This window comes from Desulfurococcus sp. (genome assembly GCF_038881575.1).
Taxonomy (GTDB): Archaea; Thermoproteota; Thermoprotei_A; order Sulfolobales; family Desulfurococcaceae; genus Desulfurococcus.
The window spans coordinates 57672-114879 of record NZ_JAVZPN010000001.1; the positions used below are offsets into that span (position 1 = coordinate 57672).

General features: G+C 47.2%; 66 protein-coding genes and 2 pseudogenes (2 of these 68 only partly in view). 27 read left to right on the top strand and 41 right to left on the bottom strand.

Translation table 11 applies throughout. From position 1 onward, the window contains the following. The 3 genes and pseudogenes from QXV08_RS00270 to QXV08_RS00275 form a co-directional block, all read right to left on the bottom strand. On the bottom strand, nucleotides 1-118 hold the 5' portion of the coding sequence (locus QXV08_RS00270) for a carbon-nitrogen hydrolase family protein (protein ID WP_342785578.1). It extends 701 nt beyond the left edge of the window; only the first 118 of its 819 coding nucleotides appear in the window; its start codon is at nucleotides 116-118; its stop codon lies beyond the left edge, outside the window. Between the two features lie 227 nt (nucleotides 119-345). Further along, nucleotides 346-546: pseudogene (locus QXV08_RS08930) on the bottom strand (hypothetical protein); the annotation flags it as partial. Nucleotides 547-753: 207 nt separating this feature from the next. Continuing rightward, entirely contained in the window at nucleotides 754-2037 is a 1284-nt protein-coding gene (locus tag QXV08_RS00275) for a hydroxymethylglutaryl-CoA reductase, degradative (protein WP_342785580.1), read from the bottom strand. Between the two features lie 65 nt (nucleotides 2038-2102). Here QXV08_RS00275 and hypA point away from each other — a divergent pair, with 65 nt between their 5' ends. Both hypA and QXV08_RS00285 read left to right on the top strand, forming a co-directional pair. Beyond that, a complete protein-coding gene (hypA, locus tag QXV08_RS00280; protein WP_342785582.1) occupies nucleotides 2103-2492 on the top strand; it encodes a hydrogenase nickel incorporation protein HypA in 390 nt (129 codons plus the stop codon). Next, nucleotides 2489-3217, top strand: coding sequence for a P-loop NTPase (locus QXV08_RS00285; protein ID WP_342785584.1), 729 nt, complete (start codon nucleotides 2489-2491; stop codon nucleotides 3215-3217). Before hypA ends, QXV08_RS00285 begins: the two co-directional genes overlap by 4 nt. On the opposite strand, the gene upp is transcribed toward QXV08_RS00285, so the two are convergent. Continuing rightward, entirely contained in the window at nucleotides 3179-3871 is a 693-nt protein-coding gene (gene upp / locus QXV08_RS00290) for a uracil phosphoribosyltransferase (RefSeq protein ID WP_342785586.1), read from the bottom strand. The genes QXV08_RS00285 and upp overlap by 39 nt on opposite strands. 72 nt (nucleotides 3872-3943) lie before the next feature. Beyond that, entirely contained in the window at nucleotides 3944-6088 is a 2145-nt protein-coding gene (locus QXV08_RS00295) for a DEAD/DEAH box helicase (RefSeq protein WP_342788069.1), read from the bottom strand. Nucleotides 6089-6143: 55 nt separating this feature from the next. Between QXV08_RS00295 and QXV08_RS00300 the strand changes: the two genes are divergently transcribed. Further along, on the top strand, nucleotides 6144-8111 hold the full coding sequence (locus QXV08_RS00300) for a molybdopterin biosynthesis protein (RefSeq protein WP_342785590.1): 1968 nt from the start codon (nucleotides 6144-6146) through the stop codon (nucleotides 8109-8111). Nucleotides 8112-8150: 39 nt separating this feature from the next. Further along, nucleotides 8151-8294 (top strand): hypothetical protein, encoded by a 144-nt coding sequence (locus QXV08_RS00305; protein ID WP_342785592.1) that lies wholly within the window; start codon nucleotides 8151-8153, stop codon nucleotides 8292-8294. A 137-nt stretch (nucleotides 8295-8431) separates the two neighbouring features. Here the strand turns inward: QXV08_RS00305 and QXV08_RS00310 are convergent, their stop codons facing one another. Further along, a complete protein-coding gene (locus tag QXV08_RS00310) occupies nucleotides 8432-9787 on the bottom strand; it encodes a bifunctional hydroxymethylpyrimidine kinase/phosphomethylpyrimidine kinase (RefSeq protein WP_342785594.1) in 1356 nt (451 codons plus the stop codon). 87 nt (nucleotides 9788-9874) lie between these two features. Here QXV08_RS00310 and QXV08_RS00315 point away from each other — a divergent pair, with 87 nt between their 5' ends. Beyond that, a complete protein-coding gene (locus QXV08_RS00315; RefSeq protein WP_342785596.1) occupies nucleotides 9875-10657 on the top strand; it encodes a sulfide-dependent adenosine diphosphate thiazole synthase in 783 nt (260 codons plus the stop codon). A gap of 90 nt (nucleotides 10658-10747) precedes the next feature. On the opposite strand, the gene QXV08_RS00320 is transcribed toward QXV08_RS00315, so the two are convergent. Continuing rightward, entirely contained in the window at nucleotides 10748-11431 is a 684-nt protein-coding gene (locus QXV08_RS00320; RefSeq protein ID WP_342785598.1) for a zinc ribbon domain-containing protein, read from the bottom strand. Nucleotides 11432-11492: 61 nt separating this feature from the next. On the opposite strand from QXV08_RS00320, the gene QXV08_RS00325 reads away from it, so the two are divergent. Beyond that, nucleotides 11493-11639, top strand: coding sequence for a hypothetical protein (locus tag QXV08_RS00325; protein ID WP_342785600.1), 147 nt, complete (start codon nucleotides 11493-11495; stop codon nucleotides 11637-11639). Then, nucleotides 11620-12003: a hypothetical protein gene (locus QXV08_RS00330; protein ID WP_342821367.1), complete on the top strand. Its 384-nt coding sequence runs from the start codon at nucleotides 11620-11622 to the stop codon at nucleotides 12001-12003. The genes QXV08_RS00325 and QXV08_RS00330 overlap by 20 nt, the downstream gene beginning before the upstream one ends. Here the strand turns inward: QXV08_RS00330 and QXV08_RS00335 are convergent. Continuing rightward, a complete protein-coding gene (locus QXV08_RS00335; RefSeq protein WP_342785604.1) occupies nucleotides 11994-12170 on the bottom strand; it encodes a hypothetical protein in 177 nt (58 codons plus the stop codon). The two genes, QXV08_RS00330 and QXV08_RS00335, sit on opposite strands and share 10 nt — an antisense overlap. A gap of 77 nt (nucleotides 12171-12247) precedes the next feature. On the opposite strand from QXV08_RS00335, the gene QXV08_RS00340 reads away from it, so the two are divergent. From QXV08_RS00340 to QXV08_RS00350, 3 genes are all read left to right on the top strand, one after another. Continuing rightward, entirely contained in the window at nucleotides 12248-13123 is an 876-nt protein-coding gene (locus QXV08_RS00340) for an RNA-guided endonuclease TnpB family protein (RefSeq protein WP_342785606.1), read from the top strand. Nucleotides 13124-13158: 35 nt separating this feature from the next. After that, nucleotides 13159-13284 (top strand): hypothetical protein, encoded by a 126-nt coding sequence (locus tag QXV08_RS00345; RefSeq protein WP_342785608.1) that lies wholly within the window; start codon nucleotides 13159-13161, stop codon nucleotides 13282-13284. A 377-nt stretch (nucleotides 13285-13661) separates the two neighbouring features. Continuing rightward, nucleotides 13662-13805, top strand: a complete 144-nt coding sequence (locus tag QXV08_RS00350; protein WP_014767592.1) for a hypothetical protein — start codon at nucleotides 13662-13664, stop codon at nucleotides 13803-13805. 7 nt (nucleotides 13806-13812) lie between these two features. Here QXV08_RS00350 and QXV08_RS00355 read toward each other — a convergent pair whose 3' ends face one another. The 3 genes from QXV08_RS00355 to QXV08_RS00365 all read right to left on the bottom strand — a co-directional run bounded on the left by QXV08_RS00355 (nucleotide 13813) and on the right by QXV08_RS00365 (nucleotide 16591). Continuing rightward, nucleotides 13813-14289, bottom strand: a complete 477-nt coding sequence (locus tag QXV08_RS00355) for a hypothetical protein (protein ID WP_342788071.1) — start codon at nucleotides 14287-14289, stop codon at nucleotides 13813-13815. Nucleotides 14290-14468: 179 nt separating this feature from the next. Continuing rightward, nucleotides 14469-14798, bottom strand: coding sequence for a hypothetical protein (locus QXV08_RS00360; protein ID WP_342785613.1), 330 nt, complete (start codon nucleotides 14796-14798; stop codon nucleotides 14469-14471). 5 nt (nucleotides 14799-14803) lie between these two features. Further along, nucleotides 14804-16591 carry a helicase HerA domain-containing protein gene (locus QXV08_RS00365; RefSeq protein ID WP_342785615.1) on the bottom strand — a complete coding sequence of 596 codons (1788 nt, stop codon included), beginning with the start codon at nucleotides 16589-16591 and terminating at the stop codon, nucleotides 14804-14806. 104 nt (nucleotides 16592-16695) lie between these two features. On the opposite strand from QXV08_RS00365, the gene QXV08_RS00370 reads away from it, so the two are divergent. Further along, complete coding sequence (locus tag QXV08_RS00370) at nucleotides 16696-16959, top strand: hypothetical protein (protein ID WP_342785617.1); 264 nt, start codon at nucleotides 16696-16698, stop codon at nucleotides 16957-16959. Nucleotides 16960-16981: 22 nt separating this feature from the next. Further along, the gene (locus QXV08_RS00375; RefSeq protein ID WP_342785619.1) at nucleotides 16982-18901 is read left to right on the top strand and encodes an ATP-binding protein; all 1920 of its coding nucleotides are present in this window, start codon (nucleotides 16982-16984) and stop codon (nucleotides 18899-18901) included. A gap of 16 nt (nucleotides 18902-18917) precedes the next feature. Here QXV08_RS00375 and QXV08_RS00380 read toward each other — a convergent pair whose 3' ends face one another. Both QXV08_RS00380 and QXV08_RS00385 read right to left on the bottom strand, forming a co-directional pair. Beyond that, complete coding sequence (locus QXV08_RS00380) at nucleotides 18918-19046, bottom strand: hypothetical protein (RefSeq protein WP_342785621.1); 129 nt, start codon at nucleotides 19044-19046, stop codon at nucleotides 18918-18920. 137 nt (nucleotides 19047-19183) lie between these two features. Next, nucleotides 19184-19747 (bottom strand): DUF996 domain-containing protein, encoded by a 564-nt coding sequence (locus QXV08_RS00385; RefSeq protein ID WP_342785623.1) that lies wholly within the window; start codon nucleotides 19745-19747, stop codon nucleotides 19184-19186. A 126-nt stretch (nucleotides 19748-19873) separates the two neighbouring features. On the opposite strand from QXV08_RS00385, the gene QXV08_RS00390 reads away from it, so the two are divergent. Further along, nucleotides 19874-21457, top strand: a complete 1584-nt coding sequence (locus QXV08_RS00390) for a PKD domain-containing protein (protein ID WP_342785625.1) — start codon at nucleotides 19874-19876, stop codon at nucleotides 21455-21457. A gap of 395 nt (nucleotides 21458-21852) precedes the next feature. Here QXV08_RS00390 and QXV08_RS00395 read toward each other — a convergent pair whose 3' ends face one another. Beyond that, complete coding sequence (locus tag QXV08_RS00395; protein WP_342785627.1) at nucleotides 21853-21981, bottom strand: hypothetical protein; 129 nt, start codon at nucleotides 21979-21981, stop codon at nucleotides 21853-21855. Between the two features lie 229 nt (nucleotides 21982-22210). On the opposite strand from QXV08_RS00395, the gene QXV08_RS00400 reads away from it, so the two are divergent. From QXV08_RS00400 to QXV08_RS00420, 5 genes are read left to right on the top strand one after another with little or no spacing between them, the layout of a single operon-like run. Next, a complete protein-coding gene (locus QXV08_RS00400; protein WP_342785629.1) occupies nucleotides 22211-22633 on the top strand; it encodes an archaellin/type IV pilin N-terminal domain-containing protein in 423 nt (140 codons plus the stop codon). 42 nt (nucleotides 22634-22675) lie between these two features. Continuing rightward, entirely contained in the window at nucleotides 22676-24031 is a 1356-nt protein-coding gene (locus QXV08_RS00405) for a type II/IV secretion system ATPase subunit (protein ID WP_342785631.1), read from the top strand. Continuing rightward, complete coding sequence (locus QXV08_RS00410; protein WP_342785633.1) at nucleotides 24028-25452, top strand: hypothetical protein; 1425 nt, start codon at nucleotides 24028-24030, stop codon at nucleotides 25450-25452. The genes QXV08_RS00405 and QXV08_RS00410 overlap by 4 nt, the downstream gene beginning before the upstream one ends. A gap of 56 nt (nucleotides 25453-25508) precedes the next feature. After that, nucleotides 25509-25865 (top strand): hypothetical protein, encoded by a 357-nt coding sequence (locus QXV08_RS00415; RefSeq protein WP_342785635.1) that lies wholly within the window; start codon nucleotides 25509-25511, stop codon nucleotides 25863-25865. Continuing rightward, nucleotides 25862-26626 carry a hypothetical protein gene (locus QXV08_RS00420; protein ID WP_342785637.1) on the top strand — a complete coding sequence of 255 codons (765 nt, stop codon included), beginning with the start codon at nucleotides 25862-25864 and terminating at the stop codon, nucleotides 26624-26626. The genes QXV08_RS00415 and QXV08_RS00420 overlap by 4 nt, the downstream gene beginning before the upstream one ends. A gap of 460 nt (nucleotides 26627-27086) precedes the next feature. Here the strand turns inward: QXV08_RS00420 and QXV08_RS00425 are convergent, their stop codons facing one another. Continuing rightward, complete coding sequence (locus QXV08_RS00425) at nucleotides 27087-27515, bottom strand: phosphate-starvation-inducible PsiE family protein (RefSeq protein ID WP_342785639.1); 429 nt, start codon at nucleotides 27513-27515, stop codon at nucleotides 27087-27089. Nucleotides 27516-27982: 467 nt separating this feature from the next. Here QXV08_RS00425 and QXV08_RS00430 point away from each other — a divergent pair, with 467 nt between their 5' ends. Further along, a complete protein-coding gene (locus QXV08_RS00430; RefSeq protein ID WP_342785641.1) occupies nucleotides 27983-28234 on the top strand; it encodes a ferredoxin in 252 nt (83 codons plus the stop codon). 302 nt (nucleotides 28235-28536) lie between these two features. Here QXV08_RS00430 and QXV08_RS00435 read toward each other — a convergent pair whose 3' ends face one another. From QXV08_RS00435 to QXV08_RS00485, 11 genes are all read right to left on the bottom strand, one after another. Next, nucleotides 28537-28803, bottom strand: coding sequence for a hypothetical protein (locus tag QXV08_RS00435; protein ID WP_342785642.1), 267 nt, complete (start codon nucleotides 28801-28803; stop codon nucleotides 28537-28539). 10 nt (nucleotides 28804-28813) lie between these two features. Beyond that, nucleotides 28814-29179: a hypothetical protein gene (locus tag QXV08_RS00440; protein WP_342785644.1), complete on the bottom strand. Its 366-nt coding sequence runs from the start codon at nucleotides 29177-29179 to the stop codon at nucleotides 28814-28816. A gap of 42 nt (nucleotides 29180-29221) precedes the next feature. Then, nucleotides 29222-29911: a SagB/ThcOx family dehydrogenase gene (locus QXV08_RS00445; RefSeq protein WP_342785781.1), complete on the bottom strand. Its 690-nt coding sequence runs from the start codon at nucleotides 29909-29911 to the stop codon at nucleotides 29222-29224. Between the two features lie 61 nt (nucleotides 29912-29972). Next, nucleotides 29973-31646, bottom strand: coding sequence for a type II secretion system F family protein (locus QXV08_RS00450; protein ID WP_342785646.1), 1674 nt, complete (start codon nucleotides 31644-31646; stop codon nucleotides 29973-29975). 12 nt (nucleotides 31647-31658) lie between these two features. Further along, nucleotides 31659-33275, bottom strand: a complete 1617-nt coding sequence (locus QXV08_RS00455; RefSeq protein WP_342785783.1) for a type II/IV secretion system ATPase subunit — start codon at nucleotides 33273-33275, stop codon at nucleotides 31659-31661. A gap of 100 nt (nucleotides 33276-33375) precedes the next feature. Further along, nucleotides 33376-34089 carry an ATPase domain-containing protein gene (locus QXV08_RS00460; RefSeq protein WP_342785648.1) on the bottom strand — a complete coding sequence of 238 codons (714 nt, stop codon included), beginning with the start codon at nucleotides 34087-34089 and terminating at the stop codon, nucleotides 33376-33378. Continuing rightward, complete coding sequence (locus QXV08_RS00465) at nucleotides 34079-34603, bottom strand: hypothetical protein (RefSeq protein ID WP_342785650.1); 525 nt, start codon at nucleotides 34601-34603, stop codon at nucleotides 34079-34081. The genes QXV08_RS00460 and QXV08_RS00465 overlap by 11 nt, the downstream gene beginning before the upstream one ends. A gap of 18 nt (nucleotides 34604-34621) precedes the next feature. Further along, on the bottom strand, nucleotides 34622-35092 hold the full coding sequence (locus QXV08_RS00470; protein ID WP_342785652.1) for a flagellin: 471 nt from the start codon (nucleotides 35090-35092) through the stop codon (nucleotides 34622-34624). After that, nucleotides 35071-35967 (bottom strand): hypothetical protein, encoded by an 897-nt coding sequence (locus QXV08_RS00475; protein WP_342785654.1) that lies wholly within the window; start codon nucleotides 35965-35967, stop codon nucleotides 35071-35073. Before QXV08_RS00475 ends, QXV08_RS00470 begins: the two co-directional genes overlap by 22 nt. Continuing rightward, nucleotides 35960-36226, bottom strand: coding sequence for a hypothetical protein (locus QXV08_RS00480; protein ID WP_342785656.1), 267 nt, complete (start codon nucleotides 36224-36226; stop codon nucleotides 35960-35962). Before QXV08_RS00480 ends, QXV08_RS00475 begins: the two co-directional genes overlap by 8 nt. An 80-nt stretch (nucleotides 36227-36306) precedes the next feature. Continuing rightward, nucleotides 36307-36960, bottom strand: a complete 654-nt coding sequence (locus QXV08_RS00485; protein WP_342785658.1) for an archaellin/type IV pilin N-terminal domain-containing protein — start codon at nucleotides 36958-36960, stop codon at nucleotides 36307-36309. A gap of 189 nt (nucleotides 36961-37149) precedes the next feature. Between QXV08_RS00485 and QXV08_RS00490 the strand changes: the two genes are divergently transcribed. Then, nucleotides 37150-37509: a hypothetical protein gene (locus tag QXV08_RS00490; RefSeq protein ID WP_342785660.1), complete on the top strand. Its 360-nt coding sequence runs from the start codon at nucleotides 37150-37152 to the stop codon at nucleotides 37507-37509. A 59-nt stretch (nucleotides 37510-37568) separates the two neighbouring features. Here QXV08_RS00490 and QXV08_RS00495 read toward each other — a convergent pair whose 3' ends face one another. Both QXV08_RS00495 and QXV08_RS00500 read right to left on the bottom strand, forming a co-directional pair. Beyond that, the gene (locus QXV08_RS00495; protein WP_342785662.1) at nucleotides 37569-38300 is read right to left on the bottom strand and encodes a hypothetical protein; all 732 of its coding nucleotides are present in this window, start codon (nucleotides 38298-38300) and stop codon (nucleotides 37569-37571) included. Beyond that, a complete protein-coding gene (locus QXV08_RS00500) occupies nucleotides 38290-38466 on the bottom strand; it encodes a hypothetical protein (protein ID WP_342785664.1) in 177 nt (58 codons plus the stop codon). The genes QXV08_RS00495 and QXV08_RS00500 overlap by 11 nt, the downstream gene beginning before the upstream one ends. Before the next feature lie 12 nt (nucleotides 38467-38478). Here QXV08_RS00500 and QXV08_RS00505 point away from each other — a divergent pair, with 12 nt between their 5' ends. Continuing rightward, nucleotides 38479-39447, top strand: coding sequence for a hypothetical protein (locus QXV08_RS00505; protein ID WP_342788074.1), 969 nt, complete (start codon nucleotides 38479-38481; stop codon nucleotides 39445-39447). Nucleotides 39448-39493: 46 nt separating this feature from the next. On the opposite strand, the gene pyrD is transcribed toward QXV08_RS00505, so the two are convergent. From pyrD to pdxS, 9 genes are all read right to left on the bottom strand, one after another. Continuing rightward, nucleotides 39494-40393 carry a dihydroorotate dehydrogenase PyrD gene (gene pyrD, locus QXV08_RS00510; RefSeq protein ID WP_342785668.1) on the bottom strand — a complete coding sequence of 300 codons (900 nt, stop codon included), beginning with the start codon at nucleotides 40391-40393 and terminating at the stop codon, nucleotides 39494-39496. Further along, the gene (locus tag QXV08_RS00515; RefSeq protein WP_342785670.1) at nucleotides 40386-41165 is read right to left on the bottom strand and encodes a dihydroorotate dehydrogenase; all 780 of its coding nucleotides are present in this window, start codon (nucleotides 41163-41165) and stop codon (nucleotides 40386-40388) included. The genes pyrD and QXV08_RS00515 overlap by 8 nt, the downstream gene beginning before the upstream one ends. After that, complete coding sequence (gene pyrE / locus QXV08_RS00520; protein WP_342785672.1) at nucleotides 41149-41772, bottom strand: orotate phosphoribosyltransferase; 624 nt, start codon at nucleotides 41770-41772, stop codon at nucleotides 41149-41151. Before pyrE ends, QXV08_RS00515 begins: the two co-directional genes overlap by 17 nt. Beyond that, nucleotides 41760-42434, bottom strand: coding sequence for an orotidine-5'-phosphate decarboxylase (pyrF, locus tag QXV08_RS00525; RefSeq protein ID WP_342785674.1), 675 nt, complete (start codon nucleotides 42432-42434; stop codon nucleotides 41760-41762). Before pyrF ends, pyrE begins: the two co-directional genes overlap by 13 nt. 41 nt (nucleotides 42435-42475) lie before the next feature. Next, complete coding sequence (locus tag QXV08_RS00530; RefSeq protein WP_342785676.1) at nucleotides 42476-43075, bottom strand: phosphoribosyltransferase; 600 nt, start codon at nucleotides 43073-43075, stop codon at nucleotides 42476-42478. 6 nt (nucleotides 43076-43081) lie between these two features. Beyond that, on the bottom strand, nucleotides 43082-44653 hold the full coding sequence (gene guaA, locus QXV08_RS00535; protein WP_342785677.1) for a glutamine-hydrolyzing GMP synthase: 1572 nt from the start codon (nucleotides 44651-44653) through the stop codon (nucleotides 43082-43084). Nucleotides 44654-44771: 118 nt separating this feature from the next. Continuing rightward, nucleotides 44772-45914 (bottom strand): pyridoxal-5'-phosphate-dependent protein subunit beta, encoded by a 1143-nt coding sequence (locus QXV08_RS00540; protein ID WP_342785679.1) that lies wholly within the window; start codon nucleotides 45912-45914, stop codon nucleotides 44772-44774. A 15-nt stretch (nucleotides 45915-45929) separates the two neighbouring features. After that, nucleotides 45930-46529: a pyridoxal 5'-phosphate synthase glutaminase subunit PdxT gene (pdxT, locus tag QXV08_RS00545; protein WP_342785681.1), complete on the bottom strand. Its 600-nt coding sequence runs from the start codon at nucleotides 46527-46529 to the stop codon at nucleotides 45930-45932. 2 nt (nucleotides 46530-46531) lie between these two features. Then, nucleotides 46532-47539 carry a pyridoxal 5'-phosphate synthase lyase subunit PdxS gene (gene pdxS / locus QXV08_RS00550; RefSeq protein ID WP_342785683.1) on the bottom strand — a complete coding sequence of 336 codons (1008 nt, stop codon included), beginning with the start codon at nucleotides 47537-47539 and terminating at the stop codon, nucleotides 46532-46534. A 190-nt stretch (nucleotides 47540-47729) separates the two neighbouring features. On the opposite strand from pdxS, the gene QXV08_RS00555 reads away from it, so the two are divergent. Continuing rightward, nucleotides 47730-49283, top strand: coding sequence for an NAD(P)H-hydrate dehydratase (locus tag QXV08_RS00555; RefSeq protein WP_404990996.1), 1554 nt, complete (start codon nucleotides 47730-47732; stop codon nucleotides 49281-49283). Nucleotides 49284-49286: 3 nt separating this feature from the next. Here QXV08_RS00555 and QXV08_RS00560 read toward each other — a convergent pair whose 3' ends face one another. Together QXV08_RS00560 and QXV08_RS00565 are read right to left on the bottom strand one after the other, a co-directional pair. Next, nucleotides 49287-50243, bottom strand: a complete 957-nt coding sequence (locus QXV08_RS00560) for a DNA methyltransferase (RefSeq protein WP_342785687.1) — start codon at nucleotides 50241-50243, stop codon at nucleotides 49287-49289. A gap of 305 nt (nucleotides 50244-50548) precedes the next feature. Continuing rightward, entirely contained in the window at nucleotides 50549-50680 is a 132-nt protein-coding gene (locus tag QXV08_RS00565) for a hypothetical protein (RefSeq protein ID WP_342785689.1), read from the bottom strand. Between the two features lie 114 nt (nucleotides 50681-50794). On the opposite strand from QXV08_RS00565, the gene QXV08_RS00570 reads away from it, so the two are divergent. The 4 genes and pseudogenes from QXV08_RS00570 (at nucleotide 50795) to QXV08_RS00585 (ending at nucleotide 54398) form a co-directional block, all read left to right on the top strand. Further along, a complete protein-coding gene (locus QXV08_RS00570; protein WP_342785691.1) occupies nucleotides 50795-51706 on the top strand; it encodes an ABC transporter ATP-binding protein in 912 nt (303 codons plus the stop codon). After that, nucleotides 51703-53304, top strand: coding sequence for an ABC transporter permease (locus QXV08_RS00575; RefSeq protein ID WP_342785693.1), 1602 nt, complete (start codon nucleotides 51703-51705; stop codon nucleotides 53302-53304). Before QXV08_RS00570 ends, QXV08_RS00575 begins: the two co-directional genes overlap by 4 nt. Nucleotides 53305-53431: 127 nt before the next feature. Beyond that, nucleotides 53432-53854 (top strand): annotated as a pseudogene (locus tag QXV08_RS00580) (hypothetical protein); the annotation flags it as partial. A gap of 169 nt (nucleotides 53855-54023) precedes the next feature. Continuing rightward, nucleotides 54024-54398: a nucleotidyltransferase domain-containing protein gene (locus QXV08_RS00585; protein ID WP_342785695.1), complete on the top strand. Its 375-nt coding sequence runs from the start codon at nucleotides 54024-54026 to the stop codon at nucleotides 54396-54398. Between the two features lie 227 nt (nucleotides 54399-54625). Here the strand turns inward: QXV08_RS00585 and QXV08_RS00590 are convergent, their stop codons facing one another. Continuing rightward, nucleotides 54626-55294: a metallophosphoesterase gene (locus QXV08_RS00590; RefSeq protein WP_342785697.1), complete on the bottom strand. Its 669-nt coding sequence runs from the start codon at nucleotides 55292-55294 to the stop codon at nucleotides 54626-54628. Between the two features lie 79 nt (nucleotides 55295-55373). Here QXV08_RS00590 and QXV08_RS00595 point away from each other — a divergent pair, with 79 nt between their 5' ends. Beyond that, nucleotides 55374-56393, top strand: coding sequence for a TIGR00269 family protein (locus tag QXV08_RS00595; protein ID WP_342785699.1), 1020 nt, complete (start codon nucleotides 55374-55376; stop codon nucleotides 56391-56393). Between the two features lie 231 nt (nucleotides 56394-56624). On the opposite strand, the gene QXV08_RS00600 is transcribed toward QXV08_RS00595, so the two are convergent. Then, nucleotides 56625-57208, bottom strand: partial view of an ABC transporter permease gene (locus QXV08_RS00600; protein ID WP_342785701.1) — the final stretch only. 634 nt of this gene lie beyond the right edge of the window; the window shows 584 of its 1218 coding nt (coding positions 635-1218); its start codon lies off the right edge, out of view — the gene reads right to left on this strand; the stop codon is at nucleotides 56625-56627.

A 57208-nucleotide genomic window follows, 5' to 3' on the forward strand; every position in this document is an offset into this window, starting at 1 on the left:
GAACTACTATATCGGCCTCCTTATAGTTCTTCCTCACTATATCAACAGCCTTACCAGCGTTCTCTACTGGGAGATCATTGAAGCCTGCCTGCACTATTCCAATCGTGATCAATGACATAGCATCCCCTTTTTGAATAATGCACCATGAAAACCTATTTAACCAGTGAGGCCGAATATTATCCAGGATGCTGGGCAAAAATCTGGTAGCAATACCGCCTTCTCCCCGCCCTAAGGGGCAGGGCTTTCGGTTGTATGCATCACTGTTACTAAGACAGCTCGACGTAGGCCATGCTTGCCGTGGGAACTAATGAAAAGAACGCTGGATCTGTTTGTAAGTAGCAAAGCCTACACCTGAGTGAGATCTTTAAAAGAATAAGAATGTATACTGGGAATCCCATGAACCGTTGCAAGCATTGAAGCCAGGTATATTAATACTCCACTTACTGTCACCTTACTGAGGGACATTGCATCTATGCCGGCATCAAGTGCGAAGGTAAATAATGGTGCTGTGATTTGCGCTGTTGATTTGAATACCTTTAAGAGCTTGGGATCAAAGTTACGTGCTTAATTGACCATAGCGCGGCAAGGATTAGGGATTGTTTTAAGATGAGATTAAACACTGTGCAGGAGACAAACCTGTTCTAGAGAATATTGATATGCTTCTTAAGAAGCATCTGTGGAAACAACGTGGGAAACCATATCTAGAGCTGATGCACCTTGCATCGATTAAGTATGCAAGTGAAAGGAGAAAAACTAGTCTAATGGCTCGCCCTGTAGTGCTTTCTCCACTAGTTGCTTAGCGTAGTCGTATCTTATCCTGCCATCCCTGATCATTTTCTCGGCTACCTTATCTATTAGATCCCCTGATGCACCAGCCATTATCGCGAGGTTTCTGGCGTGAAGCCTCATATGGCCTTTCTGAATACCCTCTGTCACGAGGGCTCTTAGAGCGGCTAGGTTCTGGGCTAGCCCTACTGCAGCCATTACTTCGGCGAGCTCCCTAGCCGTGTTTACCCCTAGGATCTTCAATGCTATCTTTGCCACCGGGTGCACCTTGACTGCTCCCCCAACAACGCCTATTTGAAGAGGTATCTCAAGGCTTCCCGCAAGATAGTTATCGCTTGTCACCTCCCAGTAGCTGAGGGACTTGTAGACCCCTGTTCTAGAGGCATATGCATGGGCTCCAGCCTCTATGGCTCGGTGATCCTGCCCCGTCGCGAGGGCCACCGCTATTACTCCATTCATTATGCCCTTGTTATGGGTTACCGCCCTGTAGGGATCTATCTCGGCAAGCATAGATGCCTCCATTATCTTCCTGGCTACTTCAAGACCTCCTACTTCCTCGACAGGCGTCGCGGCCCATGCCCGTGCAACCCTGTATACTGCGTGGTTTGAGACTATTCTGAGCCTTGCTTCCCCACCAGTTATCTTCTCTAGAAGCGGGGCTATTGCTTCAGCCATCGTGTTAACAGTGTTAGCGCCCATGGCGTCTCTGACGTCTACTACTAGGTGGACTATTATGACCCCGCCTAAAGCGGGGTGCTCCATTACCCTTACCTCGAGGTCCCTGGGGCCCCCGCCGTATTTTAGCAGGGTTGGATCCTGCTGTGCCGCGTAGTCCAGTAGCTCCTTCTTGGCCTCGATAATCTTCATGGCTTTGAAGCGTGGGGAGTTTACTTTAACCAGGTGTATTTGGCTGATCATTTCCTGTCTCTCAGCATTTGCAAGTATTCCTTTCCCATGTCTAAGCATCCTAGCTGCATTGCTTGCAGCTGCTACGACGCTTGTCTCCTCTATAACCATTGGGACAAGGTAATCTCTCCCGTTGATCAGGAAGTTTGTTGCTACTGCGAAGGGATAGCTCATCGCGCCTACAACGTTCTCGATCATGCTGTCCCCTATCTTAACTGGTAGGTTACCGAATTCACCCAGCGTCCTGCACTCCTCCTCTGATAGCCCAGCCCACTCGCAGACTATCCTCCGTCTTTCTTCAAGAGGGAGCTTGTAGAAGCCCTGTATACGGCTCGTCTTCTCCATACCTACGCACCATAGGTAACTATATTATTATATAGATAAAAATAAGTATAGTGTGGTGTAGAGGCATGGTTCACGAGTGGGCTCTCGCGGAGTCAATAATATACCATGTTATGAGCCAGGGATACAGGAAAGTGAAGACGCTGAAGATAAGGCTGGGAGTACTCCAAGGCATTGACAAGGAAATACTGGGGTTCAGCCTAAGGGAGCTGGCATCGATGAATAACATTGAGATCAAGGATATAGTGCTCGAGGACGAGGAACCCCTATTAGAGTGCAGAACATGTGACTACAAGTGGAGTCTCAGCCCCTCAGCACTAAGTGAGGAGGAGAGGGAAGCCATACATTTCGTGCCTGAAGCCGTCTACGCCCTGGTGAAGTGCCCTAGGTGTGGTAGCAGGGATTTCACCATAGTCAAGGGACGCGGGGTCTCCTCAATAGAGGTGGTGTCGGAGTGATCGAGGACCCGAGGATCCATAACATAGTCAGGAATCTCTCGAGCATAAGGAATGTATATGCTGTGGTGAGTAGCAAGGGGGGTGTGGGTAAATCAACTGTTTCAACACTCCTAGCTCTCCATGCTTCAAGGAGATTCGAAACAGGACTGCTCGACATAGACTTCACTAACCCCTCGACACATATCCTGCTCAACTTGAACCCCGGCGAGTTAAAGTATGAGGAGGAAAAGGGGATTCTACCATATGATTTAAAAGGATTGAAGTACTTCTCGATTGTAGCCTACACAATGGATAAACCCCTCCCTCTACGGGGTGAGGCGGCTAGGAGTGCTCTCAGGGAGCTACTGGCAATAATTAAATGGAGCAGGCTAAAGCTCCTATTCATTGATACACCGCCAGGCATGAGTGATGAACACCTGGACCTAGTATACCTGCTGAGAGACATCGTTAAACCCGTGGTGGTTTCAACACCGAGCATCCTCTCTGTTAAAAGCGCTGCCAGACTAGTAAGCGTGCTGAGGGAGGCTGGGTTTAAATGGATTGGGTTTATCGAGAACATGGGGAACGGGTCTCTGAGAGGTAATGAGGTACTCGGAAATGTAGAGTACCTTGGCTACATACCTTACACACCGGGCATCGAGTCCTGCCTGCGCTCAAGGATTGTGGAGGCATGTATAGATCCTGGGTTACTTGACTCGGTCATCTCCAGGCTCATTGAAGCCTAGCCCCAGCCTTGGCTCGAAAGCCATGTCAGCGCTGAGGCTTCTATCTCCCGCGTCACCTATCCCTGGCATAATGAAATAGTTTTTATCGAGAACTGGGTCCACCTCTATGGCTAGCAATGGTATCTCGCTGAACCTTGAGTGGAAGTATTCTACCCCGTAGCGGGAGGCGAGTACTGTTGCTGCAATGATTCTCCCCCCTCCCCTAGCATGTACTTCTTCAACCACCTTTACCATCGTCCTCCCTGTGGCGAGCGTTGGATCCACTACTATAACAGTGTATGCTGCGAGGTTGCCAGGTATCCTTTCATAATATATCTCTGCATCAACCTTGTTCTCACTGATCACTCTTCTCGCTGCAACTAACCCGAGTCCAGCCCAGGGCACGGCGTCCCATAATCCGTGTGCAAAGGGTATTGAGGCGCCTAACACCCCTATTATGTAAACCGGTTTAGACGGGTAGAAGCCCTCGGCCCTCCCATGGCCAGAGTCAACGAAGACCCTGCTCCACTCGAGAAGCCTTGAGACCTCGTAGCCCATTATGAATCCAAGCTTCCTCATGTACTCCCTGAAGAGCCCGGGTGTTGTACCTGGTTTACGGAGTAGTGTTAGATAGTATTTAGCTAGCGGGTTATCGATGACTATAAGTCTACCCATGTGTCTCACATTAGATTTAATGTGTTCAGGAGGTTAAAGACCTGTGTTTAATCAATCCTGTTTAAATTTAGATTACTTGTAGCCGAGGTCCCTGAGCTGCCTATCTATCTCCTCAGCAATCCTTGGACCAAACTTCGGTAAGGAAGCTATCTTTGATAACGGTATCTCAGCCAGATCCCTGAGGCTTTTGACCCCGTGTTGTATAAGTATCCTTGCCCTAACCCTTCCAATAAGCCTCAGCGTGGTCAGCTCCAATGCGTCCTCCCTTACCCCTTCCTCGATCCTCCTTGACAACGTGTCAAGGGCCTTGTGGAACCTTATATCTCCCAGCACTGCTTCTACACGGGCTAATGCATGGGTGATCCATGAAGCCGTATCCCTCATGCTGTAGAGGTCTCCTGGGCCAATCATATACTTTGATACTATTTCGTCCTCTGAAACCTCGTTTATCCAATCGTAGAGTATCATGGCGTGCATGAATCCATCCAGCCACTCCTCATAGTCCATGCTTGTTTTCGAAGGCGGGGGTATCATCCCCTGATCAGCCATCTCGAGGGCCGTATCCTCCCATCTCTCCACGATCTTATCCTGTATATATGGCGAGCTCCTCTTGAAGTCCGGTGTTAAACAGGCCACGTGGAGCAGGTAGAGGTCTGAGGGCTCAGCTGGCTTCAGCTCCCTGTAGATGCTTATGCTTAAGGGATCTAGGTAGGTATAGGATGTCACCCTGCCCAGCCTAGTGGCTTTCAGGAAATTATTACTGGACTCAATCATGCCCAACTCCTCGAGTAGTTTGACAGCTCCCATTATCTTCGCTGACTGGAAGAATGAGCCCTTAGCCTGCTTCATTGAGAGCGTTGATGAGAGGATCCCCGATACCTCCTCAATGCTTGACGCCTCACCTGAAGCCACTAGTGATAATACATGTATCCTGAGGCTTCTCTCACTGAGGAGCTTGCCTGCAACCGGCTCAGGGGATCCATTAATATACTTTAAGGCTTCGCTACTGCTTGATGCATCAGTGATCACGGATTCACCTATTTCATCGTAGCCGGGTCTTCCAGCTCTCCCAGCCATCTGCTTGTACTCCGAGATACTTATATTCACCCTCCTACCCCTTGATGCATCATAGCGCTTCACGGAGACCAGGACCCTCCTAGCTGGAAGGTTGACTCCAGCCGCCAGGGTCGGCGTCGCGTAGACTATCTTGAGGAGCCTGCTCCTGAAAGCCTTCTCCACAGTGCTCCTAGCTATACTGGATAATCCTGCGTGATGAAAGCCAACGCCTCTCCTGATAAGGTCTGAAAGCACGTCTCTCTCAATACTGGTTGGCGCATCCTCCAGCTCCCTGATAAAGGGCTTCACAGCGTCCTCGGGGAGCGTTGGGAGGTGTCTCGCGGCTTCCACGGCATAATCCTCCACCTTCCTCCTGTTATGTATGAAAACCAGTGTCTGTAACCCTAGTTCAACCACATTGTATAATGGTATGTCTAGGAATGGATCCCCGTTCTCCAGGTCAACGCTCTCCACCTTATTCTCCACGGGGAAGACTAATCCAGGCTTCTTCTTATCCAGGTATCCCTCAACAAGCCTCACAGGCCTCCAATCGGTGTTAACCAGCACCGCGTTAAGCCACTCCGCGAGGGCCTCCGGGTTCCCTATTGTGGCGGAGAGACCTATGATCCTGGTGCCTTGCCTGAGGAGCCTGGCTGCTATAACCTCTACTATTGGTCCTCGCTCAGGGTCGCTAGCCATATGGATCTCATCTATGACTACTAATCCGATATCGCGGAGCCAGCTCGGCTTCTGCCTTAGTATACTGTCGAATCTCTCGTATGTAGCCACTATTATATCATACCAGCCCAGGTACTCTGCTGGCTCATCGTAGTCGCCTGTTGAAACCCCTACCCTCACTCCCAGAGCTTCCAGCGTCTTGAACTCCCCGTGCTTCTCGCTGGCAAGCGCTCTCAGCGGCGTCAGATATACTCCCTTTCCATGGTTCAGCCAGTTGTAGACCAGGGCTAGCTCGGCTATGAGTGTTTTACCGGAGGCTGTTGGAGCTGAGACAACGAGGTTCCCCCCGGTGAATAACCCCTTCTCTACTGCCTCGCTTTGAACAGGGTTCAGCCTCCTTATCCCCCTGGCCTTTAACAGCTCTACGTATCCCTGGGGGAAGCCGTGCTCCAGTAGTATATCTATATCCATGGCTTGATCCACTTGGCTCAGGTAATTAAATCCCGTGATGGATATGTATGTAGCCGGGGTGTTTTAATTGTCTAGGAAGATCTTCCACACACTTCTCTCAGTAAGGGAAGCAGTTGAGGAAGTTGTGAAACGGGTGAAGCCTGCCCCAAAAGGGGTAGAGGAGGTTGGTTTAAGGGAAGCCCTTTGGAGGATACTAGCAGAAGACATATATGCACTGGTCGACCACCCGCCCTTCGATAGGAGCGAGGTAGATGGTTACGCTGTGAGAAGCATTGATATAGAGTGGAGTGATGAATTATCCCCGGTTGAACTCAAGGTAGCTGGCTCAGTAGGGGTTGGTGAGGGACCCAGTATTGCATGCAGGCCTGGTGAAGCAGTTGAAGTTGCCACTGGAGCAATGGTGCCAATGGACTGCGACTCCATCGTGATGGAGGAGTACACTGAGAGAACCGGTGAAGTAGTCAAGGTTTTCAGGAGTACGAGTCCCGGTGAAAACATCTCGACCGCTGGTAGTGATGTATCGGCTGGAGACCTAGTCCTCCTCAAGGGTACCAGGCTCAGTCACGAGCATATAGCTTTACTAGCTGGCCTAGGGGTTGGAAGGATCCCCGTGTACGTGAGGCCCAGGGCTGCAGTATACTCGACCGGCGACGAGGTCGTGGAGCCAGGTGAGCCGCTGAGTGCCGGCAAGGTCTATGATGTAAACGGCTACCTTGTGACAAGCTATCTCAGGGAGCTCGGGGTTGATGCTGTATTCAAGGGCCGCCTCCCTGATGACTATGGGAGGCTGAAGAACGCTATAGAAAGCGATCTCGGAAGCTATGATATGGTTTTCACTAGTGGAGGTACAAGCGCTGGGATCAGGGATCTCGTATACAGGGTGTTCGAGGAGCTGGGTGAGGTGGTGGTGCATGGTTTGAAGACTAAGCCGGGTAAGCCAACGGTTATAGCTGTATCCAGCGGTAAGCTCCTCATAGGTCTTCCAGGCTTCCCCTTATCATGCTACATGATACTGAGGGGTGTTGTGAAGCCCATTGTCTCGCTTATGACTGGTCTCAGGGAGGATGAGAGGGTGGTGGAGGCCACTCTACCGGTTAGGGTGAGGAAGCAGGTTGGTAAGGCCTGGTTGATACCCGTATCACTGGTTGAAGGGGTCAACGGGTATTCAGCGTACCCCGTATCCTTCAGTAGTGGTAGCATAGCCTCGCTTATCTATAGTGATGGATACGTTGAGCTCCCGGAGGACCTGGATACCGCTGAAGCCGGGAGCAGGGTGAAGGTCTACTTGTTCAGGGATCCTCCACCGCCCGGGAGACTTAATATCATCGGGAGCAATGACCCCTTACTCATGGAGTTGTTGAAGGCTACTGGGCTAGCTTACTCCAGCAGGGTGTTGAACACGGGTAGCCTCGCCGGCTGGCATGCCGTAGCAAGGGGTGAGGCGGATATAGCTCCAACCCACCTACTAGACGAGGAGACACTGGTCTACAATACACCATTCCTCAAGAAGTTCAACCTGGAGGGTAAAGCAGTGTTGATCAGGGGCTTCGACAGGCTTATAGGGATAGTAACGGCTCCAGGCAACCCTAAGAAGATAGAGGGTATAGAGGACTTCCTCAGAAGCGACGTCAGGATAGTTAACAGGGTAAGGGGCTCCGGGATCAGGACTTACCTAGACCACCACCTTAAGAAGATACTTAGTGAGAAGGGGATACCCTTCGCAAGGGTGAGGGAGCTTGTGAAAGGCTATACATACGAGGTAAAGACGCATACAGCTGTAGCACTAGCGGTGAAACAGGGGAGGGCGGATGCAGGAATAGCGGTAGGCTACGTAGCGGAGCTATTCAACCTAGGCTTCAAGCCGTTGACATGGGAGGAGTACGACCTACTAGTACCCGTGGAGAAACAGGGGAAGCCAGGTGTAAGGAGGCTTATAGATATACTGGTTAACAGAGAAGCAATCGAGCCACTACTCCAAGGCAAATACGGTAAATACTACAGGATACCGGTGAACACGGGGAAGCCGAAAACATAGTAGACAGCGAGGAGTAAAGCGATATACACTAGTTAATCAATGATTGAACACAGTAGGCTCCATAAGGGGGCAACCCAGCAGCTCGCGGAATTAGTGAAATCCCTGAGTAGGGGAATCATTGATGCTAGAAAACCCGTGAAAACCGCTTCCCAAGTCGTTAAAGGTTACCGTGTTCCCTCATAGTAGATAGATCCCTTGTCCACACAGCTGGGAAAGAGTCAGTACAGCTGACCCAGTGTAACCATTATGGATGCTTTCAGTTTTTATTATCGATTCCTTGTCTATGCAAACATAATACAGGGATTAAAAGTTGTGGCATGCTAGATCTGACTTGCTATGTCCAGTATTTTCATTACTGCGTGTACCGCTGTTTCCGCGAATACCCTGATCATTGCTTCTTTACCAGTGTCTCCTGTATCGTAGACTATATCTGCTTTACTGTCTATTGTGAATGCCTCCCTTATTATCCATGGTATTGACGCGCCTTCTTTCTGCTTTACTTCTGATGGTTCACGTGTTCTATCTATATAGACTATCCTGTATCCTTTTCTAGCTGCTTTCTCAATGAACCCCCTGCTGTAGGCTATGTTGACTACTGCCCTTACCTCTGGATTATGCTTCACTGCCTCTAGGAGGGCTCTTGCCAGGTGGCTTGACGCCCCCGGCTTCACGGGGCCCACCGGCTTCACTGTGTCCATGTATCGTACTATCCTACCTGCCACCGCTGCAACGTCTTCTATTCCCCTAGCGTACAGGGGGTTTATGATCCTAGCTATATTCATCCCTACCTCGGGGACTAGATGCTTGAATACATCCCTGTTCTCGAGAACCAGTTCAACGGCTTCCTCTACATCCATTATTGCCCAGTATTTTTCAGCAGGTATAGCGAGCCACGCAGCAGGGTTCACTGGGCAATGCCCCTTCCCCACCCTGTACCCGTAGCTTATAGCCGTGGATATGAATTCCTTAGCTAACTTCACGGCCTCAGGGATCTCGAGTCCCTTGGCCAGCCCGGCGGTTATAGCCGCTGAGAAGCTGCATCCCCCTCCATGGCTACATGGCTGGCTTATCCTTGGAGCCCTGTACTCCCTGTACCCGCCACGCCAGTAGAGGACATCGATTGACTCATCGCCCTCCATGTGTCCACCTTTCACCACGACCGCCTCGACACCTGTTTCAACAGCTATTACTCTAGCAGCCCTCCTAGCATCCTCGAGGTTCCTTATCTCCATGCCTGCCAACACTTCTGCCTCAGGCTTATTCGGGGTAGCTACTTTAGCCAGGGGGAGCAGCTTCTCAACGAGCGCTTTAACAGCGTCCTCCCTGAGGAGCCTGGCCCCGGTTTTAGCTATCATGACTGGGTCTACTACGAGCGGGAACCCGTATTTCTCGACTGCCCTAGCTACAGCCTCTATGATCCCGGTATTACTCAGCATACCTGTCTTGGCGGCATCAACCCCTATGTCCTCAGCCACGGCTTCTATCTGCTTATAAACGATCTCGGGCGGAATATCATGGATGGCTGTGACAGCCACCGTGTTCTGAGCTGTTACACTAGTGACTGCTACAGCACCGTGCACGCCTAGAGCCGTAAACGTCTTGAGATCCGCCTCTATCCCTGCTCCACCGCCTGAATCGCTTCCAGCTATGGTTAACGCGACCTGGATGGGTTTCAATTATACTCCCTCCATGATAACCAGGTATTACATGATACGATAACAAATTTATAAGCTTAACCCAGGATAGAAACAAGTGGTGAAACCATGAGCCTTGAATCCCATATAACCCGAGTCATATGGGAGGAAGCCTCAAGGGACTGGGTGGAACTAAGCAGCTGCGACGTAGTAGTAGTAGGGGCAGGACCCTCAGGCCTCACAGCCGCTAAATATCTGGCTGAGAAAGGATTGAAGACCCTCGTACTAGAGAGGAGGCTTAGCTTCGGCGGGGGAATAGGCGGCGGAGGAATGCTCCTCCACAAGGCTGTAGTCGATGAAAGAGGATTAGGGATCCTCATGGACTTCAATATAAGGTATAAGCCGTCAAGCATCAAGGGGCTATACGTGGTGGACACAGCAGAGTTAACAGCTAAGCTAGCCGCCAGAGCCCTCGATGCTGGAGCGAAGATCATACCAGGAATATCAGTAGAAGATGTCATTGTGAGATACAACCCGTTCAGGGTGCAGGGAGTAGTAGTAGAGTGGAGCGCCGTCCAGTTCTCAGGACTGCATGTAGACCCATTATTCATAGAGTCAAAAGCAGTCATAGATGCAACAGGCCACGACGCCGAGGTGTTGAGGATACTCGAGAAGAAGAATCCTGAGTCCAAGGTCAAGATACCCGGAGAGAAATCAGCATACAGCGAGAAAGCAGATGTAGACGTCGTAGAGTACACGGGGAGAGTGATCCCAGGCCTCTATGCCACTGGAATGGCGGTCGCAGCAGTACACGGCTTAAACAGGATGGGGCCAATATTCACAGGCATGCTACTCTCAGGGAGAAAAGTAGCCGAGGCAGTAATAAGAGACCTGGAATCAGCACCGAAGTAGCTTATTCAGGGGATTCGGGCTTCATAGGGTTTGATATTGTTTGATATCAAGTCCTCTGCCCTTGGGTTCGGGTCTGGTGAATACTTGTGATCACTTGTAAGTACTTCTAAATACTTTCTTCATCCCCTCATCCCTTGTTCCCCCGCTCTGTCTGGCTTCACTCTTCATTGCGGGGGCGCTTTGGGGTGACCCGGGCACCCCCGCATACGCCTGCATAGCTTTTAACCAGATGTTTGTTGCTCCAATAGAGTCTCTATCCATTTTTAGTCTGCATTTTATGCATATAGCTAATCTATTGATGTACACTAGTCTGCTTCTGCATCTTGGGCACAGTGACGAGGTGTTTCTCGGGTCTACAACTACTATTGGGATGTTGTACTCCAATGCCTTGCTCACTATGGAGTGAATGAGCCTTCTGTACGCAAACCTCGCCAGCTTCCACCTAATGCTCTTCTCTCTGCTGTTCGCACTTTCTAGAAGCTTATCGAGGCTCTCTAGCACTATGGCGTGTCTGAGTTTGAAGGCTTTTAGAGTCAGCTTCTTGGCTGCCTTCCAGCACCAGTCAACAACAATATTCCTAGACCTCCTGTGCAATGACCTAACCCTATTCAGGATTCTGCTATTGTACCTCCACATCCTCGGATACCTCCTCTGAAGCTCCTCAGCTCTAGCCCTCTTGCTCAAAGCCTCTACAAACCTCGTCCTATACCTCTTGACTTCAAATCCATCGAATGTTGTAAGTTGCTTGAGGTTTACAACTGAAAGCCTCGCCATTTATGGCGGGGATGAAGATTTATAAGCCTCTGTATTCTGTTTCTGGTTATGGTGCTCTAGCTTGAGCGAGCGAGAGAAGGCTACTGAGGATGTGAAGGTTAGGCCTAGCACTAAGAGGAAGCTAGATGCTTTGAAGTCCCATCCTAGGGAGACGTATGACCAGGTTATAACAAGGCTTATAGAGTTCTATGAGAAGCATAAGCAGTAGAGGTTTTTCTTCAATGGGCGATGAGGGTTTCCTAACCCTGGCTATTGGGGTGAGGGTTAGCCCCGAGCCCGAGGCTGTAGAGCTTCTAAAGAGGTATAGAGATGCTCTGAACTATGCTATTAAAGTGGTTATAGAGAACAAAGCAACATCGTTGAGTAAGGCCCATAAACTTTTGTACAACACCTTGAAGAATAGGTTCGGATTACCATCGAGAATAGCTCAAGACTGCTATAGAGAGGCTATTGTGATTGTAAAGTCTTGGCTTAAGAACCCGAGGCGTGGGAGAATACCGAGGGTTAAAACGCTTAGGATGTGGCTAGCCCATGGATATGGCTACAGGATTAGAAATGGGGTTCAGCTCTGATGTAGGTTTATGTTGGTTGATGTCATCGCCTCATCTCTTTTCCCCTGCATTGGTCTTGGGTTTGCATCACCCTTAGGGGCGTTCAGGGTGACCCCGGGCACCCCACATCTTGCTGTGTCTCGGGGAGAGCCGCCATCTATATTATCAAACGGCTCTCGATCCCTCATCGAGGTACCTCCGCGTATATTACTGTATCAAGGGTGTTTATAAGCGTTTCCATCATTATCAACCGATACGAACAGATATGAAAAACGAAACAGTTGCACTAGGCTTTGCTGAGATCATTGGAGGCTATAGACTTAGGATAATTGGCTGGGACAAGAGATATGATCAGTACGAGAGCAGAGAGGCTAGGTTGGTGTATAGAAACGGTAAGATGTTTCTTATGATAGCGAAGAGGGTTCCAAAGCCGGCTAAGTATGCTCCAAGAGGTGTCTTGGCGGTAGATATTAACGAGAAGCATATTGTTCTAGGGAACACTGTTTTTGAGAAGAGGGTTGAGACGCCAATCAAGAGGGCTCTACACTTCAAGATACTTGCTGAGAACCTCATGAAGAAGTATAGCCATGGGAAATACAGGGCATGGACTAGGAAAAAGGTTCTCGAGAGGATTAGAAGCTTCCACAGAAGAGCTAGAAACATTCTCTTGGACTGGGCAAGAAAAACAGGCTTGGCGATTGTTAGAGAAGCTATGAAAAACCTCTACGCAGTCGCTAGAGAGGACCTCAACGGCTTGATTGAATCTGTTAGAGAGCTTCCGAAGAGCCATAGAAAGAAACTTATTCTACTCTCTTACAACAAGCTAGTGTATTGGATAGACTGGCAAGCAGAGAAGCATGGCGTGCCAGTGATAACAGTTGATCCCAGAGGCACATCATCAACATGTCCAAGATGCGGAGCGAAATTCAGAGAAAATGGCTACAGAAGGCTAAAATGCATGAAATGTGGATTCGAAGGAGATAGAGATACCATTGCTATCCTAAACATTGAGAGAAGAGCTTTAGCCAAGCTCCAGATGGGAGGAGCCCTGGCCCCCTCGACTGCCCCGCAAATGAAAGATGTAGCCCCGAATAGATGCGGGGAACCAATGAACCCCCTAAAGGGAACCCTCGCCCTTTAGGGCGGGGAGGAGGTCAGCTGCTACCACCAGCCGCGGTGGAATCCCTGATTCTACCTGGTAAAATACTCGTCAAGGCCAAGGCTAAGGGGCGAATACTATACTATAAAGACGCAGGCTTCGCAAGGAAACAGGTTGAAGCAGGTGAGACAGTAGAGATCTAGCTCATGTTTTCTTCGACTTAAACCCGCAATCCCTGTTCTATCTAGTAATTCAAGTAGTTCATTGAGGTATGGCATATCGTTTCCTCCAATCATATCGCTCCACACCTTTTTGTTTCATTAAGGCATAAAGAGATACAGCTCGACACAGAAAGCTATAATCTAATGTTTCTGCCCAGTTCACCAGGGGAATTTATATCGCCAGGTGAATACAGGTGCTGAAAATTTTTCGGTGTTTAGAGGAGGGGTTTATATGGGTTGGTGGGCTGGGTGGAGTCCCTAGGTGAAACCATATAAAATGATTGGAGCGAACACCCAGGGAGAAACAACAATATCCTTATATATCATTCTAATTCTACTAGTCCCCTGGGAAGGCTGATGTGTACGTGAAAAACCCTCTAGGGGGAGGCAAGCCTGAAGGCGAGTTTATGATGATGCCCGGTGTCTCAGTGCTCCTTAGCGATGCTAACCCGGCTAGTGTTAAAGCATATATAAATGCTGTCCTCAAGTGTGGTGAATGCTAGCCATAATTCAATGACTCGAGAAGTATTTCAGTGCCCATAGTATTTCATCTATTATAGTATATATGAGTAGCAGCAGGGACTCCGGGTTCGACTTGTTCGCTATATACTCCTGGATAGCTGTATCTCTTAGTCTAACCCTGTATACAATCACTCTTTCACCATCACTTCTCCCTACTACTGGTTTACCCCTATATTCTACATGAGTGATGGTGTACTTGCCGGGTAAGTCGTGGGGCTTCCTCGAGATTAATGGGATCCTGAGCTCACCGTGTCTAACTGGCTTATGGTTTAAGGCGATTACTGTTATGGAGCCGGGTTCATTAATGTATACATCCTCTACACCGAGCTTCCCGAGGGACCCGGCATTAATTAGCTGTGCAAGGTATCCTTTCACCAGTACAGTGAGCTCCTCTAAGTCCCCCTGGATGTCGGGATACTTGTTCAAAGCCTGCTCGATATTTATACCCATATTCTCGACCCACAAGATCTATATTTTTTGAATCTTTTTAAATATTTGGTCCGTAAAATATATATTAATATATATTGACGCATCCAAGTTTGAAAACAATATACTGTGGCACCCAGGTCCAGGAATCAGTTGACAATAAACTATAAACCTGGGGCTCTACAAGTTCATGGAAAGCCCTAGTAGGGGCAAAGCCCTCATCCTTTAGTGCGGGGAGCCGTCGACCTTGATCCCCTATGGCTTAACCAATTCCACCAGTAAATGAATATTAAAGAATAGATGTAAGCCGTCAACATGTTCTCTAGGGTCATTGTTTTCCCAGAGTATACTATACTAGCTACTGTCATAGACATCATTAACAAGCCGGTTGCAAGCGCGCCTAGGGAACCGTTTGTAAGCCACGCGTGTAGCAGGAGTATGCCTGGGATCAGGGTTACCGTGTTCCTCAGCTTCAAGGGGCCAATCAGCTTTTCATCAAGTACTGATGCCTCCTCAAGGTATATGAAGTCATGGAGCCTCGCCTCCATCCTACTCACCTACTCGTAGAGAATAACCCGAGTTCCTCACTAGTTGCAAGCACCTGTATAAATAGTCTCTTACCACCTGTCTTCAACAAGCCGTAGCCTGGTGGAGCGTTTACAATGGTGTTTACCTCTGCATCGCTTAAGCCATATATCTCCCTTAATATATTCCTCCCCTCCTGCTCCTGCCTTAACACTAGTGCAGTGGCTGATTGCTCCAGGATACTCCTGCCCTGCGGGGTTCTAGCGAGATCCTCTGCCCTCTGGGTTACATAGATGAATGCAACTCCATGCTTCCTCCCTCTTCTCGCAATGTTCTCCAGTAGCCCCATTAGAGATGGGGTTTCAAGGAATAACCATGCTTCATCAATGAAGAAAACCGATCTTCCTGTTTTAGAGAGTAGCTTATTGTACGCGTATACACTGATAAGCGAGCTTATAAGCGCTTTCAAGCGCCTAGATCTAATATTCTTCAACCCGAATATAGTCGACCCCCTTAGCTCTGGGAGCCTCCCCCTGTACACATGGATATCGGGTGGTGCCAATGCTCCCTTGAGGAAGCCCTTTAACTCCTTGTCGCCGATGACTTCTATAAAGCTCTCTAAGTCAACCACTCTATCACTCTTAACGAATAACTCCCTCCTTAGAACACCCTGTAGCCTCGGGGGTATAGCGTAGAGCTCTGAAAGCACGTCGGCTACTTGGCCTAGTTCTAGGAATCCTTCTTTAAGTAGTCTAACGGGATCTAAACCTAGCTCCTCGCCCTCAGTGATCTCCACTGATGTTGCATCAAATACCCTTGAAGCCCTCGTATACTCTGACTCTGGGTCGACACCAAAGTAAACTACACCTCTGTCAAGCTCCCTAAGCCTCTTCAAGTATATTTTAATAGTCATTGATTTACCGGCTCCTGAGACCCCTAGCACGACGAAGTTGAGGTTAGGTTTGCTCCAGAGATCCAGGATTACGGGGCATCCAGAGCCTGAGACCCCGAGGAATACGCCTCGTTCATCCCTCACCTCCTCGTCCACTAGGAAGAAGAATGGTTTAATGGAGTAGGTATCTGTATATTTTTTCTCAAGCCCAGCGAGTAGTCCACTAGTCTTAAAGTAGTATAGATCCAGCTGTATGTAGGGGGCCTCAGCCTCCAGGCCATGCGTCTTCAATAAGTCTCTTAACTCTCCAGCCTTATCCTCTAGTGACTTGTAATCCCGTGCTATCATAGTGAGGAGTAAGTGGAACTCATAGAGGTCTGCGCCCCTGATTATCCTCGAAGCTAGTTCCCCTGCGAGCTCTACACTGGCTTCCTCCCTAGCCCCCAGTACACCTAGCCTTCTCTTCCTCACTGAGTCAGCTATATGGATGGCCCTTGAACGCGGGATCCGTTTAAAGACTAATGTAACTTCATCACTAGAGGAGAGGAGCATGTATGTGAAGCCCTCCGGTAGCTTCAATGGATACCTGTAGACAACGTATACCCTGGCAATCCTACCGTCCTCGAGTAAGAGTGTCCTAGGATTCGTCAACCCAACTGCCCTCGGCCTCTTAGGTTCCTCTCTCGAGGCATTGAAGAATGAGAGGTTTACTCCGGGTGGAGCTAATGCATAGTACTCGTATTGTGCTGTATCTATAGAGTAGGCTCCATACCTGTACTCCTCAGTGATCCTCCTGGCTAGTAGCACTCCCTCCTTTATCACGGATATCATTGAACTCCATTCCTCGAGAACCAGGTCTCTCTCCGCATCGGTGAGGTTGAAGAATGACACGCCTGTAAACCTCCACCATACATGGTTATACATTACCGGGCACCACACCTATACTGTAGAAGGGGGTCAAATAATCAGGGCCCTACACGGTATGCTCCTTATTTAACTCGTCTACGACACGTAGCATGGGTGGGATAATGGATCTCGTATATCAATTACTCTACTCCCTACCAATAACAGTGACCCCTGAGCCACCGCCTGGCATAGGTGAAGCCGTCTCAAGGGTGCTCAGCTGGCTCTACTGGCTCTCATGGGTTGCAGTGCTCGGGGCAGGCTTCTACGGTGTCTTAAAGATCGTGACTGGTGATAGTGATGAAGGGAGAAGGCTTATCATCAGCGCTATCGTGGGAGGAGTACTACTAGCCTTCCTCTGGCTGATACTATCCGTTCTTATCTCATAGCGTCTCAGCCAGCGTGGTACCAGTGCAACTATACCGTGTATTCCCCAGGATCGGGGAGAAGCCGGATCCCAGCGTCCTGGGCTATAGGTTCACTTACTGCCTGTTGAATACCGGGGGAAGCCTCAAGGTATTCATCGCCACTGAGCTACCTAGGGATTCTCTCAGTAAATTCATGGATGTCAGGGAGTATAGTGTACAGGAGTTGACCGAGGAAACCGGCCTAGAACTATATGTTTCAGAAGCGAGATTGAAGAATAGAAGGGATTTCTGGCTGAGGGACACGATTATACTGGATCCACCGAGCCTAGCGTCTTCTCTTGGAAGGCCTGGGTTGATGTGTATAGGGTTCTCCAGGGACACCGTGTTAGATGAGATATTCTTCTCGAGGGCTCGTGGGTTATTGAAGGCTAGAGGGACCCGTGGAGGCAGGGTGGAGGCTGAGGCCATCCTTGATAGGGCTAGGAGAGGGCTATGGACCCTGAGGATAATGGGGGCTGCAAGGGATAGGATTACCCTTGGGTTGATCGAGGAGAAGTATTCCACGGCATCTTACACAGGCTTTAAATGGGTTAGGCATGCGGCCAGAACCCCTGGTGAACTATGGGGGTACCTGAAGCCGTTGGAGACGGGTTTCTGGACCCGGGTTTTCCCCGGGGATATACCAGTTGTAACCAGTAGTAGGGTGTATGATATGATGGTTCTCCCTGATCCAGCTATACATACCGTTGAATTCGCAAGGAGAAGCCCTCTGCCAGAGGCTGTACCAGTTAGAAGCGGGGCTAATTGCTTCAGGATAGGCTCTACCCTCAACGGGAAGGAGGTAAGGCTCTGCATGAGTGACCTCGAGAGGCATGTCTACGTTATTGGCCAAACCGGTAGTGGTAAGACTAGTTTCCTTAAGCTCCTGGTTCACAGGGTGCATGAAACCGGTGAGGCCTCTATCATTGTGATAGATCCCCATGGAGATATGGCTTTAGAGCTAGGTAATGAGATACCCGGTTCATTACTCTATGACCCGGTCGATAACCCGTTCAGTATCAATCCTCTTGACCTGCCTAGACACAGGGATAGGGATTACGCTGTATCAGTCGCTATAGACATACTCCTTGATATCTTCCACGAGGTTTTAAAACTAGTGAACACAGCTGTGAACGTCAGGTACTTGCTTAGAGTCGTCTTGAGAGCCCTGTACTCCAGGAGTGATTCACCCACTATGGCGGACCTATATAATACTATACTAGGACTGTATGATGGCAGGGTCACACTGGGAGATCTAAGCGACTACGAGTGGAGGCGCCAAATAGGGGTGCTCAGGAGTATGCAGAGGCAGTCCCTTATCTCGGCATTATCGAGGCTGGAGCCGTATGCCAGGGATAGATTCCTCAGGGAGTTAACAAGCAGGACCAGCGTGGACTTCGAGGAAATGCTGTCCCCTGGATCACTAACATTATTCTCCATACCCAAGGCGGTTGTAGGAGGAGACTTAGCCAGATTAATTGCATCAACAATAGTTATCAAGACATGGTACGAGGCGCTGGCTAGGCCGAGGCTGGGAAAGCCTAGGACACCCGTGTTCCTCATCATAGATGAGTTCCAATTCGTCTCTGATCTCCCATTAATAGATATTATTTTCTCGGAGGCTAGGAAGTATGGGTTACACCTCGTTGTAGCACATCAACACACTGGTCAAATACCGGGCCAGCTAATCCAATCAGTGCTTACTAATACAGGTGTGAAACTAGTGTTCCAAGTGGCTGGTGAAGACGCTGAGAAACTAAGCACTATCGACGCCGACTTCGCCAGACTACTCCGAAGAACCCTAACATCCCTGTCAACAGGTATGGCCGTATTAAAGATAGCTGGAAGACCTGGAGAGCAGTCTCCACCACCGTTAATTGTTAAACTAGATTACCCCGGATCCACCGGGTTGAAGCCGGGTTAGCTGACGGCTCCTCGCCCTAAGGGGTGATGACTCTATCCTCGCTGGGGCTTTCCTCATTTCTTCGGGTATCCCTCACTAGGGCGGCATCACTTGTACAGGGCCCGCTGTCAGCCTGCGAGTGGTGCATAGCGAGTCTAGCAGACAATAAGCTAATGCACCAACTCCAAGTATTGCTGTCTAGTAAAAAGCTTATAAACAAGCTCCCCCGCCTTGAAAGACAAGGCCTCATGAAGCTGTGAACCCGTTAAAAGACGTATTCAGGGAACCCTGGGAAAAAGCTCTTTAAGCTAGTGCCGGAGGTGCCTGCACTACCTGCTCCTGGGCCGGCTGTGGCGGCTTCAAGCTGAAGAAGGCTACTGCGGCTATTATCCACGCTATGAAAACCAGTATTAATCCCACTATTATGATCGTCAAAGCCGCCCCGATCAATAATATAAGTCCTGCTGTCTCCAGGAGCTTCTCACCTGATTTAGTTGCTAGGAGATCAAGGGATTTCTTGTAGAATAATGCCTCTAATACTAGGATGACAAAGTATACAACGATGAAAAGTAGTACTGTACCAATTACTCCTTCTGCCATATGCCGTGGTATACTGGGAGCGAAGGTTATTGCGATCCCTACTATAGATATTGCCATAAATATTATTGTCACTAAACCTATTACACCGATTATCACGGCATATAAGGCATACCTGAATATACCCTCCTCCCTATATGTGTCTGAGAGACCCTTCAACCCTATTAGTAACAGTATTAATCCCACTAGTGCCAGCAACGGGATAAAGACGCCTATTGCCATGAGGATTGATCCTATTCCAGCCAGTATCCTACTCGAGTCAAACTCCATTTCCCTTACCTCACCTATATATTAGATCTGTTCTAGACTTAATATAATATAGCCTTATAGGGGCCGTGAAGCACTGATTATTTCACTCCAGGAAGCATTCCTTCTCCAGGGATCTCTATGGGCATTATGTCTAGTTTACTAGGATACCTCGACTGGATTCTATGGGCTTTAAGCATTAGTGTTATAATAGTCTCAATCATTAAGCATGTCCTGGGACACAGGGACTCCGGGGCTTGGTTTCTCAGGGGTGTAGCCGGGCTACTCCTAGCTGGCTTCTCCAGCATCTTAGTTAACTCCCTCTATAATGCATCGCAGGACGTATTAGGGCATGCCTCCTACGGCTGGATCCTCCACGCGTCTTCATTGGGGCTCGTACTAATTGGTGGATTATATATTGCCATGGGCAGGATCGGTGAAGGCATCTCCAGTATTCTAGGGGGCATCCTCCTCATTGGGGTTGGGTTGATGGGTATTTACCTAGGCAGCAGTCTCCATGGAGGCTATGGCGGGCCGCTCTATGTCTACCTCTACACTGATAAGCAGGGCTATTATGTTGGGGAAGCAGTCGGCCTCTCGGTCTCCATCTCCCCGGGGATCAACGGTGCCTCCTATACTGTTTCATGGGGTGATGGGGTTGTTGAGGAGTTCGATGGCGGCTCCTCCCTGAGGCTCAGCCACGTCTATAATTCAAGCGGGGCGTATGTGATACGGGTTAATGTGAGCAGTAGTGGTTTAACAGGCTTCAACAGTATCGCTGTAAGTGTCTCGGATAAACCGTGGACGCCTCCATGGCCCTTCGACATAATAGTCTCCCCTGTAACCGGGTTCTTCAGCATGTTCTGGCAAGTTGTCTCAACACCCTTCAACCTTCAGTTGCTCACTACATCCCCCAGGCTTGAGGAGGGGTCGGCTGAATGGGGTCTCTACGAGCTAACGTTCTCTATCTCGATGAGCGGACTAGGCCTCTACCTGGGGTTCAGGCTACTCCAGGCTGTCTTCGAGGGTGAGTCGAGAGGCTTCATTGATGTTGTTAGAGAAGCCTTGATAGCCGTGCTCCTATCTCTTACAGCCCCCTATCTCCATAATGCCTCAGTCGACATGCTTAACGCTTTCTCCCTCAAGGTGGTTGAATGTGTTGATCCAATGCCCTCTATAGCCTCGATACTGGCACTTATATCGACAGGGGTGGCGCTCGGCTTCTTCATACCTGTAGCAGCAAATTTAGCCGTTGTATTAACCATTATGCTTGCCTCAGCCTCCGCGCTAGTCGTGATCAGGCACTGGCTCATACTCACCATAACAGTTTCATCACCAATACTGGCAATCGCATACCTCCATCCAGCTCTACGTGGGGCAATGAACAGGGTAATAGGACTCTGGGGTAGCCTGGTTCTCGCGGGCCCCTTAACAGCAGTGTTCATGAGGACCTGGAGCACTCAGGTCGGTGTAGCAGGGCAGGCTTTAACCAGCGTATTCATATACATGATACTACCCAATATAATAGGATTACTGGGTGGAGTGGGCCCGGTGATTACGAGGAGTGCCAGCATACTATTATACACCGCGCTCGGAGCGATGAGAACAATGGAGGAGAGGAGGCAGACTAGAACACAACGGTTGCAAGCTGGGGCAAACACGCCTCAAAGAATAAGATTGTTAAATCCGTATCAATCCGGGATACCATCATGGAGAACCAGGGATATCGAATAATAAATCAAGCCAGCGGCTTTAAGTTCCATCATCTTAATGACCCTATCAAGCTTCTCTTCCGCAACTACCTCGGGGCCCTCTATATGTCTCTTGATCCAGGCTGATAAACGCCTTCCTCTGCTGTTTTGGTTTTCATATGGGTTTATGTTGGTTGTTATTAATTTCGCTTAGTGCTATTAGGTATGCTGATGCCGTGTGTCTGTCTAATCCTTTTATTTTCATGACTCTCTCGTGCTCGTCTGAATTAGATGTACTCTTTGAGTTTACAAGCACCCCATAATAATCCTTCTCTCAAGCTAGTAAACCTCTTCCTCTTCTCAACCTCAAAGAGGTTTCGAAGACAACGTACTCGGCTCTAATTCCAGTTGCATATCTAAGGGCTTGGCTTAGAGCATTCAACCTAAGATGCTTTGCTTTCTCTCTTGAGAAGCTGGTCTAGTGGCTTCCGGGAACCACAGGGTTTTAAGTGAGACAATATAGCCGCTTCTATCGATAACTACAACGTTAATTCTATCACTATTCAAGTCGAAAACCTGCTACCAGCCCGTACCGTTTCCCGCTCTAAGTATTGTAGATCTCCGTAGGATGGCTTATCACGGTTTCTCACCGCCAGAGGCATTAAGCCCCAGTAGAGGTCGCCGAGACGATTTTAATGGAGAAAGCCTATAGAGGTGTTGAAAGACCTATAACCCAGAAATGGTTATCGAACACTCCTTATTTGACTCCTACCCTAGATCGACTCGTGGTGGTTGTATGAGGCGTGGGGTCAAGGGTATTAGTGAGGTCACAGCTGTAATAGTAATGATATTGATCGCTGTAGTTGCCGCATTCGGCATCAAGTCCTACATCGATTACCAGAGCACCAAGCTTCCATCAACAGATATGGCTGTGGCCAGGTATAGTATTACATATGGTTCCCCAGGGATCGGTGTAGTCACATTGGTTGTCAGCAACCTATTACCCTCAAGCATTAGCGTTAACAGTGCAACCATAGTATTCTCCAACGGCTCCACTTATACACCACCATTAACGCCCCAGGTGGCCAGCAGTAAGAGCGATGTCCAGCTAGTATTCACAGTGCCTCTACAACAGGGTGTTACAGTATCGAGGATACTTGTCAATGTGACTGATTCAGCAACTGGGCGTTCGCAAGTTGTCTTCGCCACAGGAGGTTAAGCCCGGCTTACTATTAATTTTTTCTCCACCAGGTGATCCTGTTTGCATTCATCCTCCAAGCCCTCTGAACCACTATGTGGAGACACTGGTCGATGCTGGCCCGGATCCGGTGATCCCAGGGGAAATGGGATCTCCTCCCGGGACACTGGTACGATTGTCGCAGAGTACCGTGTTGGAGGCTACATGGTTAGGCTTGTGAAACACGGTGATGGAGTATTCAGATATGAAGCCAGGTTTCTCGTGGATGAAGAGCTAGTAAACCTAGTTAAGTTGAGGCTTAGAGACATATTGCTCCACATACGTAGAGGAGTCCCGGTGTCTGATGCAGCATCAATGATCCTGGGGGTTCCCAGGGAGAGTGGCCCCCAGGTTGAATACGTGTTGAAGATGATCCTCGGCTACAGGGTTCTCCAGGTGTTACTTGATGATCCATATGTCGAGGATATATCGATAACGGGGCCTGGCACTATATGGGTTAGGCATAGGTTGGCCAGTATGGATCCAAGGGTAGACTTCATAGAGACGAATCTCGGAGTTGAATCAATAAGAGAGCTTGTGGAGCTACAACAATTGATAGCATTAAAGTGTAACACCTATATCTCGGCTTCTAGGCCAATAGTAGATGCACAGCTACCAATCGAGGATGGTGGTCACAGGGTACACCTTGTATCACCTATAGTGGCATACCAGCATCCAGAGATAGTTGTGAGGAAGAGGCCAGGTAAGCCGCCCTCAATTGATGAGCTAGTGAAGGAGAAGGTGTTGCCCTCAGCCGTTGCAGAATACTTTAAGTTACTGATAAATAAGAGAATGAGCCTCATAATAGCCGGGCCCCCGGGTTCCGGTAAAACAACACTGCTTAGATCTATACTCTACTCATATATTCCGTTAGAGTGGAAGGTAGTCATCATAGAAGATACTGGAGAGATAGATCCACCTCCGGGTAGCGCCTGGGCAAGGTACACTACCGTTGAAACAGGTAGCGTCAGGGTAGACTTGTTCACACTGGCTAAAGCAGCGTTAAGATCCTCCGCCACCAGGGTGATAGTGATAGGTGAGACACGAGGCTCTGAGGCACAGGTGCTGGTGCAGGCAATGCTCTCCGGGATGAGTGGTTTAACAACATTTCACGGGGGTACCCCTAGGGAGGTTGTGACCAGGCTGATCTCCCGCCCTATAAGCCTTACTCCAAGCCAGGTCGGGATGTTCACGGCTGTAGCGTTCATGGGCTTCTCAGATAACCCTAGGAGGATACTCACCCGTGTAGTAGAGTTAGCATACGACCCCGAGAGGGATAGCGTGGAATACAGCGATATATGGGTTAGGGAGAAGGACGACTTAGACATAACGCTAGAAGAGATCCTCAAGCGGAGCCGTAGGATCGGTGGGGCCATGTGAAGAGGCTACTTGGGAGGCTCATAGATAAGGTAGTCGATTATTACAGAGGTTGGACGGTGTTTCTTGATGAAGGGTTAGAGGAGTACTTGGAAGCCCCGTGGAAGCTGAAGAGAGCTATGGCGGTAGCACTCGGAGGAGTCCCAGTGATCCTTTTAACCTCAGCGTCACAGAACCTGGGCACTCTAATACCTACAGTGGTACTACTATTGATCATCACTGCCTGGCTTCCAGTACTTGATAAATTAGCGGAGGCCAGGGAGAGACATGGACTCGTGAATAAGGAACTGGCTTTTTTCATAGTCATGGCTTCAGCTACTTGTAGAACAGGCCTCGAGCCATTGGAGCTACTTAGATACATCTCCGAGTCCAGGGTATTCAAGGGGTTCAGGGTAATCGGGGAGAAATTCACTTGTTTGGAAAAGATTATTGGGGTAGGGGATGCACTCCACATTATCTCCTCGGTTTTAAAGGGGAGAGCCAGGGTATTCTTTATAGAGTACTCCACTGCGCTGTCCACTGGAACCGTTGTAGAGTATTTGATGAGGAGTGCCGGTGAAGCGGTTAAGGATGCCTGGAGTGAGCTCTCAAGGACTGTTGAGAGGAGGAGCGAGCTGGGAGTCTTAATAGCCGTGGTTGCATCGGTTATACCAGCGTTAACTGTTGGCTTCACGATTCTAATGGATGCATATATATTATACTACACATTGATCCCCATCCTAGCCCTAGGAGTAGTGGGATCCACTATTATACCCAACTACCCTCTCCCATTCAAAGTACTCATCGAGAAGGGTGCTGGCAAAGCGTTATCACTAATGTATATTGCTGGCGTAGTGCTCTTAACATATCCATTAACATATATGGTGTTAACGAGCAGCATTATGGAGAAGACGACCCTGCTATACCTAGGTGCTGCATCAATGATTCTCGGAATACCAGGCTTCACACTGATTCTCGGAGCCCTGTTGAAGACATCTGAATTAAGGAATGTACTCGAAGACATCTCAGTAAATGTTAGAACGTATAGGTCACTCATATTCATCGATGATGGGCTCCTCTCACACCTGGGCTCAAAGCCTATACGAACATGGCTAATCGATTACGTATATGAGACCATTAGATTCCATAGATCGCTTGGTGAGGTAGAGCCAGATGTCTACGCCTTGTTCACGGTTTTCACCAATGACCTGCTGAGAGCTCTACGCTTATACCTAGCCGGCCTGACGATAATGACTACAGCCGTGCTATCCACTCCGTTCCTGGTTAAAACTCTCTTAACCATAGCACCATTCACATCAATCACACTGCAGGTAGCCTATGCAAGCCTTCTCGCAACGGGATTTCTTTCTTCAAAGCTAATGCTTGGAAGAAACATTAGTACACTGGTGCCTGGACTACTAGTATTCATCTACGGGCTTCTATGACTCCTTATTAGACTCTAGTAGGGTAGCACCTTGAGGAGGTGTCGTATACGAGGGGGTTGAGTAATATAGTGTCCTCAATACTTCTATTATTAGCCATAGTACCAGCCCTAGCATACCTAGTTAATGCTGGCTTAACAAGTACATCAATAGCCATGGAGACACGGGTAGCGGCGAATCATGGATTACTCTACCTGGTTAGAAGCAGCGAGGGCTACAGGGTCTTCATATATATTGGGAAACCCCCTGGCAAGCTATACCTGTATGATTCAACCGGTGTCAGGATAGATCTACTGGCTAAATGCGGTTTCACGGAGTCAAGGACATGCATATATCCAGAGCCACTAGTGCTCAAGCCCCCGGTCTACATGTACATTGATGGAGTAGTAGTAGCTGGGGTGGTGGTCTCACCATGAGGTCCCAGGTCGAGGTATATGGTGCTATAGCTTTAACACTGTTGTTAACAGCCGGAGCCGGGCTATACATGGGCTTGATTAAGCAGGCTGAAACTGTTTTAACCGAGCTGAACAACTATGCGGGCGATGAGGCGTCAAGGAGGAGCGAGAAACTATTCTTCAAGCTCTACGGTGACACTGTGACAATAGGTTCCAGCACATATACTATCATAAGGGATATAATAGTCTACAACTCGACGAGCATAGTCTACGAGGATCACTCAGTAGACATGGTAATAGAGCCTGGTTCAAGCATTAATTATACATTACCGAGTAGCGTGGCTGATTCACTAGTGAATGATAGAGCCATCCTAGGCGTGTTCACTGAAAGAGGTAATTTCATAGCATGGAGTCCTGCTGAGGCAGGATACATGTCACAAGAAGTCTTCACGGGCTTCAGGAACACCAGTATCTACGTGGCAAACATTTCCACTTCAAATCCTCATGAGGCATTGCTAGTCAACTACACGGGGAGTGGTATACTTGTGGAGCTCATAGTGTATACGTATAGCTCACGCATAAATATAACGAGAATACTGGTCGACGGGATCCAGGTGAACAATGCCCCGATACTGGTTGGCAGCATAGGCAGTATGGTGCCGGCACAGTTCTCAACCCTACCACTCGCGTTCCACACGGCATTCACCAGGAGTATAGAGATATACGGTATCACGTACATCTCCGGGATGATTGAAGTCATCATTATAGTAGCCCACCCCTAACTAGGGGGATTCAAGCCTAATATGGGTTGATGTTGATTAGTGTCATCCCTTCATTTCTTTTCTCCTGAATCCCGCTTAGGCTTGCATCCGGCTTAGGAGTGTTCAGGATAATCTCCTTTGAGCGCCAGCAAGGACTCTAGAGAACACTGTGGGGCAATGAAAACACTAGGTTTAGATAGACACACAGCAAGCGTATACATAATAGCACTAAAAGGAATCCAGAAGTAATCAAAAGTGTTCAAAAGTAATTAGAAGCATTATCAAGCCGGAAATAGCTTCTCACAAACCTCCTTAGGTCTCAGCACACGAATCTCCATGGAAGAATTTCGATATCAACCCTTATAAATCTATTATGAAATTTAAAACAGTAAACTGAGTCAATTATTCTAAGTGATATCTCAGTAGTATCTAACTCCCTCATAGTTCTAAGCACTAGGATGGATTAATCAAAGTGTTTCCATCACGAGCACCCAGTCTTCTCTATCTTGGTTCTGATTAAATATATAACGAGCGTTACTATTAGCAGTGAGAAAGCCACTGCAAGAATATCCATGCTCTCCCCTGTTATCGAGTAAACCAATATCTCCCTTATAGCGACTATGAAGATTACATCGGATAACTGGGATAGAAAGCCTTCTCCACCCATTCCCCGGATTATAAGTATGCTTCTAAGTATCTCAGCGTAAATAATTATCATCAATATATCATTCACCAGTATCTGTATAGTAGTAGCTGTCATGCTATGGAGTTCCATCCATATGTCCTTGAATGCAACGTACACTGTTAGAATGATTAGTAGACCCATGAATATTATTACAATAACCTCTGCTACATCTATTAAAATCCTGCCAAGCTTATGTACTAATTCGCTTACTGCTTCAGTATTCATAGAATATACCCTATCAAATGACTACAGTTAATATTTAATCAAGTAGGGTAATAAGCATAATGATTATCACTGTTAAAGAGGGTTCAGGCTTCATAGCGGATCATATTAGCTGACGTTATTTTTATTGCTATTCAAAATTCATAAAACCTGAAATTGATGTAGTATTCAGTATCCTGAAGAGCTCAAGATGTGGGGTGCTCTAGGGGTCGCCTTGAACGCCCCCAAGCCGGGTGCAGACCCAAGAAGGAATCCAGGGGAAGAGAGATGAAGGGATGACAGCATACATAAACCTACATCAGACCTTAAACCCGGTAATCCTCCTTCCGGTGTTCCTTAAATAACTTTGTTGTTAATGTCCAGCTAAAATATTTTATCACATGGTTAAACATATAACAAGTTTTTCAGGTAAACCATGAACAATAATATTTAAATCTTATACGTAAAGACAATAATATATAGGGGGAATCATGGCCAGGTATAAGGTAATAATAAACCGTTCTACATGCATAGCCTGTGGGGCAGCACCAGCAACTTGCAACGAGATATTCGAGCTAGGAGATGACAACGGTAAGAACAGAGTTGTAGCTAAATATAGTGTTGAGCTAACCCATGAAATATCTATTGGTATAATACCCGAGGAGCTCTACGAGTGCGCCAAAAGTGGTGCAGAGGTCTGCCCTGTCTCAGCTATACGTGTCGAGAAAATAGAGGGAGAGTAAGTATGTAATATTGGAATGCAGAAGTGTAGATTTTTACAACTGAAAGCCTCGCCTCTTTAGGGCGGGAAGGAGGTCAGTTATTAATATAGAGTATATATTTGTTTCTGGTTTGAAGGTTCTTCAAGGTTTTGTAGATGCAATGCCCTCCTTGCCTTACTTGTTATGGATTTATAAGCTGAGGACACAAGTCTAGTGGCGTCTCCTCAGCTCCCCGAGACCCAGGGAAAGCCATGGTAAACCAGCCCACGGAGACCTAAAGAAACCTTAGACGGAGAACGGTTAAAAGTCGAGATTTAAAATTTTTAACGAATCCTCGTGTAAACCAGGTAAATAAGCCATAGGGCAATGGCTGATGCAACCAGTGTTATGCCGAGAGCCATGTTTTCTGGTGTTGCCTCTATGAATTCCTCGCCTTCAACAATAGATGCATATGCTTTATCAACCATGGACATTATTGTTGAGGCCCATAGTATTAAGGCTAGTGTTTGAAGACTATATTTGCTGTCCCTGTGCTTGTACCATACTATAGTCGATACAATACTGGCTATGAGGAGTATTATGGTGTACATTCTCCAACCCTTAATCACTGTTTAAACTAATAGCGCCTGTTAACTGTTTCACTGGTTTTCTACTGGTAATCCTGCTCCTTGTATATGCGAGTATACTGAGCCAGGCAGCAGTCACAGTTATACTCATTAATCCACCTACATAAGTCATTTCATGGAGCATTACGGGTATATCGGCTGGGTTACTCATAGCTGTTAGAAATGGTGGGTATGGTACTACTTCTCCATGCCATACATGCTCTACAGCTAGTACTAGGGAGCCTCCTAGAAGCATCTTCTCCAGTATATCCATTCTTAGTTTTATGCCTGCCTCACCCACGAGCCTCTTCACTACATCGATGATTATTCCCAGTGCAAGGGGTGTTACGAAGCATGCCATTTTAGTGCACCATTTCAGTATAATGGGTGCACATTAATAAAGCTATCTTTTTCCAGTGAAGAACCCGGCAAGCTCCTCGAACCCTATTACGCGTCTAGTAATAGGTACCCCTATAGGCATAATATACAGGGGTATTTCACTGCCTCCCACACCAATTACTTTCGATACCTCATCGTCTCTGAAAGCACCCACAGCCACCGTGCCGTAGCCAAGTGCGGTAGCCATCAAGTAGGCGTTTTCAGATGCGTGACCCGCCTCCATAGGTACATACCTTGTCCTACCTCTTTCACCGTAGACGCTCGTCGTTCTCTCATAGATAGCTGTGATCACCATGCTTACAGGTGCCCTACCTATGAATCCCTGTATTAAAGCCGCCTGCATCAACTCCCTTCTAACATCCCCACTCCTAACCAGCATCAACACATGTCTCTCCGGGTCATACCTGTACACGCCTGGATCAAGGAATCTACCATCATCAATCACGCCCCTGGATCCAATAACCACGTAGACCTGGAGAGGATACGTTGCCCCAGCGCTTGGAGTTGTTAGAAAGCCTTCAACAGGATCGCTTAATCCATATGTTGCCCACAGGATTAATGCTAGATCCCTGAGCTTAACCGGGTCATCTCTGAAATCCCTTATGCTCCTCCTTAACAGTAAAGCTTCCTCAACTGTTAAACCACTGATTTTATCTGGCTGAGGAAGCTTTATTATCTTGTTCAACCAGGTCACCAGGGCTGTATTTAGTATGGATGGCCACATATTTGATCAATAGTCTCAAGGCTATAAATACCTATAGTGATGAGAACACCGTGTTGAACAGGTAGTCAACAGTTATGTCCCCTGCGTAGACTCCTATACCGGTTAGTATGAATAATACTGCCAGGAAATAGTATAGCTCGTACCTGGAACCAGGGTTAACAGAGTAAAGCGTTACTGAATTCGAGATCAATATTACTAGTGTTAATAGATTAACAACGAATGAAACATCCTCTGGTGTAATCGTAAAGAAAGCGAAGATATCGGCGAACACAGCTGGCACACCGCCTACAAAGTTTGTTAACACGTATGAGAATACCTTCACGAATCCACTTATAAATACTAGTAGAAGCACCACAACGAGATGCATCACGTAAAGCGTCGTCTCAAATGTTTTAAACACCTGTGTATAGCTCGCTCTAATCCTATATAAGTTGTTGAAGTGTTCCGAGAGAAGAGCCCCTGTTTCACCCATATCACCACCCAACTCCAGTGTATCCATGAATATGCTTGTAGACCTATATATTAGCTCACTACACGTCTCCTCAGCAAACCTGACCCACATGATTCTAGGGTCAACCCTGTTAACTAGTCCAGCATAAACCTTGCTCAGTGCTTTCCTTAGTCTACCGAGCTCAGCCGCCAGCAATGGCTTAAGCGAGCTAACCATGTCTGGTATAACGGCTAGATGTTCTCCATAGCTTCTAATAAATGCAGGGTAGAATAGGTCGAGCTCGCTGATGGCTCCTTCATGCATCTTCACTAATATTCCAGCTGGCAAGAGTACAATGCCTGTCACCACCAGCATTAGTCCCGTTTCCCTTAAACTGTAGAGGGCTCCTGTTACAAGCATGTATAGTATCATGAATGCCATGAACACTACTCCAGAGGCTCCAAGTACTCTTATAACCTTGACAAGCATGCTTCTCCCTCTCTTATACTCGAATAAAGGCCTCTTCACCAGTATAAACAATAGGAGCGACATGCCTGACAATGATAAGCCTACTCCAAGGACACCGCTTATAAATGATTGAGATAATCCTCCGAAAAGCATGCCCATTAATAAGATGACTGCAATCAGGAAAGCTAGTGCTCCAAGCAGTGTGGTGTATACTCCTAGCACCACGCTTAATGTGCCTATGAATCTATTATATGATGAAGTATATTCAGCGCTCAACGTGTTGTATTCAAGCCTTAGATATTCCTTTACATCACTGCCAGTGGCCACTATCGCTGCAAACCTCTGGAGAAACTGCTCGTCAACCTTGGAGGTGGTTATCTTAGCAACTAGTCGTAAGGCCTCTGGAACACTGTATCCCCAGTTACGTGTAAGATTGTATAGTTTACCAAATATCTCCCTGTATTTTTTACTATACGTAGGTGTGTCAGCAACCCTCTTAAACATGGCTCCTAATGGAGGATTACCAGTAATCATGCATCTCAGGTGTACTAGTACGAATAACAAGTCATGGGAAACAGGGATCACGCCTACGCGTTTAGTTATGTTGTAGTAGACTAGGAGGACAACTGTGGAAATAGTCACGCTGGCACCAAGAAGTGCCCCAAGCGGGAATGGGAGGATCACTGAGAAAATATAGGTTATAACTGTATCAGCCGTTAACAGGATCAAGAAGAGTGTCTTACGTGTTAAAATAGCCCTGGCAATAGCTGAGAGTATCCCGCTTACTTTCTCCATTATTATGCTCAATATGCTACACCACTATTTCAATAGTTCTCCCTTTATAAGTCTTCTATATGCTTCCTCAAGGCCCAGTTCATAGGTTTTCACGACTGCCTTATATACATCGAAGTAGTCTAGTATATTCTTTTCAACGAGGTGGCGCAGGAACTTGGCACGTAGCTCTAGCTCGTCATATATGTACTTTATATCTCTCCTAGAGATGCCTCTCATAACAGCTATTTTCTCCTCTAGTAGATAGCTTGAACCCCGTCCAGAGAACCTGTGGACATCTGCGACCGGATCCCATGTGAAAACCGGTATTGCGACAATAGAATCTGTTTTAGGATCGTAGCCTATAATCTCGTTTATCGAGATCATCCTACGGACAAGCATACCTCTCTTATCGTATACGGATGACTGGAACCATGCTATATTCAGGCTATCCAGGTTTGTCTTCGGTACATTAATTGGTTGATTAGTGAGCCTCTGAAGCAACCTCTCAAGGTTAGCAGCGTGAAATGTTGAGAGGACAGGGTGCCCTGTCTGCATAGCCTGGAATGCAATGTTGCCCTCCGCGCCACGTATCTCACCAACAATTATATAGTTGGGTCTCTGACGCAGAGCAGCCTTGAGCAGGTCGAACATGGTTACACTGCTCTCCGGTTTACCTGTGTCCCTTGTGAGCTCTCTAACCCAGTTTGGATGAGGTAACACAACCTCGGCTGTATCCTCTATACTGACTATCTTGTTGTTCGGTCTAATGAACACGGCTAAAGCGTTTAAAGCTGTTGTTTTACCGCTTGCTGTTTCACCACATATGAACGCGCTCATGCCTTCCGACAACATGATCCACATGTATGCAGCAGCGTACTCGTTGAAAGTACCCCACTTAATCAACTGGGTTACGCTGATCGGGGTCTTGGCTACTTTTCTAATAGTGAAGTTACTGCCGAATAAGCTTACATCAGTGCCATACACAATATTTATTCTACTCCCATCGGGCAGTGTTGCATCGACTACCGGGCGCGCCCTTGATATTGGTTTACCTATTTTCTCGCCAAGCCTTATAATGAATTCATCCAATTCTTCCTCGCTAGTGAACCCAATGCTTGTTTCCATGGTTCCAAATATCTTGTGTACAATGTATATATTTCCAACGCCCTTTGCGCTTATATCCTCCAAGTAGGGGTCGCGTAGAAATGGTTCAAGGATGCCCACGCCTATCTTATCCCTTATTAAATGATACTTGATATAATCTATATCAGCCTGGTTAACCTGGATCCTTGAATTAGAGGTCTTCACCCTGCTGTAGTCAACCGGTTTCTCGGAGGGTATAAGTATCTCGTCCAGTAGAGTCAATAATATTTTCTTCTTTTCCTCTGCTGATTCAGCAGCGTGTTCAGGCCTTATTTTTAAAGCTAGTACTTCCTCAATAGCCTTAAGCAACTGTGGAGGCGGTCTAGGCGGCTCTATGACGGTGTATGTAGCATATCCGATCCCCCTAGAGGAGATATTGGTTGCATGTATGAATACGCCGCCTCCAACAGGATATATTACATTATATTTCCTCCACATCTTCATGTCTCCACTAGGCCTATCAACGATCAATGGTTCCTCGCCATATTGTTTCTTGAACTCCTCAATGTATTTAACCAGGTACTCCGGCTTCTCACCGAACTCCGGCTCCTTAACAGCCTCCGTTTTTCCACTTCTTTTAATAAAGCCTATTCTAAGAAGCCTCGACACAGTTCCCACCCTACACTTTTGAAAGAGCCATGGGCACTAGTTTTATGCCGAAGGCTGGATCTATATCAAATGTTATCACGTTATCGAATGTCGTAGGCGCTCCTTTTAATTTAATAATGTTCATCACCTTTAGAACCCTACCACCCATCTCAGCATTCTTGAGCTCCATGTATCCATCAGCGATCGCCCTCAGGTTCAGGTATATTGTTTCATCTAGTCCACCCGGGTGAATAGTTAAAATGAAGCTCCTACCCTTGTCAACCAGTTTTCTCACCGCGGTGAGGAAGTTGGCTATGTCCTCGGTCTTAGAGCCCTTGATTAATATGCTGAAAGAGTCTATCACGTACATGTCATACGTATCTATCTTTGTAATCATGTGGTCCTGGGTTAAAGTGAGGAGATCTCTCCCCGTCGATTCAACCCATCTAACCCTTGGCAGCCTGGTTGAGTAGACCTTGAGATCCCCTTTTATGAAGTAGTCCAATATATTGAAGCCTACACCGAGCATCTGCCTAATATATCCAACAGTCGTCGTCTCAGTGGTTATAACGACTACTCTAAGCCCTGATCTAAGCGCACCGTATACAAATTGTTGCACGAGAACCGTTTTACCGGTTCCATGCTCACCCTCTATAACCATGAGCAGTGGGACTGGAAGCCCGCCGGCCAGCTTTAAATCAAGCTCCTCGTTACCTGTCGAGATAAGCTTTGTCTCAAGAACCAATGGCGACCCACCTCATGTCTTTAGCGCCATACTGTGATACAATGATTATCTTCAATGGCTTCGACACATCTATGTCCCGCGTACTGAACCACCCCTTTATGAGGAGGCATTCACCTGTCTCCACAACGGGCTTGCTTGTATAGGGTAGTGAATAATTGCTTGTCAGATATACTGCTGCAGGCTCCCAGTTGACACCGTATTTGAGGTATAGTGTGTTCACGCTGTTCGATATAGTGAAGTACTGTACCATTACATCAGTCGACGCCATATCATAGAGCGGCTCACTACCCTTGTTAAGTATTGTTACATTGAATTCTATTGTATCAGTGTAGGCTATTGCACTGGCATTAATTATCTCGATGACGCCGGTTCTCCTAGCAGTATTCGCCACGTATTCATTGAGAGCTGTGTTAAGCATGCTTGACGCATGGAGTATCACGCCTATCACTGCTATAGCCGCCACCATTATAATTAGCATTACTATGAACCCGGGAATAATGATTTCCGAGGGCATTTATCAAACCCCTGTACACTAACCGGTTACATAGGTTGTCGAGTACCCGTTCACCAGTACTATTCTTATCTCGATAGGGCTTACATAACTTCTTGATACTGATATATCTATACGAAGGGTTTCACCGGGTTCTAGAACATTATTGAGTGAACCAAGTTCTGTAAGGGTGACTCTCGTTTGGTTTCCCGAGCTATAGTAGTCTATTACACCATTGTAATCTGTTATGAATATATCTATGTTATCTAGCTTACTATATGGTACATCCCCGGTGTTCTTCACGAAGATAGTCACGTTATTTATGGATGCATCGTAGTAGGCGTATATTATGGCTATACTCATCCTATAGGTATCAGACTTATTCTTTATTGATATACTGATAGTGTTTATAACTGAGTTAAGCTGACCGATCACGGCTGCCGCGAATATAGAGGCCATTAGAACTGCTACTATCGTCAGCAGTGCATGCGTTATTGTTGTTGACTCGCCCATTTATCACTATCACCTTTACTGCTCTCTCCGCTATCACTCGCGGACTCCTTCCTGGCACCCATCCTCTTAACCATTAATGCCTGGAGGACTGCTCTAGTCGCCTCCTCCTCGAGTTCCTCATCCCTTACCCCGAGATTCTTGAGCAACATATACATTAATAATGTCGTCTCCTCAGTTGACATGTTCTGCCTGATATTCCCCTCCACTAGATCCATAGAGGCCTTCAGTAACTCTAATTCCTTATCAGATATTATGCTAAGCTTCTCCAGTACTGTTATAATGGATTCAACACTCTCCCTGGGATATATCTGCCTAATCTCATACACTGTTTTAATCAACCCTATCAAGCGCTTCATACTGTAAGACGTCATCCTCGTTCTCTCTTCTCTGACAACCCTTCCAAGCTCGCTTAGAACCCTTTCAAACCCACCCCCTGCTTCTCTCACAACCTGTCCACCTCTCTCTCCAGGTTTCTCAGTTGCAAACTCGCTCTCCTTAACTACTCCACTACGCCTCTCTTCTCCTGTGGAAACCCCTCTTGACTCTGAAGCAGACTGAGGCTGTGGTGAGGGAGCTTGCTGTTGAAGAGTCTCGGTAGGCGGCTTATAAAGGCTGAAGGGGCCTGTTAAATCAGCTATTACAGCCTTCACCTCGGCGAGAGACCTCTTTAACTCCTCGAGTCCATCCTTTAACGCTTTAAGCTCCTTAGCTACATCAAGCTCGTTACTAGCCACTACACCACCACCCCTGCCAGCCATTCCAGTGTATCCAAGCTCCTGTAGATCCCTCTTAATAAAGTAGCCGAGCACTCGTCTAGTGAATAAGCGGCAGAACCAGCATTTACAGGGCCAGATAGAGTCAATTGTCTCACCCACATGTATCCAACCCTCTCAAAACCCTTTTCCAGGCCAGGTACAATGCGTGGAATGCATCAACTGCTACATGAAGAAAATATCTAGCTAGAAACAACACGAGCAAACCACCTAAAACCCCACCTATAACACTGAAAACCCCTGGGTAACCGGTAAACAAGCATGTTAGTAATACATAGTAAATCATGAACAAGATCACGCTAAGCATTAAACCAGTCAAGCCCACAAGCATTAAACCCCTAGCTAAGCCACGGCTAAGCAATTAAACCACACCCCCTGGACAGCTACATGGGATGAGTAATAAGAAAAAACTGATTATACATTTAAGACACCCCCTCAACCCTACACCAGGTTAATAACTTCTCCTGTAGGCAGTGTTGGAGGTATCATCCTCTCAACAGTCAATGGTGCACCAGCGAGAGGCCTTATCTCAACAGTGAATGATTGATAAGGTCCTAGCGCGAGATTTGTTGGGAGACATATTACTAGTAATGCTTTTTCACCAATCTCTAGTACCTTGAAGGCTGGTACGTTCTCATCGGTCTGTAGTGATTGAATCATGTAGAACGTTGCATTTACACTAGAATCGGATGCAGTTTCTTGATATAGTTGTGTTAAGTCAACCGGCGTGCTGGCTGGCTTAGTAACGAGATTGTTTACCTTTAGAAAGGTGCCACTAGGTAGTCTCACTACTACATCTACTTTATCTGGTGATAGATCTACTGCTTGTTGACCTGGTGATATCTTTAATGGTATATAGATAGCAGCCACCTTGCCGTTATCGTTTACATATGCCATTACTGAGCCATCAACCTCTAGGGCGCTACTAGCCTCGTTTAATGCCTGGTTCATTACCTCCTTGCTCTTCTGTGTTGTGAACATTCCCATGTTTAATACTACGAATGCTAGTGCAGCAGCCACTATTACGAATGCTATTAGGACTATTGCTGCCTCAATGCCTACTATTGCTTTTTTACCTTTCCTCCTACCAGGCATACTTTGCCACCGAAATTCATTTTCCACAGTGCTTCTTAAATATCCAACGCTTTATTCGACAGCTGAGAGACATATACACTTCTACGGTTTATTCGGCGAGTCGCCGAATCCACGGGGTTGACGAGTTTTTCTAAACCCATTGTATTTAAGGCTTTGAAGAGGAGATAGTATTATGGGTGCATAGTATTGATGGAAAATTATACAGAAGGAGGCCTAGCGATTACTAAATCCAGCTACATGAATGTACCGAGGGAGGAGCTCTCGTTGATAGTCGATGGTATCGTGGTTAAGTATGCAGTGGTGGCTGGGTACAGGGAGGGTGTGATAGCCTACTGGCCACCGGAGACACCCATGGAGGTCTTTGAGCTGGCTGAAAACATATACTTGAAGACGCGGAGTCCATGCTACGCCGTTATCGAACCGGTTGGCTCACCATACAAGTACCTACTGTTACACCTTGATGACAAGATTGTATTGCTCACCTTGGATAAAAGGGTTGAAGGAGAGGAACTCGGAAGGAAGATACTCATGGTTCTACTAGCCGGTTGATCAAGGCCAAGGCATATACTATAGCCGGGACGCCGTTGAGCATTAGTAAACAAGCAGTGTTAATATGCTTCAGCCCTCTCGATCTGAATCCTGCTTAATGCTGTGAATGCTGATACATCTAGCAATAGCTTCCTCAATACTGCAATAGTATTCGGGGCATCCTCCTTGTCTAGTTGTGAGACGACCCCGTTTATCTCCTGCAAGCCATTCTTGGCAATTACATTGGATCTACTGCCGAGCTTTCTCGATGCTTTCTCGAATTCGGTGATATACTTCTCCATGTATTTATTTATCTCCTCATAGTAAAAGCTGGGGTTGAATGGGTTGCCCGAGTATATGGCTTCTACGAGCTTATTATATGTCTCCACGACCCTGTAAGCCATAAGCCTTACCCTAGTCAATTCATCAATTCTATTAGTATCCCTCTCTAGGGTGATAAACGGCGGCTTAACCTCCGAGACACTGATTTTTCCAACTGGTTTACTCGATATTATTCTAGCCAGCTCCCCTGGATCGCTTACTAACATGCCTCGACTATAGCATTCAGCGTTGGTTACCTCTCCGCTCTTGCCTTTAACCAGTATCATGCATTCCACTCTATTACTATAGTATATGTTGAGAAGAAAGTATCCTATCCTATTCTCGATGAGTTCCCTCACCTTCTCGATCTCACCAGCATCATATACTTCTATCAGGGATATCTCGGACAACTCTATCAGCTCACGCACCCCTACTTTACCGTTCTGAACCATTTTTGAAACATTGAGGAAATCACCTAGACTACCCTGCATTATCATCTACCTCAACTACTTGATCACGTATTTCTATACTTAAACCAGACGTATGATTCATACGTACATCTTGTACATTAGCTCTTGCATCATTAACCAGCACAATCATGATTAAAGCCTTGTATCCGGGGCCATTGATACTTGAATACATCAGCTTAATTTTCAACCATTTTAATCCATGACCTCTCCCGTCAACGCGAGGAGGTTCTACTATACTCCTTTGTCAGCTCTGTGCTGGGTAAAACAATGGTTCACAGCCTTTAAAATGCTTTCAAAAACCATATTTACACAGGTGCCATACTACATGAGTAGTGAAGTCATTACTGATACTTACAGTAGGAAGATAATGTTGCTTAAGACGCTTGACAGCATGATAGACTTCTCTAAGGCCAGCAACCAGCTCTCCATAGTGTTATACTTATATAATACTAAGACGCCTGTTAGCGTGTCTGAGTTAGCTAGGGTTATTGGTGACACTAGGAAGAGTATTCTCGATAGTCTTAGAAAGCTCGAGAAGAAAGAATTGATTTCTAAAACCATGGTTAATGGCGAGCTCCATATATCGTTAAGCCAGAAAGGAGAAGAGTATGTTAAGAAGCTGATAGAGCTGCTTCACCCAATTAAGGCGAGCAACGACGACAACGTGCTCCAGGTGCCTGTTAGATTAAACCTAGCTAAAGAAGTGATAACATCGCTGAACCTATATAAAATAATTGTTAAGATAGGTTTCTCCAGGAAGGGATGGCTCCTCGTCGACGAGTTGAAGAACCTCGTTGGAGATGAAAAGATCCTCACTATAATATTGGACTCATTCACGATGCCGCCTACAAGGGTACTAAGGCGGATCAAGATTGCGGGAAGAGATGCTGTTGAATTAGATAAAATGGGGCAGGAAATATTAAGGAAGAGCCTCCATTACGCTGCTTTTAGAAGCAACATCATTTACAGGCTACTCGTCAGATTAACCGGCACCCCCTGGGTCTTTGAGATAATGCGGTTCCTCTCAATAACCAGCTTCGTGATCCTCGCATTAAGCATTCTACTACTAGTTGTCAATGCATCCCCGGCTTTAATTGCCGTAGGATTCCTAACAGCATTAATACTCTTATCCCTAGGCATCACGGTCAGCTATATAAAGGTAGAGTAATCTGTGAAGAATGAACCGGGGGATCAGGGAGGGTTGGATCGATTCACTACATTACCGCTATTCCAACAAGATCCATTAAACTATTATACCCCAAGTCAATCAACCACTTGCGGAGTCCACCCAGTATTTCATCCACGATGTTCTCATTCCAGATCACGGCTGTACCTACCTGCACAGCCCTAGCTCCGGCTAGCATGAGCTCCGCTACATCCATCCACGATGACACACCTCCAACCCCTATTATCTCAGCCCTGTACTCCCTGTATACGTCGTATACCACTCTCACAGCTATTGGATGAATAGGTGGCCCCGAGAGGCCCCCATACCTGTTGCTCAGCACAGGCTTAAAAGTGTATACATCTATGCTCATAGCTTTCACAGTGTTTATTAGTGTTAAGGCTTTTACGCCTGCCTCGAGGGCTTTACCAGCTGATTCAATTACTCTATCTGTTAACCCTAGTTTAGCTATTACAGGTATGGATGCTACAGATACAGTATCCTTCACTATTCTGTAAACCAGCATGGGATCGCTACCCAGCTCAAGGCCATAGCCTTCCGCATGGGGGCAACTAAGGTTTAACTCGACTGCATCCACGCCAGCCTCGCTAGCTAGCTCGGTAAGCTTCACAAACTCCTCTACATTGGAGCCACCGATGCTGAGGATCAATGGTTTACTAAGTTCTCTTGCCTTCCTAGCTAGAACCGGGATCACTCCAGCCCCGGGGTTCGCTAAGCCTACTGCGTTTAGGAGCCCGTTATTCCTTAACTCAACAATAATGGGTGGAGAATACCCCTCCCTAGGATTCAACGTTATAGTCTTAGATACAATGGCTGAGAAACCCTGCTTAGCCAGTATCTCAAGGTGCTCAGGCTCCGAGCCAAGTATACCGCTTGCATTCATAACAGGGTGCTCTAGCCTTAGCCCAGCTATACTTGTTTCAAGCACTTCCACCACCCTTAAGGAAGCCCTCTATATCACGGCACTTGAAGACTGGGCCATGCCTACATAGAAGGAGGGGATGGGGTTTCAAGACGCATGAGCCACATGCCCCAACCCCACATTTAACAAGGGTCTCAGTGTTAACATATAGCTCCACACCGGTATCGTTGAACAGGCTACATACCTCTCTTAGCAAGCCCTGCGGCCCAGAGGCTATCACTAGATCCCATTTACCCGGGTTCTCATGGATCACCCTGGATGCAAGCATTGATGCTCTACCACAGTAGCCAGTGCTACAATCCTCTGTCGCGACATATATTGCGACATCCTTGTCTACAGTGTTAAGTAGACTCCTAGGGTTGAATAACTCGTCTCCCCCTCTAACACCCCATACCAGGTCTACTGAAACGCCTTCTTCACATGCTTTCCTAGCAAGATAGAAGAACGGAGCTATCCCTGAGCCCCCTGCTACAAACAATATCCTCTTATAGCCCTGCGGCTTAAACCCTACACCATAGAAACCCATTACCCCTAGGAAACCGCTGTGAAGCCTGATCAACGCCCTTGATCCCTCTCCTCTTTCCTTCACGATTATCACTACCTCACCATTACTGAAGTCCGCTACACTCATTGGCAGCAAGTCTACTCCGGGCACCCATGTCAACAGGAATTGAAACGGTAAGGGTTCCTTGATCCCATCGCTAAGTATCCTGATCCTCTTTAGATATAGTGTCTTGCTAAGCTTCTCGGAGCCAGTTATCTTAGCCGGGTAATACACCCTGGTTCACCGTCCCCCCTGCTGAGTACTTGTCAAGGTACTCGAGTAGCTCACGGTATATTGTCTCATTGATTAATCCATGAGCGTAGAGATCCCTGAAGACCTCTCTCGCCGTTATTAACCGATAGAGCTCGATGCCCCTGGAAGCAAGTGCCTCACGAGCTCCCTGCTCCCTGTCAACGAGGACAGCTACTCTTACCGGTATTCCGCCGGCTTCCCATATTGCTTCGACAGCCTTCAGTATCGAGGAGCCAGTTGTAGATACATCGTCGAGCACCAGGGTTCTCAAGCCAGTTACATCTCCCTCGATCAGCGAGCTGGTTCCATGGTTCTTCTTTTCCACTCTGACATATGCCATCGGCTTATTTGTGAGGCATGAGACATATGTAGCTAGAGGTATTCCTGCTGTCGCGACACCCACTACTACATCGATATCGTCGAGTTTTACTCTACGTGTTAGCTCTAGGATGATTGTCCTAGCGAGATCCGGGTACATGTATAGTCTCCGCATATCGATGTAGAATGGGCTCTCGATGCCTGAGGATAGCTTGAACCTACCTATCTTCACCATGCCCCTCTTATAGAGCTCAATGCTTATCCATGACACTTCGACCACCTCTTCAACTGTATCTCCCTAACCTCCCTGGCTGCTTCACCAGGATTCTTGGAGCCGGTTATCAGCCTACCCACAATCTCGTAGTCGGCGCCCGCGCATAGTGCTGAGCCGGGTTCAGCTCCCTGGATCCCTATACCGGGCGAATATATCTTTATTGATCCGCCGAGCCTCTCCCTCGCATACCTGATCACATTCGGCCTCGTAGCTGGTGTGACAATGCCTTCAACTTCTGCTTTCACTGCTAGATCTAGGAATTCATCGATATGCTTATCTATGAATTCCCGTGAGCCCTCATGACTCATGGATGCCACTAATATAATGCCTATCCCTGTAACCATGGATGTCTTCATAAGGGTCTCCAATGCACCATTATACCCTACAAAGGCGTGCGCTATGACAGCGTTTACGCCGGTGTTTGCTAGATGCTTGACCGTAGTACTCATTATGTCCCCTATATCCGCTAGCTTCAGATCCGCTATGATCGGCTTCTCCGTGAGCCTCCTCAGCCTTCTAATCCCTTGTTTACCATGCTTTAGAAGGAAGGGGATACCTATCTTATAGCCTGAAACATACTCATCGACTCCCCTTACAAGGATATCTATCCTCCTGTCTTTCTCCTCCCTTACAGGTGGATCAATTGCAACAACTAACATGAAGCCCGCTTTAGCTATGTAAACCAGGGCTTAAAAATATTCTAGCTACTATACCTTTTAAGTGCCTCTCTTATCCTGTATGGATCCAGATATAGCTCTGAAGCCGTGATTTCCCTTAGTATCCTGAACGCCTCCTCGTGGATATCTCCTCCTCTCGCCTTGGCTAAGCCGTACAGGGTCTCAGCGAATGACCATGGGTAGAATATCCATGCCCATTCATCGATTTTCTCAACGTAGTAATCAGGCTTGAATGAACTTGTGGACTTATAGTGTATAATAGCTGTCTCAACGGAGTCAGCTCCTAGATCCCTTATTAGCCTGGTTATCCTGGTTAAAGTAGCCCCTGTATCAACTACTTCATCCACTACTAGCACCTTCCTATTTTTAAAATTGGGTGGTTCATGTATTGAGAGCTCCGGCTCACTACGTATCCTACCACCGATCCCCCATAGCTTTGATCTGAGGACCACTAGGTCTTCTACACCCAGCACATCGCTGATTATTCTAGCCGGTATTAATCCTCCCCTAGATACGGCTACCACTGTATCGTATTGCTTCCCGCTATCAAGTACCATGGATGCAAGCCTGTAGCATAACTCTATGGCTTTACTCCATGGTATGTAGATGATCCTCAAGTCCATACCGCCTCAGCAGGGCTCTATAGTGCTGGGAGGCTTGGATGTGATAGCGTAGGTAACCATTGTCACATCATGGATACTATTAGTGATCCTCCTACTAATCTCATCGAGTACATCATAGGGTATCCTCGAGTAGTCGGCAGTCATCCCGTCAACGCTTTCAACTATTCTAACGGTGACTATGTAGCCGTGGCTTCTAGCATCACCCTTTACCCCGACCCATCTATCATCGCCTACAACGGCGAAGGCCTGCCACACCCTACTGTATAACCCATACTCTCTGAGCACGTCCTCAACTATTTTAGAAGCCCTCCTACACACATCCAGCTTCTTCTTTGTGAAGACACCTGTAATCCTGACAGCTAACCCAGGTCCTGGAAACGGGTGTCTCTCGATTATTTCACGGGGAACACCGAGCAACCTGGCTATCTCCCTTACCTCATCCTTGTAGAGGAGGCGCAGTGGCTCCAGTATCTTAACCCTACCCCTAAACCACTCGGGTAATCCCCCAACGTTATGGTGCGACTTGATTACGGAGGCTGCCTTATGGGTTCCACCGCTCTCGATTACATCAGGGTATGTTGTACCCTGTAGGAAGTATTCAGCACCCTCTTTTTCAATGATTTCAGAGAATATTCTCGCGAACTCCTCACCTATTACCCTACGCCTCTCCTCGCAGTCAGTGGAGTCCTCGAGCTTCGAGATGAATCTCTCCCCGGCATCAACTATTAAAGGGTTTAACCCGAGTTTCTCGAGGGATGAGACAACAAGCTCTCTTTCCCCCTCCCTCAGTAAACCATGGTCAACGAACACGGGTATTAATTTATCGCCGAAGAGCTTCTTCCCTATTAAGGCTGTAACGGTTGAATCTATGCCGCCGCTGACGCCGACAACGGCTACACCATTCTTAGTTACTTCTCTGCTGAGTTCATCGATTATACACCTATAGTAGTTCTCAGTCCTCCAAGCCCTTTTCGCATTAATGATCCCGAGAAAATTATCCAGGAGCCTCCGGCCTTTCACAGTGTGATGTACCTCTGGATGGAACTGGACACCGTAGACAACCCTGTTGTTCACGACTGCTTTAATAGCCGCCACCACTTTATTCTCGCTTTCAGCCAGTAATGTAATGGAGTCGGGAAGGTCTTCGATGCATTCACCATGGCTCATCCAGACTACTTCGCTGTTACTCCATCCATTAAACAATGCATCACTATTCAGTATCTCCACGGTGGTTCTACCATACTCGCTGCACCCTGTAGACAACTTGGCACCGAGGAGGTATCCTATTAACTGGTGGCCAAAGCATATTCCTAGTAATGGCTTATCTCCCTCCATGAGGATCTTCCTAGCCGTCTCCACAGCATCTTTGTCAAGGCTTTTCACACTTAAATGGCTGCCCGATAATATTACCGCGTCGTAGTCCTCAATGTTAACGCGGTTTAAATCCCTGTAGAAGACTATCTCGGAGTATACCTCGAGCTCCCTGATTCTCCTAGCTATTAAATGCGTGTACTGCCCACCATAGTCCACTATCAGGATCCTGCTTCCAGGTATATTGGTAATGTTCTCCCGCGTCATGATGAATAGTATAGCCGGTTATGTCTTAAAAACAGGGTTTAAATGATTTTCATATATAAAATCACTGTTTTACAGGCCCGGTTTTACATTAAATCTATTAAAATCCATCGAGACCGGGTTACTCAACTATATAGCTGTCCTCACATATAGAGTAGGTCTTCACCTTTCTTCCAACCCCTTTAACCACGTGCTTGCCGCATACAAGCCCGAGCTCCTCAAGAGATTTAAGCGCCTTATATACTCCTCTAAGGCTGTATCTCCCGAGGATCCTCCATACCTCGTAGGCTGTGAGCTCAGATTGCTTCTCGAGGATCCCAAGTATCTCGGAGCCCAGCTTGCTTAGATTCCTTCTTTGCCTAACGTGTTTCTCGCCCACAGTGATTACAGCTATGGAGTTACCGATGGTTTTCGCGACAGCGTATGCCAGGGCCGAGACCATCTTTGTCCTTACACCTATACGGCTTAATTCAAGTAGTGCTCCCAATGCCTCAGTCTTATCGACCTCTTCTATTTTAACACGGCTACCACAGTGGTCTATAAGCCAGGGTTTCTCAGCACCCTTCACCATAGCTCCTATGATCACGTATCCTGGATCTATTCCTAGATAGCTGAGCTCTTTGAGGGCTTTGCAGAGCGAGAAGGCTAGGGTACCTGTTTCAACCGGTACAATAACGTTTTCACTCCTAAGCTTCCTCTCATATATCTCGAGCAATATAGTCTTCAATCCCTCTATAGTTAGCGGATTAATGTAAGGGATGTCTGCTTCCCCCTTATCACCTATTTTTATGGTGAATCCTGCTCTGTGAACACTGATTAATTCATCAACGTCGGCGTTAAAAGGGTCATTGACCACTATGCTTCCCTTAACCAATCCACGTGTATAATACGTAACAGAATAGGCGAAGTCCTCGACATACTCGACACTAATGATTTTTCTACCCGTGGAAGCTAGATAGCTGGCAATAATGCTTGACGCTCTATCAGAGTATGAGCCCGTTGGGTTTTTCCTCTCGTTTTTAACTAGTACTCCATTAACCACTCTAAGCGGCGTAAGCCCCTCGCCCATTGATATCCTACGGGGAAACCCTGGTAGGAGACCCCTATACCTCCAGATACTTGCCTCATTCCTTTCTATGCTTAGGGAGGCTTTCTCATACTCTAGAACAGTTACGCCTCCACATATAGGGCATTTGAGATGTAACCCCTTCTCACGCCACCCGCATTTCAGACACTGTGAAAAAAACCATGTATCCTGGCTCAAGATGCATTCCTCACGCTATCTCTTGGCTTGCTGGATAATATAGTTGTAGAGCCTTATATCACCCGTTATCTCGGGGTGAAATGTCACCGCGTACAGGTTCCTCTCAAGCGCAGCAACACCATGCCTACCCAGCGAGGAATCGTTGAGGTAACCGGTTATCCTCGCCGGCTCACGTGCCTCGAGTATTATAGGGGCTCTTATAAACGCCGCCCTCACCTCCCCTATATCCTCAATATTAACTGTCGCGATGAATGACTCCCTTTGCCTCCCATACGCGTTCCTCATTACCCTGATATTCATCGCTCTGAGAGTATACTGCTTTGTCTCCCCGACAACTCTGTCGGCCACCTCTTTAGCTAAGAGTATTGCGCCGGCACAGGTGCCTAAAACTGGTTTACCGGTCTCCATAAACTCCACTAGGGGTTTACTAAGGCCCCTGCTCTCTATTAGTGAGCCTATCGTCGTGGATTCACCGCCTGGTATTATTAATGCATCAATGTATGAGAGCTCCCTTGAATGCTTAACGATCACTGGTTCCACTCCTCCAAGCGATTTAAGCACCTGGTAATGCTCCAGGTAGTCTCCCTGCAGGGCTAGGATGCCTATTTTAACCATGATTACACACCCCGCTCCTGCATCAACTCCTCGGGTTTAAGCCTCCTGATATCTATCCCGAGCATTGAGGCTTTCTCAGACACCATTTTCTGCGCCTCAAGCACTGTCTCAGGGTCATCCCAGTATGTTGTTGCCAATACTATCCCCTGGGCCCTGGCCTCTGGATCATTACTCTTGAATATGCCTGAGCCAACGAAGACCCCATCGGCACCCAGCCACATCATTAAAGCTGCGTCAGCAGGCGTTGCTATCCCTCCAGCTGCGAAGTTCACGACGGGCAGTCTACCCAGCCTGGCTGTTAGAAGAGCAAGCTCGTAGGGAACCCGGTTCTCCTTCGAGTAAACCCATATCGCCTCCGCATCTCCATTCCTATAGTAGCCGTTGAGCAGGTAGATATCCCTGTTCACGATCTTCATGTGTCTAACTGCCTCAGCCACGTTGCCAGTACCTGGTTCCCCCTTTGTCCTGATCATTGATGCCCCCTCATAGATTCTTCTCAACGCCTCTGGGAGACTCCTGGCACCGTTGACGAATGGCGTCTTGAACAACCATTTATTAATATGGGCTTTCTCATCGACAGGCGTTAACACCTCACTCTCATCTATTAGGTCAACCCCTACCTCCTCTAGAACCCTGGCCTCCCATTCATGCCCTATCCTGCACTTCGCCGAGACAGGTATAGTTATAGAGTTCATTACCTCCTCTATAACCTTTATATCAGCTGTTCTCGCGACACCTCCAGCCATTCTGACATCATAGGGCAATTTATCAAGCACCATCACCCCTACAGCGCCGGCCTCCTCGGCTATAATGGCTTGCTCGGGGTTAGTCACATCCATGATGACCCCACCTTTAAGCATGGATACAAACCCGTATTTCACCAAGGGCGTCGCTGTCTCTCTCCCTGGAACAGGATATCCCTCCTCCCTGAGTTTATCCCTGAGCTCTAAGAGCTTATAGAGGAGACTTCCCAGCTCCTCGAGGAACATGTATGCGTCAACGAGCTTCAATAGGGTCACCAGATATGTTAATACCTTGCATTATTGGATAAACATTGTTGAACGTTCCCAGGGATACTATTAAGATACTATAGGCTGGGCTTTCTCTACTTTGTAATCCATGCTATTAATTAAGCTTAAGTATACTGTGTCCCATAATAGTATATGGTGTCCCCTATTGAAGATCTCCAGCGTTAGTGAGATGAGGTGGATTGATGAGGAGGCCCAGAAATACGGGTTATCCAGCATTATATTAATGGAGGAGGCTGGCAGTGCACTCTACACGGTGATACTCAGGGAATACGGTGTCGAGGGAAGAAGATTCACGGTTATAGCTGGGACGGGTAACAACGGCGGCGACGCGCTTGTAGCTGCTAGGAGACTGCATGCAGGCGGCGGGCTTGTCGAGGTGTTCATCGTAGGCAACCCGGTTAAGATGAGTGAGGCAACGAGGTTCAACCATGATATCCTGGTTAAAATGGGTGTCCCAGTTAAATACGTCTCCAGCGAGGAGGAGGTCAGCGCACTAGGGGAATCCATCAAGAGGGCAGACGTACTTTTGGTGGGATTAATAGGTATAGGGTTGAGGGGCGAGGTATCCGGGCTACCTAGAAGAATAATCGAATTAGTCAACTCGAGTGGGAAACCAGTTGTAAGTGTTGACATACCATCTGGTGTTGAAGGGGACACAGGGCTGGTGAAGGGTGTAGCGGTTAAGTCAAGTATCACTGTTACCTTCGGTATGCCGAAATACGGTAATATATTATATCCAGGCTACCATTACTGCGGGAAGCTATATGTATCAATGCTCTCGTACCCGAGGAGCCTCATTGAATCGGTTAGGGCTGAGCTGAATACTCCAGTGAAACTCCCTGAGAGGCCTAGATGGGGTCATAAAGGGGTATTTGGGAAACTACTCGCCGTAGCCGGCGCTAGATACTATTATGGTGCACCGTACTATGTATCCCTCTCATTCCTTAAGGTGGGAGGCGGGTACTCCAGGCTAGCAGCACCTAGGAGCATCATACCCTATATAGCTTCCAGGGCTCATGAAGTAGTATACATTCCCCTCGAGGAGACGAGTGAGGGCACTATAGCTCTCGGCAACCTCGAGAAGATACTGGGACTCATAGAGGAACATGGCATAGATATCGTAGCTGTTGGGCCAGGGGTCTCGTTAAATAACGAGACACAGGAGCTCGTAAGGAAGCTCGTGGAGTCGATAGATAAGCCGGTCATAATCGATGGGGATGGGATAACAGCTGTATCCGGGAACCCTGATGTATTGAAGAAGAGAAGGGCCCCCACCATTATAACGCCTCACCCAGCCGAGTTCTCGAGGCTGGTTAACAAGCCTTTGAAAGAGGTACAGGAGAACCCGGTGGAATACTTGAGGAGGGCATGCATGGAGCTAGGCTCCTACATAGTGTATAAGGGGGCTCATAGCATGATATGCTACCCGGATGGATACATATATGTGAATATGACTGGTAATCCAGGCATGGCTAAAGCTGGAAGCGGCGATGTACTCACAGGCGCTATAGCAGGGATGTATGGTATAGGGTTAAGGAGCATTGGTGAAGCTGTGAGAATGGGTGTGCTTGTACACGGCCTCGCCGGGGATTTAGCAGCTGAGGATATAGGGGAGGATGGCGTCACACCGGATACTATTATGGAGTATTTGCCTAAAGCTGTCAAGGTGTTAAGGGAGAACCCTGGCCACATAGTTGATAAATACATGCCTAAACAAGTTTAAACCTTAACTAGTTAGATAATCCAGGTCCATGTATGCGCTGTACTTGTATTTCCCATACTCCTCCCGGTTCCTAGGCTTCCTCATGACATAGAGTTTCTCATGATATATAAGCAGAAAATCCCTGTCCTTGAGCCTAGACCATACCTCTCTTGTCGTCTTCATTTTATGCTGTATCTTCACCACTTCCTCCCTGAGGATGAAGCCTCTTCTTAAAAGAATCCCTAGTACGTAATGGGATATTGGCACGTAGTGTTTACGGATACGGGTATCCCCTATAAGTATTCCAAGATACCTCCCTGGCTTTAAGACCCTATAGATCTCCCCTGCTACTTCATTAAACCATTTAAGATACTCCTCTAGGCTACCCGCTCTCGAGAGATCCCCGTCAACCCTATTGCTATACTTAATTATATTAAAGTATGGCGGGTGGGTAATCACCAGATCTATTGTTTCATCCCTTACCTTGCTGAGCCTCCTGGCATCGCCGTGATAGATCTCTACCACAGCTCCCCCAGCGTTCTCTAAGTCAACACCACCTGCATCACCCGGTGGGTTCTCGAGGGCTTTTTCAAGCCAGTATAATCTGTGGAGAGTAAGGATCACGGCCTCATAGCTTATATCGACGCCTATGCAGTTCCTGCCGAGGAGCTTGGCCTCTATGCAAGTGGTGCCGGAGCCAATCATGGGGTCTAGCACTATGTTACCTGGATCACTATACCTTTCAATCAGTAGCCTGGCTACCTGGGGAGGCCAGTTACCCCTGTAGTTGCCTCTATGAGTAGCCCATGAACCCCTCTTAGGGAAGCTCCACACGGTTGAGGAGGAATCAGTGAGCTCCTCGGGTAACGGCGTCATCCTCTTAACCTTAATGGGCTTTAACTCTATCTCCTCACCCTCAATAATCACCGTGTTCCTCTTGGAAACATAGTCCAGGTACTCACTGTAGTCCACGAGCTTCATTGATTACCCTACCAATGTATAAGATATGGGGCGGGAAATATATTACTGACCTCCCCTCCACCCCGAAAGGCTGGGTTCCCTTCTGAGTGGTTCACTGGTTCCCGCATCTATTCGGGTCCCCTCTGTAATAGTAGTCTCCCAGCGCTAAATCATTATCTCCTAATATGTTTCCCGGAACACCATTGATATTCTATATAAAGCTGTAATAGCTGCTGGCGTTAACTGGGATAATGCATCCTCTACCGCAGATTCTGTAGTGAAGGCCTTTGTTAACTAATGGAGTAAGCGGTGTTAACCGGTATTTTCTACGTATCCCTGTATGAGTCTTCATCACTACATCTCCTGCGATATCCCAGTGTTTTAGAAGGGCAGTCTCTACAGTATCCCATGGCCTCGGCTACAAGAATGTTTCTGCCACAGATCTTGTAGTTAGCCATGACTGAGCATCTGATTTCACAATCAAGTAATATGTGGTTTTTTATTTTTGTTTTAAACTATAGGTTTATTAAACTGATCGAATATTCAGCATAGAGTAGTATGGGGATTTAATATTGATCGAGGTTAAAAACATATCAAAATCTTTTGGGAGGACGAGAGTTCTCTCCGACGTCTCATTTAAAGTTGGTAACGGCGAGGTGGTAGGCTACGTTGGCTTGAATGGTGCTGGTAAGACGACTACTATAAGGATAATAGTAGGTGTCTTAAACCCGGATAGCGGCGATGTGATCGTGGATGGATACAGCGTGCTCAGTGATAAGAGGAGGGCTTCAGAGAGGATTGGATGGGTTCCTGAGCTACCAATCTTCGAGACAGAGTTCAAGGCGCTAGACTACTTTGTCTACCTAGCAGGCTACCATGGCTTAAGCAAAAGCGAAGCCGTTAAACTAGGTAAAGAGCTACTTGGCAGAATGGGGCTGGAGGACGCCATGGGTAAGAGGCTCTCAGAATACTCGCAGGGAATGAAGAAGAGGTTTGCACTGGCTGTATCCTTGATAAGCAATCCACCCAACATAGTATTCGACGAGGTGTTAAATGGCCTGGATCCCCAGGGAATAGCCTTCTTCAGAGAGCTTGCACGCGAGTTCAAGAGGGAGAATAAAGCCGTATTATTCTCCTCGCATATACTGAAGGAGGTTGAGCAGTTAGCCGATAAAGTAGTGTTTATACATAAGGGTAGGATAATAGGCGTGTACACGATGGAGGAGATAACCAGGCTCGCGAAGCCTAGCTTAAAGATAAGGGTTTCAAACAACCTTGAGGAAGCAGTCAAGATACTGAGCAACTATGGTGAAGTAGTAGCCGGGGACATGGAGATAACCGTTAAAATAAACCATGGGGTTAACCCGGAGGAAATATTGGGTGAGCTCGTAAAGAGAAGCATTGGAGTCAAGGAGTTTAGAAACGAGGAAAGGGATCTCGAAGCATTCTTCTTCGAGTTAATAAGGGAGGCTGAGAAACAGTGAAACCATTCATCTACGACTTCAAGAGAGCACTATTCAGAAAGGCAACCATAGTGACACTAGTCTTATTCATAGTCGCCGGGTTAGGGTTAACATATATCTCGGCACAACAGATAATAACAGGGAGTCTAAGCCTTCTTTATAATGGAGTAGTACTCTTCAGACTGGACGCAACGAGCCAGAAACTCGAAGTGGTCAGCGGGGTATACGATAACGAGCTTAATCCAGCCACTATAGAGTTATCGCTCGACTTATTAATACTCGCACCCGGATCCGGCTCAGACTGGAAGACCATAAGCCTTGGAAGCTATCAGTTAACCGGGAAGACTAGACTAGATATCCCTGTCTCAGGCGGGGTGATGGAGACGCCCGGACCAGGTATAGGGGTTGTTCTCAAAGCAGTGCTTACCAGGGTAAAGGTTGGAACCCTTGATATATCAGGCCTAAAATTCTTACACACTACACCTCTAGACAACGTAAATAATACTCCAGTTTACGGGGGCTGCATGTTTCTAGGCGGTAGGACTTCATTCATACCGGTAATGGTGGGGAATGAAAGAGGCGGATTCTTCACTATTAATGGATGCATGAGTATAGCTTCTGCCATGGATAGGCTCTACCTTATAATGGGTTTCCCGCAGCTACTGGTTAAGCCGTTACAAGTATATTATAATGTATCAGTAGCCACTCTTACATCATCAGGCACTACATCAATAGGTACTGGAGTTGTTAACTTGACAGGTATGAAGTACCTGGGTGATATGAGCGAAGACATGAGGATATATGTGTTCCCGATAGAACTGAGAGATGTTTCCAGGTATCGGATCCTAAACGTCTCCTGGGCAGTGGTGGCAAACAATAGCGAGATTCGAGGGGGAAGCGGTAATGTAATCGTAAGTATAGGGGGGACTGCAAGAGGAGTTATAACAAGCAACATAAGTAGTATAGGTTTATCCCTCTTCGCCCTCTTATTCCCCGTTGTAATGCTTTACCTAGGCTACGTTTTAATAGCTAAGCCGAAGAGCCAGGGTGCGTTGGAGTTCATCCTTGCGAGACCTGTTACAAGGGTAGACCTATACATGACGCGATACATTGCAGGTATACTGGTAGCCTTAACTGCACCACTTTTATTCATCACTGCGCTGTATACTGGGGTATACGTGGTTATGGGTGTGTTGCTTAGCCCACAGGACATGTTGCTATTCTACCTGGGTATAGCTGGATCCCTGGTGGCCTTCTATACTTTATGCTACTATATAGCTGTGGAGTTCAAGGGCACCTCATACCTAGCCTTCACGATAACATTGTACTTGTTCTTCCTAATAGGGCTTCAGATAGTAGGCATGATACTTGCATTCACAATAGGGCATACGTCAAGCATAGATGAGTTAATAAAGACCCAGTATAAGCTATACTACTTTAGCCCGCTTGGATTCATGAACCTGGTTTCGGCACTGGTGCAATATAATTACGGGGTACTAGGGGAAACAGTTCTAGAAGTAGTTAAGCCAGAATACATTGTGGTAGCTTTCACAGCCTGGACACTGATACCGTTTATAGCCGGGTTACTCAGGTTCAAAGTGAAGAATCTATCTAGTTAATCCCATATATTTTAATAAGAGTGTGGGCGTCCAGGGATTGATTTGATTAATAAATTATGATTTTATTATTCACAGCAATTACTCTGACCTCCTCCCCGCCCTAAAGGGCGAGGCTTTCAGTTGTAACATTGTCTCACTCAAGGCTCTGTGGTTCTCGGAAGCCACTAGACCGGGCTTCCCAAGAGAGAAGGTGAGGTATCTTAGATTGAATGCTCTGAGCCAGGCTCTCAAATATGTGGCTAGAATTGGAGCCGATTACGTTGCTTTCGAGAACCTCTACGGGGTAAAGAGTAAGAGGTTTACTGAGAATCCCACGGCTAACAGGAAGATAAGCGGGTTCGCTAAGAAGCAGATGCTCACTCACGGAGTCATAAAGGCTCTGAGGCAAGGCCTCAGCGTAATACTCGTAGACCCGAGGGGAACAACAAACTCGGAGGAGCACAGCGAAGTTATGAGGAGATATGGATTAGACAGACACACAGCGTCAGCATACCTAATAGCGCTAAGAGGACTAAGCAAGGTTTATACCAACCAACATAAACACACATGAAAACCAAAACAGCAGCGAAAGGCACGTGACTAGTGCATACCTAATAGCTCTGAAAGCAAGAAGAGCACTAAGCAACCTACAGAGACCTTAAAAGACCTAAAAACTAGAAACAGCATGCAACCCTTCGGGGCAAACGGCACCCTCAGTTTGTCCCTAGAGGCGACCTCAAGTGTCCCTAAACTATGTAAAACGACCCTCTAGGGACAAATGGATCCCTAGAATCTATGAGATATATATCGAGAGGTTAAAGATATACGAAGAGGCTTTCAGAGAATTTGTAGAGGCTCTATGTAGAAGTGATAAAATTATAGACGCTTTCCTAGTTGGCTCAAGAGCAAGAGGGGACAACCTCCCCTACAGCGACTACGACATAGTCGTAGTTGTGCCAAGTAACATAGATAAACTCTCAGTAGCAGAAGAGCTGCGTAGATTAAGAAAAAAGAGTTTTCCCCTGGATTTAATACCACTCTACAAAGACGAGTTAAACGACCCAATATACAGCGAGATGCTGAGATACGCTAGGAAACTCTGCAAAAACCGTTAAAAGGTAAGAATGGCTAAGAGGCTATTGTAGATTTAACGCTAAATTTGAATGCCTATGATTAATTCTAAGTTTTTGCGATGGGCCGCGATGCGGTGAGTCACCTGCCCGCAGATGAGGGTCCCGTGGCGTTGGGTTTGACAAGACCCCATGAAGTTCTACCAGCAAATTACCCGAGGATACTGCATGAACGTTGCAACCATTATAGCTAGTTGTTTTTATCTTGTTTATTAAATCCTCTTAATGCTTACATCTGTTACACTGCCCCCTGATATAGTGATTAACGCGTAATATCCATGCATGAATGGACCCGGGTGAACTATTACTGTGCCACCGCTCCTAGTCCATCCAGAGTGCTCGTGTATGTGGCCTGTTATCCAAAGTAAGGGCTGCCTAGCTGTCATGAAATCCCTGAATACCTTCGAGCCTATATGTATGTTGCCTACTTCATCGAAGAAGCCGTTCACGGGTTGATGGGTGACCATTATTAGCCTGCCTGGATCAATACCCATGGCCCTCTCTATTAAATTATTGAAGTCATCCTCGCTGTACTCGATCAACGTGTTAAACGGTGACACACCTCCACCTCCTATCCCGTAGAAGACGTAGCCTTCTACCTCAACCAGCTTACCATGGATGTTTAAAATATTGTTTGATGTATCCAGGGGGCCAGTCAACCAGGGGTCATCACAGTTGCCTGGGATGAATAGAATCGGTGAGCCCACTGCCTCACGTAGCTTCTCCAGTATCTTGATAGCTATGCTAGCCGGCTTAAAGTATGTTATGTCGCCTGCTACAATTGTGAGTCTAACTCCGCCAACCTCCTCAACCAGTTTCGCGAGAGCCTTAAATCTCTGAGTCCTCTCATGTATGTCGGAGAGTGCTAGAATACTCACCATGATACTGCACCATGGGTGCTGAATAAATATAATCAAGCCAGGGATTAATCAATATGGATCATGATTAGGGGGTTGGGGCATGGCTAACTGCAGTATATGTGGGCGTCCAGCGATATACGTGAATCCCGCTAACAATAAGGCTTACTGCAGAAACCACTTCATCGAGTACTTTGAGAAGAAGGTTAAGAAGACCATTAGGAAATACCGTATGCTGGGTAAAAACGAGCATATAATAGTGGCTGTGAGCGGTGGGAAAGACTCAATAGCCCTCCTACACATACTCCACAAGTTATCGAGGAAAATGCCCGGCTGGCGTGTCACAGCGGTACTTGTAGATGAGGGGATAAAGGGGTATAGGGAGAAGACTGTGGAGAACCTTGTTAAATATGCTGTGGAGAACAGGGTCGACTACCATATAGCGTCCTTTAAGGAGTATATTGGTGCATCACTTGATGAAATAGTTGAGAGAGGGAGGGCAAGGGGTCTCCCTTACCTCCCCTGTAGTTACTGCGGGGTTTTCCGCAGATACGTTCTCAATAAGGTTGCTAGAAGACTAGGTGGGACGGTTATAGCTACAGCCCACAACCTCGATGATGTTGTTCAAACATTCTTAATGAATATTGTCTCGAACAGTGTCGATAAAATATATAAGCTAACACCAGTGATAAGCGATGAGGAGGGAGGCTTCATTAAAAGGATAAAGCCGTTCTACACCATCCTTGAAAAGGAGTCAGCCCTCTACGCGTTGCTGAATGGATTAATAGAGCCTGAGTATGTTCAGTGCCCGTACGCTGAGTATAATATCAGGTTCACTATCAGGAAGATGATAAACGAGCTCGAGGATAAGCATCCAGGCGTAAAGTACGGGTTGCTCAACAGCCTCATATCCATCACGCAGGAAAAGCAAACCAGGGACACTGTAAACAAGAAGCAAGTATGCAAGATATGCGGAGAGCCCTCCTCACACCCAGTATGTAGAGCCTGCCTCTACAGGTACGAGCTCGGCTTAATGAATAGTGAGGAAGCAGGCAGGGTAGCCGGGTTAATCAGGGAGAACCCGGTGTTAAAGAAGTATATATATCTAAAGGAGTCTTCCTAACCAGTTGACCCAGGACCACCGTATCTAGCTATCCAGGAGCTCGTTGATATCGCTCCACCTAGTCTGATCTCCTTTCCGCCCTAAAGAGCGAGGCTTTCAGCTGTAACTTAGTTACATGGGTGTAGCCTAGTAAATATTATTGTTGTAATGTTTTCAACGGTATTTAGCTATACATTTAAACAATGATTAATCTAATGCATGAAAAACATGGAGTGGTCAATGTATATTGGATTACTCGTATCTCAATGCTACTGCAGGCGGTATCTTCATAGCGCGGTAGGCTGGGAATATTGATCCAAGTATGCCTGTTAATATGGTTAGCAATATTGTTTCAGCCATAAGCTCCATGGTTATCTTTGGTGAAGCCTGTATGCTCATGGTGAAGGTTTCCCCGCTTGATATGACTAGACCGTGGGTTGATAGGAGATGCGCCCCGATAAAACCTACTAGTGCACCTATGGCGCACCCGATAATACTCATCGTGACACCCTCCATTATTATCAGGGCAAGTACCTGGGTATCCTTGAATCCAAGGGCCTTCATAACGCCTATCTCTCTTGTACGCTCCACGACACTGGTTATCATTGTTGAAGCAGTTCCCGCTACAGCTACAGCGAATGCCGATAGGGTGGCTGCGAAGGTTATAAAGTTTACTGCCGAGACGATGCTCGAGGCTATCCTAGCTATGGCTAGGAAGGAGATTACGTCGAGGTTGCCACCGTACATGCTTCTTATCCTGTTCGATACCTCATCGACTACATTTGGTGACTCAGCGAGCAGGAGGATACCGCTCCAGTCTTTTACACCAAGCATTT

Coding starts and splice junctions, on each gene's coding strand:
- QXV08_RS00275 (WP_342785580.1), bottom strand. CDS start 2,037: ATGGAGAAGACGAGCCGTATACAGGGCTTCTACAAGCTCCCTCTTGAA.
- hypA (WP_342785582.1), top strand. CDS start 2,103: ATGGTTCACGAGTGGGCTCTCGCGGAGTCAATAATATACCATGTTATG.
- upp (WP_342785586.1), bottom strand. CDS start 3,871: ATGGGTAGACTTATAGTCATCGATAACCCGCTAGCTAAATACTATCTA.
- QXV08_RS00305 (WP_342785592.1), top strand. CDS start 8,151: ATGATTGAACACAGTAGGCTCCATAAGGGGGCAACCCAGCAGCTCGCG.
- QXV08_RS00315 (WP_342785596.1), top strand. CDS start 9,875: ATGAGCCTTGAATCCCATATAACCCGAGTCATATGGGAGGAAGCCTCA.
- QXV08_RS00320 (WP_342785598.1), bottom strand. CDS start 11,431: ATGGCGAGGCTTTCAGTTGTAAACCTCAAGCAACTTACAACATTCGAT.
- QXV08_RS00330 (WP_342821367.1), top strand. CDS start 11,620: ATGAGAAGCATAAGCAGTAGAGGTTTTTCTTCAATGGGCGATGAGGGT.
- QXV08_RS00335 (WP_342785604.1), bottom strand. CDS start 12,170: ATGAGGGATCGAGAGCCGTTTGATAATATAGATGGCGGCTCTCCCCGA.
- QXV08_RS00340 (WP_342785606.1), top strand. CDS start 12,248: ATGAAAAACGAAACAGTTGCACTAGGCTTTGCTGAGATCATTGGAGGC.
- QXV08_RS00360 (WP_342785613.1), bottom strand. CDS start 14,798: ATGGAGGCGAGGCTCCATGACTTCATATACCTTGAGGAGGCATCAGTA.
- QXV08_RS00365 (WP_342785615.1), bottom strand. CDS start 16,591: ATGTATAACCATGTATGGTGGAGGTTTACAGGCGTGTCATTCTTCAAC.
- QXV08_RS00370 (WP_342785617.1), top strand. CDS start 16,696: ATGGATCTCGTATATCAATTACTCTACTCCCTACCAATAACAGTGACC.
- QXV08_RS00385 (WP_342785623.1), bottom strand. CDS start 19,747: ATGGAGTTTGACTCGAGTAGGATACTGGCTGGAATAGGATCAATCCTC.
- QXV08_RS00390 (WP_342785625.1), top strand. CDS start 19,874: ATGTCTAGTTTACTAGGATACCTCGACTGGATTCTATGGGCTTTAAGC.
- QXV08_RS00400 (WP_342785629.1), top strand. CDS start 22,211: ATGAGGCGTGGGGTCAAGGGTATTAGTGAGGTCACAGCTGTAATAGTA.
- QXV08_RS00420 (WP_342785637.1), top strand. CDS start 25,862: ATGAGGTCCCAGGTCGAGGTATATGGTGCTATAGCTTTAACACTGTTG.
- QXV08_RS00425 (WP_342785639.1), bottom strand. CDS start 27,515: ATGAATACTGAAGCAGTAAGCGAATTAGTACATAAGCTTGGCAGGATT.
- QXV08_RS00430 (WP_342785641.1), top strand. CDS start 27,983: ATGGCCAGGTATAAGGTAATAATAAACCGTTCTACATGCATAGCCTGT.
- QXV08_RS00435 (WP_342785642.1), bottom strand. CDS start 28,803: ATGTACACCATAATACTCCTCATAGCCAGTATTGTATCGACTATAGTA.
- QXV08_RS00440 (WP_342785644.1), bottom strand. CDS start 29,179: ATGGCATGCTTCGTAACACCCCTTGCACTGGGAATAATCATCGATGTA.
- QXV08_RS00465 (WP_342785650.1), bottom strand. CDS start 34,603: ATGCCCTCGGAAATCATTATTCCCGGGTTCATAGTAATGCTAATTATA.
- QXV08_RS00470 (WP_342785652.1), bottom strand. CDS start 35,092: ATGGGCGAGTCAACAACAATAACGCATGCACTGCTGACGATAGTAGCA.
- QXV08_RS00485 (WP_342785658.1), bottom strand. CDS start 36,960: ATGCCTGGTAGGAGGAAAGGTAAAAAAGCAATAGTAGGCATTGAGGCA.
- QXV08_RS00490 (WP_342785660.1), top strand. CDS start 37,150: ATGGAAAATTATACAGAAGGAGGCCTAGCGATTACTAAATCCAGCTAC.
- QXV08_RS00495 (WP_342785662.1), bottom strand. CDS start 38,300: ATGCAGGGTAGTCTAGGTGATTTCCTCAATGTTTCAAAAATGGTTCAG.
- QXV08_RS00505 (WP_342788074.1), top strand. CDS start 38,479: ATGACCTCTCCCGTCAACGCGAGGAGGTTCTACTATACTCCTTTGTCA.
- pyrF (WP_342785674.1), bottom strand. CDS start 42,434: ATGTTAGTTGTTGCAATTGATCCACCTGTAAGGGAGGAGAAAGACAGG.
- QXV08_RS00530 (WP_342785676.1), bottom strand. CDS start 43,075: ATGGACTTGAGGATCATCTACATACCATGGAGTAAAGCCATAGAGTTA.
- guaA (WP_342785677.1), bottom strand. CDS start 44,653: ATGACGCGGGAGAACATTACCAATATACCTGGAAGCAGGATCCTGATA.
- pdxT (WP_342785681.1), bottom strand. CDS start 46,529: ATGGTTAAAATAGGCATCCTAGCCCTGCAGGGAGACTACCTGGAGCAT.
- QXV08_RS00555 (WP_404990996.1), top strand. CDS start 47,730: ATGAGGTGGATTGATGAGGAGGCCCAGAAATACGGGTTATCCAGCATT.
- QXV08_RS00560 (WP_342785687.1), bottom strand. CDS start 50,243: ATGAAGCTCGTGGACTACAGTGAGTACCTGGACTATGTTTCCAAGAGG.
- QXV08_RS00565 (WP_342785689.1), bottom strand. CDS start 50,680: ATGGCTAACTACAAGATCTGTGGCAGAAACATTCTTGTAGCCGAGGCC.
- QXV08_RS00590 (WP_342785697.1), bottom strand. CDS start 55,294: ATGGTGAGTATTCTAGCACTCTCCGACATACATGAGAGGACTCAGAGA.
- QXV08_RS00595 (WP_342785699.1), top strand. CDS start 55,374: ATGGCTAACTGCAGTATATGTGGGCGTCCAGCGATATACGTGAATCCC.